A 57,223-nucleotide genomic window follows, 5' to 3' on the forward strand; every position below is an offset into this window, starting at 1 on the left:
AGCCACCTGGCTTTGGAGAACCGGTGGCTCAAAACAGAAACTTACTGCATTTTTGAGTTTTTTATTTCTCCAAACAAGACAAACTCCTGAGTTCCATTCGGAACAAAGGAGTTTGTCTGCAATCTGGAACCGCCGGGAGCACCCCGGCGGTTCTGCTTGTTCCAGATTATTCCGTATCATTCCCGCTCGCTCAGGCTCCCCGCTTGTTCTTCCCGTCTATAACCAGCACCTCTACATAGGGACGAATCCGGTCCATAATACGCTGGCCTTTAAACTCCTCATCACCGTCCTTATTCGTAAAGCTGAAATGCTTCTCTAGAGCATTCAGATCATAATTAGACGTGAAAAAAGTCGGTTTGCGGTTCATCCGGTAGTTAAGGATCGCTCCGATTACATGATCACGCAGCCACGGATTCAAATTCTCCGCACCGATATCATCAAACACAAGAAGATCGGTCTCCTTAAGCAGCTCAATCGTTTCTCTCAGCTTCTGAGGGTCTCCGAACATTCCCTTCAGATCCTCCGCGAAGTCCGGCATATAAACGATAGCCCCGGTAAATCCTTTCTTTGCCAGCTGATAGAGCATGTAGCACATAAGGAACGTCTTCCCCGTTCCAAAGGAGCCCTGAAGATACAAACCCTTCTTAAGCGGACCCTCCTCCGCTGTGCGGATCACGTAATCGTTCAATTGATCCACCGCTTTGGCCCGCTGCAAGTCCGTCCGCAGAATATCCGCATAGGTATGCTCGCGGCTCAAAGCCTGCTCATCAATATGAAAAGTCCGGATCCGGCTGCGGATCGCATCCTGTGTCTGCTTGGCGATAAACTTCCGGCAGGCTGTTTTTTCCTCGTGGATATACGTCTGCTCGCCTGTTTCTTCGACATTCAGTACCGTGTAATGGCCGGTCATATCGTTGGGGCAGTTCTCAAGACCGGGACAGTTGGCACAGTGATTATACTCTCTCACATACTGATACAGCCGGTTCATATTCACCTTCAAGGTACGGTCATCGAGTGCCGGATGCTCTTCCCGGAGCTTGAGGATCATCGGATCTTCCAGCACAAGCTTGGCCTGCTGCTCCGCTCTTTTCATCCAGTCGGTTTTGGGCATCTGCTTCAGCATATCAGACAACGACTCCAACACGGTTCCTCCTCCCGCCATAGGCATACTTGCTACTTTCTAATATGAATGAGAACCATCATCAGTTCTGCGTAATTAAGAATTGAACATTTCATCCAGCCGTTTGGCTTTGCTGAGCATCTCTTCGAGCTCTTCATCCGTCACGCGCGTGGTCTGCCCGCTGTTCTGGACAATTGGAATCTGAGGCTTCTGCGTCTTGCTTGCAGGTGTGCGGGTCCGGCTCCGGCCGCTATAAGTTCCCGCTCCCGATGCTTTTGCTGCCGCAGCTTTGGCCGCCGCCTGCTCGCGGAATTTGATCCGCTGCCGCACATAGTCGACGGCTTCTTCGAAGGTAGCGATATGTTTGCCCAGCATATCCGAGGCTACAGCTTCAATGGACGACTTGGCCCACGATCGTTTGTCTATATGAATGTAATGAATAAGGACGTTAATGACTTCCTCTTTCAATTTATAATTGAGATCGATTTTCTCGAAAATATCCAGGACGCCGTTCGGAACGGGTCCTTGCGTAAAAAAGCTCTGCAGAACACGCGTGTAAGGCTCGTTCTTGAGGAGCGTATTATACTGGTGCTCGTTATTAGAAGCCTGCAGGAACGCAGGCACTTCCAGATAATACTGCATCTCGACCGCCCGTGAAGCCGCTTCAGCCGCTTCCGGCGAAGAAGAATCGACCGAATTCGCTTCGGCTCGTTGAAGGAACCGCTCGCGTTCTTCCTCTCTCTTCTTGCCTTGCCGGAAATACAAATTCGCCTTGTACTGGAGGGAATCAATCTGAAGCTCGCCATCGTCATCGAACATACCGTCTTCATCCAACAGCCGGCATGTTTCCTGAAGCGTGAGACTGTATTTCCTTGCGACCATATTAATGGAGATCATCATCTCCGGCTTATATTTCAGATTCTCCACGTGAATCCGGTTATAAGAGCCCCGGGGAAACCGGGTAATCAGATCGGCATACTCGTAGCCTTTGGTCGTTACGTCCATAGGCTGGCCGGTCTGCTTGCCGGCCGAAGCTTCGTAGAGCGCCTGTTCCAGCTCGTAATCGATCACATGCGTGTTCAGGCTGAACAGCTCATAGAAAGGAACAGACAGATTCTCGCTGTCCGCACCGGTTAATTCTTCAGGCTCCGGTGTAGTCAAATCATCCCGCAGCGAAAGCAGCATGAATTTGCCTATCTTGTCACGAAGCAGCAGGGTCAAATGTTGATTGCGGAAAAATTCATTGGGCGACAGAGGACAAAACAGCGTGTATTCGTAGATGTAATCTTCTTCTTCCGGAACATAAATCCGCGACGTCTGCAGCAGGCCTACCGCTTCAAGCCTGGACGTCTGCTCGATAAAGAGCTTGCGGCTGCGTTCACCGGGGTCCAGTTCCATAGACAGGAAAAGCTTACGCTGCTGCTCCAGCCCCGCATAGCCCGCTTTGTCAGCGGACAGCTGCTGGAAGAGCGTGTGGTATAAACTGATGGCGTAGCCCCCGATCATCGGCTGATAGATCGAAGACAGCATCTTATAATCAAGACTGCTGAGCGCAAAATCCCGGTAAACGCAGAACCGGTGGTTTTCCGTAAAATGCAGTAAATTGGTCAAACGCATAGCATCAAACTCCATCCGTACCTAAAAAAGGTCTGGGCTTCATTTTACCACAATTATCGACAAGGAAGGGAATGAAAAAATATCCCTTTCGTTTTCAAACGGCTCATAAATCATCCGTTAATCGCAATCCGGCCTTCTCCAAACAGCGCGCTTCCCCGTCTTTATAAGGTGTGACCACCCCGACCAAAGTCTAAGAAACAAACCGTCTCAAGGCCGTTTTGACCGGCTATATTCTTCTATACAATAAAGGTATGAAAGAAAGACACGGTAAAGAGCTGACGAAGAAGAACACGATTTAATAAAATACGAACTCATTCAAGGGAGAGATTAAGATGAATAAATTATTTCGTTCCAGAACAGACAAGAAATTGACCGGATTATGTGGAGGAATCGCGAATTACCTGGGTGTGGATTCAACCGTTGTGAGACTGATCGCCGTGGTCTGTGCGTTATTCAGCTTCGGAGCCTTCACCGCGATCTACATCATTGCGAGCTTCCTGGTTCCAAAAGAGCCGTTGAACGCTTACGATTATCCGAATTCTTACCACTCTTACTAAGACACGCCTGATAATCCAGATTAAAAAAAGCCCGCGGGAGCTCCCCCGGGCTTCTTGCCGTTCATTTATTGATTGTTCCCGCCATCTGCTCCGGATACCCCCGCAGGCAGGATGGTTTTTTGTAGAGTGAGCAGCTAGAACATTTTGAAGCCTTTAATCCGCAGAGTACGGATGGTTGTCCCGCTGACAACTGCACCTGCGAGACCGCCGATAACCGGAACGATATCCACGTAGGTAACGGCAGACATTTTGTCGCTGTAATAGAAAGCCAGTCCGATCATAAGCGCTATGAACGCATAGCTCGGAAACCAGGTCGTTTTCATCAGCATATTTAGAATAAACCCGAGTCCAAAAAACAGCACGAACATCAGGACAATGACGATAACAAACTGGATCAAACTCGTCCACTCCTTTTCTATCCACATTCTTACTCTCTATTGTAGACAAATTCCCCTGTCCGGTAAAGTGTCTACATCTTGAACAATCGCCTGGTGACACGGTTTGTTCATTTGCCTTTTGCATAGCGAGTCGATACAATGAGAGGGATATGGCAGTACGTGAATTCCTGTACAGAAAAGGAGGGTTTTCATTTCCTATGAGTGAAGCCATCGAAACATTAGAAGGCTGGTACGCCTTACACGATTTCCGCCGCATGGATTGGAATGCATGGAAAGAAGCATCCCAAGACGAGCGTAAGCGGGCAGAGGACGAGCTGCACGATTTTATCGGGGAGTGGCAGTCCATTGAGAACAATAAGCAAGGAAGCACTGCGATGTACAGCATCGTCGGCCAGAAAGCCGATATCCTGTTTATGCAGCTTCGTGAAACTTTGGAAGAACTGAATGATCTCGAAACGGCATTCAACAAATCGACGCTTGCCAAATTCACGATCCCGGTCTACTCGTATGTATCGGTCGTTGAGCTGAGCAGCTATATGGCCAAGCCGGGCTCCGATCCGATGGAGAATCCGGAAGTTGTAGCCCGCCTCAAACCGGCGCTGCCAAAGGCGAAGCATATCTGCTTCTATCCGATGAACAAGCGCCGTGACGGCAGCGACAACTGGTACATGCTGGACCTGGATTCCCGCAAAGCGATGATGCGCAGCCACGGCATGATTGGCCGCAGCTATGCGGGCAAGGTCAAACAGATCATCACCGGTTCTGTCGGTTTCGATCTGTGGGAGTGGGGCGTCACTCTGTTTGCGGACGACGCACTGCAGTTCAAGAAGCTCGTGTACGAGATGCGCTTTGACGAAGTCAGCGCACGCTTCGGCGAATTCGGCGATTTCTATGTCGGCAACCTGCTCGATAACGACCGCCTGGCGCGCCTGCTGCACGTTTAATACACAGAATACCAAGAGCACCCCGGTTCCTGGAACCGGGGTGCTTTGCTGCGTACAGGCTGTTATGCTGCGTATCGGCAAGCCTTCCGCATTCACGGAAGCTGACGGCTCTCTCCCCAAGGCAATAGGAGCAGCGCGGCTCTTTTCTTCCCGGCCGGTTGCGATACCATATGTCACCGTTTCTAGTCTTCCTCTTCCTCATCCCGGATGCGCTTCATTTCGGCTTCCATCTCGGCCTTCCGGCGCAGATATTCCTCCGTATCCCGGTCACGCTGCCGGCTTCTCTCCTTGAGCCGCTCGATGGCAGGGAGAATCAGCACATCTATTTCCTTTTGTACGACGGCTACCAGATCATACCGCTTCTGCTCTTCGAGATAGTGTCCGACTTCTATAAGCGCGTTATAACGCTCCAGCTCGCTTCGCGTCAGTCTCCCGCGCACTTGAACGCTGCAATGTCTCATATGGATGCCCCCGCTTCCTATAATGAATACGAAAGGCCGGCACCGGCACGCCTCTTCGGACGTCTGCCAGTGGCCGGCCTGCTTGTTCGTTGTATCCGGTTTACCGGATTTTGCCCTTGCGTACGACCAGTGGAAGGCCGCCGATGGCGTACAAGTACCGCATATCGATGACCTTCTTCATCAGAGCCGCGGTGCTGCCCTTCATCTTCTTCGTGCCGACGATCCCGATCGCTTCGCCCCGGCCCAGCGACGCTACCGTACCGCGATTCACGAAGCTGAATTCTTTGAGCGAGCTGCCCCGGATAGAGGCAACGAGATTGTACGCGCAGTTGTCTCCCTGCTGCGTCGCGATTTGAGCGGTCGGCGGATAAGGCCGGCCCTCGGGATTCATGACGAGCGAGCAGTCGCCCGTGACAAAGATGTTATCGTGACCGGGCGCGCGCAGGAACTCGTCCACCTTAATCCGTCCGCGCATCGTTTCGAACCCGGCATCCTCCAGCAGGTGGTTGCCGCGAATTCCGCCGGTCCATATCACGGTACCGGCTTTAATGAATTCGTCCCCGGCGATCAGCACACCCTCCGGCGTACATTCTTTGATCGCCGTAGCGATTCTAAACGTAACGCCCTTATCGGTCAGCAGCCGCATCGCGTACTCCACCAGTTCGGGATCAAAACCCGGCAGAGCCGTCGGAGCCGCTTCAATGTTATAAATATTCACGAGACTCGGTTCGACGTCGAACTCTTTGCACAGCTCCGGAATCCGGTCGGCCAGCTCGCCGATAAATTCGATTCCGGAGAATCCGGCACCGCCGACAACAAACGTTAACAGCTCTTTGCGGTCCGGCTCCTGTTTGAAACGGGCAAACTGATATTCAATATGTTCACGTATATGACGAACGCTATTAATACTACGGATCGTCATGGCATATTCTTTGAGACCGGGGATTCCGAATGTCTCGGGCTCGCCCCCAAGGCCTATCACGAGATAATCATAGGATAACGTCCCGTCTTCGAGAATCACTTTCTTCTCATTGGGACGGATTTGTACAACGGTAGACTTCACAAAATCCACTTTAAATTCATCAATTAGCGAAGAAATATTGACACGTGCGTTTTCTGGATTATCCGTCCCGGCAGCAGGCATATGCAGATGCGTGGTGATGTAGTGATAATCATGTTTATTTACAAGCGTTACGTCCGCTTCGTTATAATTGAGCATTTTTTGAAGACGTAAAGATGTCACAACACCACCGTAGCCCGCGCCTAAAATAACAATTCTTGGCACTCTACTCATTGGTTTCTCTCACTTCCATCTTTTTATAAGGCCCTGTTGTGATAGATTCACACTCTCTCTAGGCTTAAAACATTCACGATAGAATGATGCGGACCGGAGCCGTTTATACAGGCGCTTTTCTTTGTATATCACGCCTATCTGGCACTAATCTCATGCAATCATATAATGTGCCCTATTAAATAGCAAGGGACATTTTCCCTAAAAAAAACGGGCTTTTTTCGTGAATTCCGACAAATTAGATACCCGGTTTTCTCCCGACACCCGCATCTTTTAATTAAGAGCGTTTTCATTATTTTCACAAGAATGAATTCGGGTCTTTTTCCATCGGGTCAAATGGTTTCTTTCCTGAATACGGACGTTTATAATGAACAAAGTAAGGATAGCGTATAAAAGTGGAGGTGTCGGATAGTGAAAGAAGCAGCACATACGGAACCTAATGAAAATCTTCAGGAGCAGGTAAGGGATCTGACGATCATCGGCGGAGGTCCCGCGGGCATGTTCGCGGCGTTCTACGGCGGCATGAGGCAGGCCTCGGTTACATTAATCGAGAGTATGCCGCAGCTCGGCGGTCAGTTAGCCGCCTTGTATCCTGAGAAACATATATATGATGTAGCCGGCTTCCCCAAAGTAACGGCTCAAGAGCTGGTGGATAACCTGGCCGTACAAATGAACCACTTCCCTATCCGGGTCTGCCTGGAAGAGAAGGTGCTGAATGTAATCAAGAAAGAAGAGCGCTTGTTCGAAGTGCTCACCGACAAAGGCTCGCATCTTAGCCGAGCCGTCATTATTACCGGAGGCGTAGGGGCTTTCGAGCCGCGCAGAATTGATCTTCCGAACGTGGACCGGTATGAGCGGAACAACCTCCACTATTTCGTTAAAGACCTGAATTCTTTCGCCGGTCAAAAAGTACTGATTACAGGCGGAGGCGATTCCGCTGTTGACTGGGCGCTCATGCTGGAACCGATCGCAGAGCAGGTCACGCTCGTTCACCGCAGAGACAAGTTCCGCGCTCATGAGCACAGCGTCGACAAATTGAATCATTCAAAGGTTCGTGTAATAACTCCAACAGAAATTACCGGCTTTGACGGCGGTGATTCCATCGAGAAAGTTACACTCACTCATGTCAAAACCGGCGAAGAAACAATTGTAGACGTAGACGCGGTTATCGTTAATTTCGGATTCGTGTCCTCTCTCGGGCCGATCTCCGAATGGGGTCTCCAAATTGAAGGCGGCTCTATTGTCGTCGATTCACGCATGGAAACCAATGTCCCGGGTATTTTCGCCGCAGGCGATATTACGACTTATCCCGGCAAACTTAAACTCATTGCCGTCGGATTCGGCGAGGCCCCTACTGCCGTCAATAACGCCAAGGTCTATATGGATCCAACCGCCAAGCTGTCTCCGGGGCACAGCAGCAATATGAAATTCTGATCCATCAATGAAAATAAACGTCAAAGGGCATTCTAACCTTGCTGCCGGTTTTACCGGCAGATCATCCAAGGAGGAATGCCCTTTGTCATCTTACTGCCCTGTCTGTAACGGAATGGAAACCTTAACCGCTATATGCCCCGGCTGTTCCGGTCCTGCTGCTGATTTCGGAAGGTACAATGATTACCTCGGGCCCTATGCCCCGTATCGTGATATTGAAGCGATCGGGCTTTCTAACGGATATCCTGACGTGCTCAGTAACCGATGTATGCATGTTGTAGCCTGTGAAGGCTGCGGTCAAAACGGGGTTGTGGCAGTCGAAGAAATAGCGGGCGGGGAAAAGTTAATATAGACGGAAACAAAAAAAAGAAGCTACGCAAGGGCAGCTTCTTCGCCATTGTAAGTTTCCAGCACGATATGTCTGCGGTTAATCTCACCTAATAACAAATCGACAAAATCTGATTCGAGTTCAAGGTCCAGTGCTTTGAAATAAGATTCAACAAGCGTCTCATCACTAATCTGTCTCATGCCAACCACCTTTCCCGTACAACTTGTTATTATATTACCATGGTCATTTTTCTAGAACAAGCGTTCCGTTATCCACACACTCTTGTGCATATCTTGTGGGTAATTTGTGAATACACTCTAAAAATGGCGAGTTTTGTAGGTGGATAGTGTGGACAAAGTTATACACACCCTCCTTTTACAAGGAGCCGATAAAAACAAATAATCGAATATCTTCCTTCAATTAACATAATTCATAACAGCGCATTCTAAAGGGGATCACCCCTTTTGTATACCATTTCCAAAATAGGGGAATAATCCGACTCATTTCGCATATTCTTTTACATAGCTATCGTATGGAGCCGAACAATTTCACACGATAGATGATCTTTTTTAACATGAATTTAATACGGGCTCGTTATAATGGGTTCAGAAGCGAAAGGAGAAGTGAATCATGATCGTGTACGACATCGTCGTTAACGGAGAAGTGAAAGAAACCATCCGGCCTCAAAAAGTACGGCTCAAAGAACTCTATACTTATATGCTCGAACAATCCAAAGCGATGAAGCAGAAGTACGGAGAAAACACTCGTGTTCTTAAGCGTATCCTCTATTAAAATTTCATTGATTCCCTAATGCCCGATCTGCTAGACTAGGATGGGTAAAAAGGGAGGATGTAAATAAATGGATACGTTCAAGAAGAGCAAAATCTTATCTGAATTCAAAAAATTTATTATGCGCGGCAATGTCGTGGACCTCGCGGTCGGCGTCATTATAGGTGCTGCTTTCAATAAAATCGTGACCTCGCTGGTCAATGATGTGCTTATGCCTCCTATCGGACTGATGCTGGGCAAAATGGATTTTAAAAATCTGCATTTTGATTTGGCAACAAACGTGCGGATTAATTACGGCGCTTTTATTAATACGATAATCGATTTCCTGATCGTATCCGCCGTTATCTTCTTGATGATCCGGCAGATGAACAGGCTCCGCCGCAAAGAAGAGCCCGAGCAAGAAGAACCGGCTCCGGATCCAACTAAAGAGTGCCCTTACTGCATTTCCCAAATTCCGATCAAAGCATCCCGCTGTCCGCAATGCACATCCGTGCTGGGCGGGGAAGCTGTGCCGCAGCCGCAGGCTTAATGCGTGTAATTGGATAAGAGAACCAAGAACCTTCTCCGCGCCTGGTGCGGAGAAGGTTCTTGGTATATAAATTTCTATCCATATCCCTCATCCTACGCTTCAAATTTATACAAAAAAAACCTCCCAGTCTCGTGTATGTCTAAACACACAAGTCTGGAAGGCTCCTAGTCCAAAATAAGAGAGAGGAATCTTAAAAATTAATCCTCGCACTTCTCCGCTTTGCCCTCTTCGTCCTTCACTTTGAACGAAGCGCCGCAGCCGCAGGATGCTACTGCATTCGGATTATCGATCGTGAAGCCGCCGCCCATGCCCGCGTCTTTATAGTCGATCTCCACGCCATACAGATACTTCGCGCTGTCGGAATCGACGACTACTTTCAAACCGCTGAAATCCAGAATAGTATCGTCAGCTTTCTGGTCATCATCGAGTCCCATTCCGTAAGAAAATCCGCTGCAGCCGCCCTCTTTGACGCCTACGCGCAGGAACAGGCTCGGGTTTTCTTCTGCTTCGAGCATTTCCTTGATCTTATCTGTAGCTTCATCGCTGATCTTCAGTAAACTCATATAGGTAACCTCCTTGTACGGAGCGGTCTTCACAAATAGACCCGCTTCCTTAAGCAGTCATTTTAGTAATCCACTTATCATCTTATAGTATACCCCTATTTCTGCTTTGCCTCAAGAGGGACCACTGCCTGCTCCAATTTATAGAATTGCAGGAGCAGCTTATCTAAATCCCTGCTGTCCTGTTGGACAGATGGATGAAGAAATCCATACTGCATACCCTTCTCTACCAATTGGAACCTCAGTTGCTCAATGTCCTCAATGAGCTTTCTCCCGATATCCCGATCTAACGGCTGCTGCATATTTCCCTACCATCCCATCCGGCAAAAAGATACTTTATTAAGTGTACATCATAAACGCCTGGTTAATAAAGCACCTTTTTCCAAATTTACACTAAAATTGTGAAAATATTTTCCAACAACATTGTACAAAATCCGACATCATCCAAGTTATGTATGCTGCCGAAAAGGTTTATCCTTATTGCCCCCTGACCAGGACAGGTTTATAATAGGAAGGATGGAATAAACGTGATGAATGATATAGACCGGAGCTTGTGAACAAATACACATAGCCACAATAGCTCACCTGATGAACGGAAGCTGCTAAGAATCTAGGGTCGGTCATACCGATGCAATTAAAAAATTACAAACAACGGGATTCAAAAGATCCTTCAGGGAGGGTATACTAATGAATGTCATGATCGAAAGTCCTGACCGCCGCATGGCTGAAATTGCAGAAAAAGTCGAGCACGGAGAGCGTCTTACCCGGGAAGACGGCCTTTATCTGTACCAATCGGACGATTTGTTGACCATTGGTCAATTAGCTAATAAGGTCAACCTTCGGAAAAACGGCAAGCACATTTATTTTGTACAAAACATGAGTTTATATTTCACAAATGTATGCGAAGAGCACTGCGCATTCTGCCATTTCCGCAGAGACGAAGGCGAAGAAGGCTCCTACACGCTATCTTCTTCCGAAATGCTGTCCTATATCTCGGATAATTTCCACCCGGATATCCGTGAGTTTCATATCAGCCAAGGACATAACCCGCACGTACCTTTTGAGTATTACGTGGATTCGCTGCGCACACTGAAGCAGCATTATCCCGGGGTAGCGCTCAAAGCCCATACGGCTGCCGAAATTGATTTTTTTGCACGTATCAGCGGTTTAAGCTACAAAGAAGTACTGCGCACGCTGATGGATGCCGGTCTCGATACACTGCCCGGGGGCGGTGCCGAAATTTTGACGGAACGCTACCGGAAAAAGATGAAAGTCGAGAAAGCGGATACGAATCAGTGGCTGGGTGTTCACCGTGAAGCCCATCTGCTCGGGATGAAAACTCACGCGACGATGCTCTACGGTTCCATTGAGACGCTCGAAGAAAGAATCGAGCATATGGCACTGCTGCGGGAGCTTCAAGATGAAACGAACGGATTCCATGTATTCATCCCGAACTCTATTCAGCCCGCCAGCTCCAAAGCCGGCATTCGCCGCCGGGTACCTGCTGTGGATGAACTCAAGACCATCGCGATCAGCCGGCTTATGCTCGACAATTTTCCGCACATCAAAGCCTACTTCATTAATATGGGCGTCAAAGTAACTCAGCTCGCGTTCCAATTCGGCGCATCCGATGCTCATGGCACGATCGTCAAAGAGCGTATTTCGCACGCGGCTGGAGCCCAATCACCTGACGGAATAACGAAAGAAGACCTTGTTTGGCTGATTAAAGGGGCCGGCAGGATTCCCGTAGAACGTGATACATTCTACAACGTGGTTCAAACCTACAACTAATTGGGGTAAGAACGATTAAGAGAAACTTCCAATGAGAGACAAACAGTAAAGTTTTACGAACAAAGCTACCGCAGAAGGGATTCATGTACCATGAATAAGTTTGTTATTCTGGGAGGCGGTTATGGCGGTATGACCATAGCCACAGAGCTTCTGGAAAAAGAAATACCTGATGATTGGACCGTTACCCTTGTCGACCGGTCACCTTTTCAAGGACTCAAGACAGAATACTACGCCCTAGCCGCAGGTACAGCCTCTGATACGGAGCTTCGTGTTCACTATCCGAACGATCCCAGGCTCAACCTGAAGTACGGAGAAGTAACCGGAATCGATATCGAGGCCAGACAGGTTCTTTTTGCAGACAAAGATCCTCTGGATTATGACTACCTCGTAATCGGCCTGGGCTGCGTGGATAACTTCCACGGCATCCCGGGTGCTGTAGAGTTCGCCAACGGCATTCAGACCTTCTCGCAGACCCGTATCACTTACCAGCGCGTCAATGACGTTGTCCCTTACGGGCAAGTCACCATTGTCGGCGGCGGTCTAAGCGGCGTAGAGGTCGCTGCGGAGCTGCGCGAGAGCCGGCCGGACATCAATATCCGTATCCTTGACCGCGGTGCGAGCATTCTCTCCTCCTTCCCTACCAAGGCGAAGGAATTCGTACGAGACTGGATGCTGGCGCATGACATCGAGATGCGCTCTCATGTAACGCTCAGACGCCTGGATGGAGGCGACCTGTACAACGAAGAGGAAATCATCCGCACCGATACTACCATCTGGACAGCCGGCATCAAGCCGAGTCCTCTCGTGGAGGAGCTTCAGGTGGAGAAAGACGCTTCAGGACGTGTAGTCCTGAATGAATTCCACCAGATTCCCACCCACCCGAATGTGTTTGTCGTAGGCGACTGTGCCAGTCTGCCCTTCTCACCAAGTGCACAGGCTGCGGAATCGCAAGGCAAGCAGATCGTGGAAGTCATGCAGGCGCTGTGGAAGAATGACACACCGCGTCTTGGCCAAATCAAGCTCAAAGGTGTCCTTGGCTCACTCGGCAAGAAAACCGGATTCGGCTTGATGGGTAAGAATAGAGTCATGACAGGCATGGTTCCACGTGTCCTCAAGAACGGTGTCCTATGGATGTCCAAGAACCATTTCGGCTGATTCCGGCTGCTACACGAGCTGAACGAAGCCGATGAACAAGAAAGCCCGGTGTGCCTTCATGGAAGATGAAGTGCACACCGGGCTTTCTTATTTAATCGTCAAAAAGATCGAGCATCGCTTCGACTTCTTTGATTTTACGGATGATCTCGTTATACAGCAGCTCAGTCGTCTCGGCCGCTACCATTTCTCCATTCACCATAGCAAACGGGAATAAATAGCACTCGCCGCAGTTACCGAGGCAGCCGTATTCGATTACGTCGTAGTCGGGATTCTCCTCCAGCTTCTCAAGCAAGTCATCCGTTGCCGGATTGCTGGCACAGAATTCTATAATAGGTCTCATCTTAATCTCCACCTGTATGAATAGAGCTGAATAGTACTCCCTCTATTGTAACACATACAGAGCTTTTTAAGCAGCAGAACAGCCCCGGGCCTGTGTGCGGTACCGCAGCGAATGCTCGGCAGGGCTCTTATCTTCCCCGGGTATACTCCGGTCTGAAATAAAAGCTTCTCATGATGTCCGTGATGGAATCACTCGTATCGAACGCATCTGCCGCCACACCGCTTCCGCTGCAGCGCGCGCACGCTTTACGGCCGGTCCCTCCGCAATCCAGGCAAATTCCGCGGTTACCGAGGCTTCCTTCCCCCGTACAACTCGCACATTCCATTTCCCCTTCTCCGTAGCAATGACAGCAATCCCTTTGTTCGCTCATGTTCATCCATCCCTTCTTTTGCGTGCTTGGAAGCATACATCTCCATATGTTATAATACAGTTAAGTGAATTTGTTATTTGTATTATATAACATTATCCAGATTCTGCAACCCCTTTTTTCTTAACCGGTCATTAAACACAAGAACGGAACATTTTACATCCACCGCCTCTTTCCTTCAGGGGGATATTTTTTTTCAGGAAAATGTACTATAATAGATGGAGAAAGGAGTTGATTTACGTGACAGAAAATACTCAAAGTGCAACCATCTATGATGAAGTACTGGAAGTTCTAGATAAGCTTCGCCCGTTCCTGCAGCGTGACGGCGGTGACGTTGAACTCGTTGATGTGGAGGACGGCATCGTTAAATTAAAGCTGATGGGAGCTTGCGGCAGCTGCCCGAGTTCCACGATTACGCTTAAAGCTGGTATTGAGCGTGCATTGGTGGAGGAAGTTGAAGGCATCACTGAGGTTGTTCAAGTATTCTAATCCGGAGCCGGCCCTGTGCCGGCTTTCGTGTGTTATAGAGCGGGGAAGATCTCTTCCGATCTTGTATATCCCTCCTGAAAAATGATAAAGCCCTGTCACTGAAGACCATCAGGTCTTGTATGACAGGGCTTTACTCTATGAACGATTATGTATAGGCTGAGCCGCTTGGAGAGCTTCTGGACCGTGCTCCAGCGTCTTACACAGGGCACAAGCTGCCGACTGCGCATACTATCCCGGGCTTAGTACGAATCAGCATCCCTTGCAGCAGCTGAAAAGCCGCCCTGCTCGCTTCTGGTTCCAAGCTTCATCCCGCCGCCGCTGTTCGCCGGTCATTTGGACTGCTTCAGCATAGGCAGCGTCTGAATGGGGTCCAGACCCCCGTTAATTTCCATGATGTTGCCGGTGAGAAAATCCGACCGCGGGTCGCACAGGAAGGATATCACCCGGGACACATCTTCGCCGGTGCCTGGGCGCCCGCGCGGCGTTTCGTCATCGGTCTGTCCCTCCACATCCTCGATCCGCTTCTCTTTGTTGGCGCCGCGGATGTCTCCGGGACAGATCATGTTCACGGTGATCCCATGGGCGGCTTCTTCCTCCGCCAGTGTCTTCGTGAACGACACCAGTCCCACCTTGGCCGCCGCGTATACCGCCCGGTGCGGCCAGGCTCTCGCTTCGGCGGCATGACCGAAGCCGAAGTGAATGATGCGGCCCCAGCGCTTCTGCCGCATCTGAGGCAGCAGGGCGTGATCGAGCTGGATCACGCCAAGCAAGTTGCCGCGGATGAGATAATCGATCTCATCACTCGTATAATCCGCGAACAACCGGCGTTCGCGGATGAAAGGGCCCGCGTTGTTCACCAGCACATCGATTCCGCCAACCGTCTCGCCGACGGTTTCTGCGATGCGCTGGATATCCTCACTGCGGGATATATCCCCTTGGATTGCGGCCGCCCGTACGCCCAGATTTTGAATATGGCGGACAAGCTCATGTGCTTCTTTTTCACTATGTACGTAATTGATGACAATATCATATCCGAGCCCCGCGAGCGCCAGAGCCGTTGTTTTGCCCAGACCTTTCGCGCTTCCTGTAATGAGTGCCGTCCTGCGTGTTTCCGCCATGTTTCCCCTCCCCGTGTTCACCCGCAGCTTTACGGGAAATATATTGAAAGACCAAATCCATCGTTTCGCAGACCATCCCGTACCCTTTGGCAAGTTCCGCGAGATTCGCACGAAAGTTCTCCACCCCGATGCGGTCGCCAAAATACGAATGGTTCTGCATCAAATCATCAAGCATATCCACGTTCACGTAATGAATTTCCATATTGCGCTGATTCCGGAGAATCTCAAGCGGCTGCTTGGTTCCCACTTTCAAATCGAACAGCTTCTGCTGAAGGGCCGGATGAACACCCGTCTCTCTCATTCTACGCAATACGGTAAAAAAGGAAAAGTGCGTTTTAATCACTTCCGTCTTCAATTCGAACAGATCGTTCAAGAAATAACCTAATTTGTCCAGGATAGAAAACAACCGGATTAGTGCATTTTTATAAAAATAAACATACCGCCTGTAATGATCCAGCTCCTCCGCGTTCATTTCATCCAGATAGGATTTGGTTATGTGCTGCGAGAACCGCACGGCACAATACTGGCTCTGCTCCAGCTCATCGAGGGCATCCAGGAAGCTTTGCGTCCATACATACAGTCTATGCAGCTTCTTGGGCTCATAAGTATGCTCTGTACGGCGATCCTTCTGAAGCTTGTTCAAATAATGCTTGATGGAGGTAAACGCCTGCTCCAATTGTTTATCGCAGCGGTCTACACGTCTCTTTTCATCAAAAATCATTCTAAGCACTCTTTTTCCCCCCTTACTTCATTTCCCTCAGTATGAGCCCCCTGTCACCGAACCATACGCCTATACGCAGGGCTCGTCACACACGGGTGCCGACAGTCCCTTATCTCCCTTAACCAGCCAGCCGGTCTTTCGAAAAGGAATATTTCTTCTTTTACAGTTAAAAAAGAGCTCATTTCCATCCAGTAAACTCCTAAGGAGTTCCACCGGGGCTTCCCGAAGGAAGTGAAATGAGCCCTGTAGGGACCGTGCATATGAAGAATTAATAAAGCTTTGTTTGAACACTCAAATTTCTATTTACCTGCTGTATTCTTCTCAATCGGTTTCCTTGCGCTGAGCATAACGACACACAAGTAACTGATAAAACCGAACAAGGCGCAAATCAGTACGGCATGGATCATGGCAGTAAACAAGAATAAAGTTTCATGACCCAGCGACCACGTTACGAGCGCTCCGCTGAATACTTGAGCGACAAGTAAAATGAGCACCCATCGCGTTCCATTATATACATTCGTCAGATGGCTATAGTTTTTGCGGGCCATTACGAACAGGACAATCCCGCAGATCAAAATTCCTGCAGCCGCCAGGCGGTGAAAGAACACAATACCGGATGCCCCGCTAAGGGTCGGTACGACTTCGCCATTGCACAACGGCCAGCCTGCACAGCCCCCTGAAGATTCGGTATGGCGTACGAATGCCCCGACATAAACGACAATGTAGCAGTACACTGCAATAAACCAGACAAATTTGCGGAATCCCGGAGCAACGGGCGCACTGCCCGGCTGGACCGCGGATTGTCCCTGCCTTGTCTCGCGTGCTACCGATACCGTGTAATCGCCCCACTTCGTGAACGTGAGCCACAGCAGAAGCGTCATCGCGAAGGCTAGCAGTGAAAGGCCGAAGTGAAGCGCCAAGACTGCTGAAGATTGCGGCCAGACCACTGCAAAAGCTCCCATGGCTGCCTGAATAACAGTAAAGAGGGCGGCTCCTCCTACAAAGTACTTCGCATCCTTGCGCTCGACCGACTTAAACACAAGGATGAAGGTAGCCAGCATCAGAAAGCCGACCAGCCCGGTCACGGCACGGTGACTGTATTCAATCATCGATGAAATGGTATATGCCGGGACGAACTTACCGTTGCACAGCGGCCACTCATATCCGCACCCCAAACCGGAATCCGTCTTCGTAACGAGAGCTCCCATCATAATGATCAAGAACATCCCGATCATGGTTGCCAAGGAGAACCGTCTAGCTAAAGTATACATAAATGCACCTACTTCTCTATATTCCTGATGCCATTTTACGGTAGTAATTGTCGAATGACGGCAGTAAAGCCTTCTAATTTATTATAGCTAGTATGAAGGTCCAATTCCATTCGCAAATGTTACAAAGCCTTGAAACAAGCAGGAGGAAGAAAATGGCCCCATTTATTTGAAGACAAATCAGATGGGCAGCAAACTACGTTACGCTTTTATCATGCCCGAATAATGACCCGCCCGTTCCATCCATTTGCATCGTAGCCCCTTGATCTGGACTTTCATTAGAAAAAGCCATTCCGGATGGAATGGCTTCAACCTTGCGGTACTTTAGAAGACAATAATTACTCAGGCAGCGCATTTCCCACTTCGATAGCACGGTCCAGAAATTGCTCAATTTCTTCCCGCGTCTTCCGGAGCTTGCTTACGAACCGGACCAGCTCTTTCCCGTTGCGGAAAGCGATAAAGCTCGGAATGCCCAGAATGTTAAGCTCTTCGCACAGGTCCGGCACTTCATCACGGTCCAGTTCAATGAAACGGATCCGTCCCGCATAAGTTTTTTCAAGGTCCGGCATGAAAGGTTCGATATAATGGCAGTCTTTGCACCAGGTTGTTTTAAAAACAGCGATTGTAACTCCTGACTCTTCTACCGCGGCGCGGAAATCTTGTTCATTATGGATTTTTTCCATGCTGTTCACCTCAGATATGGAATCTGCCGGTTCTGATTCCCGACCGGCATCATCGGATTATTGACTTGTCTATCTTATAGCATGCTCAAAAGGCGGTGTCAATAACTCCATACCGACGGAAGACGGATAAGGGTACAAAATGGTCTTCTTCACCAATTTACAATCAATGTAAAAAGTGATATCATATGAATATCAAAACGATATAATAAATCCAATTACTGAATCGAAGGAGACTGGTGCCATGAAAGAACGTAATGTGTGGAAATTGAACGGTTTTATAGGGGTGCTGGCGGTGCTGGCTCTACTCGCGGCAGGAGCTTATCTCTTGATCGCGGAGATGATTATTCCTGCTGTGATCCTGTTTGTTCTCGCTCTTATCCCGATTTCCGGCTTTACCGTGGTACAGCCGAATCAAGGGATGATCGTCAATTTTTTCGGCCGTTACAGCGGTACAATCCGTGATAGCGGCTTCTGGATTACAATTCCGTTTACAGAACGTAAGAAGATCTCACTGCGGGTACGCAACTTTAACAGCGTTAAGCTGAAGGTCAATGATGTAGACGGCAATCCGATTGAAATTGCTTCAGTCGTAGTATTCCGTGTAGTCGATACGGCAAAAGCCATGTTCGAAGTCGACAATTATCAGACGTTCGTTGAGATTCAGAGCGAAACCGGACTCCGTCATGTCGCTTCCAAGTATCCGTACGATTCCTACAATGGTGAAGCCTACTCACTGAGAGCCAATACCGAAGAAATCGCGGAAGAGCTGACTCATGAGCTGGAGCGCAGGCTGAATGTAGCGGGGGTAGAGGTGCTGGAGTCGAGATTGACTCACCTTGCTTACTCGACCGAAATTGCCAGTGCGATGCTTCAGCGTCAGCAGGCATCCGCGATTATATCTGCCCGCGAGAAGATTGTTGAAGGTGCTGTCAGCATGGTGCAGATGGCCATCTCCCGTCTTCAGGCAGAGGGTGTTGTCGAACTGGATGAAGAGCGTAAGGCAGCCATGATCAACAACCTGCTCGTTGCCGTTGTCTCTGACCGTTCCGCCCAACCTGTCATCAACTCCGGTTCGATCTACTAAGCGGCCCCATGGGTACCAAGAAAAACTTTGCGCTGCGTCTCGATCCTAAGCTGTACGAAGCTTTGGAACGCTGGGCGGGCGACGAATTCCGCAGCGTTAACGGACATATCGAATTTCTTCTGCGGGAGGCGCTGCTGCGGTCGGGCAGGCTGCCGGGGAACAAGCCCCAACCGCCTTCCGGCACGGAGAAAAGAACCGAGTAATTCTTTCTTAACAAAAGGAGCACTTCTTACCCCGGCGGGCAGGAAGTGCTCCTTCTTATTTATCCGGTTCAGTCTGCGGCCGGATTAGCTAAACTGCCTTGCTTATGCGTTGCTTATGGACGTGTGACGCGGACAGCTTGCTCATCGCCATCCCACTTCACTTCACCGCCTAAGGATTCTACAAGGAATCTCAGCGGCACGAATGTGAAGTCACCTGTCAATTCTGCGGACTGTTCCAGAGTAACGGTTTTACCGTCCACTACAGCTTGATCGGAACCGAGTGTGAACACCACAGTGTGGCCGTTCAGATCGTCAATTACTGTAATTTGCTTCGTTGCACCGTCCCACTTCACTTCTGCATCCAGTAATTCGGATACATAAGTAACAGGTGCCATGGATACATCATTCTTGAGGTACCCGGCAAAACCATATTTGCTCCACTCGTCATCCATTGAAACCAGCGCATTACGCTTAGTAACCTGCAGGTCTTCTTTAATCAGCTTATAGAACGCGGAGTTTTTATCGATTGAACGCAGGAAGCTTCCCAGAGACGGGACTGCCTCCGGATTGGACGTATCGAACAGGATTTTATCTCCATCCGCTTTAACAGGATCTATCGTTACAGGCTTGTTGATATTCCATCTTTCACTTGTGGAGCTTACTTTGAATCCCTTAAGACCTGTTTCTGCCTCCGGCAGCGGGATGTTTATGTCCGCAGTGCTCTTGCGGATATGCTGGTCGCCATCCACCAAGAGATCAACTTTGACGGAAGATCTGTCACTGAGGATTTCGCGGAGCGGTTCTTGTCCCGGACTGTTCAGAAATTTATCCGTCTCAGCGTCGTACTGGTTAAGAACTTCTTTTAAGCCGTTTTGTATAAATTCATAGATGGTTGCTACAGTCAAGGTTTTGTTATTAAGGTAAGTATCGATAAGTACATTGCTTTCTCCCGATTCTTCCACGGTTTCTTTTACGATCGGAGCCAATACATCAAACAGGGTTCCAATAAATTCTTTTAAGCCTTCCTCATCCGCCGCGATGTTTTGCAGCAGTGTTTTGACCAGACCGAGCGCCTCGCTGCCTTTAATTTCAGCATGAAGTTTCTTGAGAGAGACCGATTCGTTATAGACCGTTTCCGTTACGGAAGTTACGCTGATCGTTTTAGGATTCGGCGCGTGACCGATAAAGAAGGATGCCAGCGACGGCATGCTGTCCTGCAGCGCTTTAGTCATTTCTTCGATTTTCTCCTGATCCGGCATCATCATGCCGCCGGCAACCGGATTCATCTGAGCGTTACGGATATGTATCGGCTTGGAGACCCCTTCAATGCTGATAAACACATCCTGCTTATCCACTGACATATGGAACGGAATACTGCCTTTGCCGTACACAAACTCGCCTTTGATGGATGCCTTCTCCTGACTCTCCATCTTCTCTTCCGTAAACTTGATTGTTACATTCTTGAAAAGATCGAGCAATCTCTGGGCGTCTTCCGGCAATTTCTTGGTATCACCCGTAATAAGTTCCAGCTTCAGTGACTCCGTCGCTTCTGCCGATTTAACCTCGTATTGCTTAACAAGCGCCTTATTGATATCCAGACCGTCTACGGACTGGCAGCCTGTCAATACGAGCATCAGCGCTCCTGTACCTCCACATAACCACTGCTTCCAACCAATTTTCTTCATTGAAAGACTCCTTTCCAGTTCCATATAATGCTAACCCTAATTTATACGCAGAAATAAGTAAAAAGACTCATAAAAATGTTGAAAATTAATAAAGGCACATACTGAAGGCCTAGAACTTTGAATAAGGCAGGCCTATGGAGAGGAGTCTAACATACATAACGCCCCTGAAAGGCAGGTCTATCCGCATGAACCATGCCAAAGAGAACAGCATCTGGAGAACAATCGGAAGCTGGATCCGCTCTCTTCCCAAGACACTGGCGCAGCTGATCTTAGCCAAACGGACTTCCATGCAATCCGCCCGCAAGTTACAAGCTGCGGCGACCCGGAAGCTCGTCCCTGACCAGGCAACCATCCGGCGGTTGCAGCATACCTGCACAGCTCTGATACCTGAATCTTTTACAAGCCCCAGTCTGTCTGAATCCCTCTCCTTTACTTCGGAAGAAAACAGCCTCATAGAACAAATCCGTCTGGCCACCGGCCGCGGCAACCGTAACAACGTGACAAGGACACAAGCCTACTGGGAAATGTACACTAAGCATCCGGAACTTCATTGGGCTCTGCTTGCGCATATGGTCTCCCGGAACGGCGGGTGGAGCATGACCGATCTGCATGGACAATATCTGCCCTTTCTTCTAAGTCCCTCACAGCGGCAAACTATTTTCTCCTTCCTGGAAAAAGCCAATTGCCTTATCTTCGGAGATGCTTATCCTCAGCTGCTTTTATATCAAGCGACTTTGACAAGCAAGCAATCACTTTTTCACCTCCTACCCGCGTTTGGTGTCTCAGCTTTTATGAAACCCGTCTGGGAAGAGTTCTGGAGAGCCCAAGACTCCGTCATGCTGACAACCGCTCTGATTATCAACGAGCAGCATTACATTGAAGGGCGGGTTGTTAAAGCGCCTTACTATGCCGAGCATGTACTCGGGTCACTGAAATTTCAGATGCAGGCGCTGATGCAGCTTAATCAGATTGTTTTTCCATTTGCAAAAAAAAGCGGGGACAAGGTCTTGCAAGATCCCCCGATCCATCTTGCGGGAGCCATTCTCGAAGACTTCAGCGATCTGCGGGAACGAATCCAGTTCGGTAAAACCCTCTATGGCATTTTATTCGGCATCCCCGCTGTATATGAAGGAGTCTTACGGTTCGCGGCATATCCCCATACAGGCTCAAGAGCAGATTATTGGCCGCATTTGTTCACGAATGCACAAGAAGAGCCCCCTTCAATCACCACGCATTTGAATAAAATCGCCGGCTGTGAGCTGATGCCCGGAGCTTCCCAGGTCTACAGTCCGAGGCTTACCGATGCTTGGGACGATGTCCCCCTAGCGCCGGTTGAGCCGGGTGACTGGTTCCATACCGCGGATGTTCTCGGCTTTATCGGAGATATTGCTATCCCGGATTTGTTCGAAATGAGCGCTGAGAGCTGCTTCGGCCTCCACAAGGTGCAGACAGCTGCATTGGCTGCGCAGCAGTTGAAGGGGTAAAGAACCTTTTTTGCACAGCACATGGCAGAGTGATGAACGGCAAGCTGCAGGCATACACAACGAGAGGCACAGCCGGTTAAGATCGTGATGCCTGTGCCTCTGGTTGTGACGTACACTTTAAGGCTGAATTAAATTTTCATTGCCCTCAAGTTCGGGCGAATTTACATGAATATTGGAAAGCTCCGACACCGATTCGGCAGTTGAATTCACCGGACCGGTCAAGGTGTTCGTTCCCGGCGAAGCTGCTGGCCATAGGACACCCGTATAATCATAATTCCACTGAGGGTATTTGTTGGGTGCCCCTGTTTTATAAGTCAACTTTACTCCATCGCCTTCGCGGAGGCCCGGAATGCTGTAACTGACCGGCTGATCTTTAACGACTTGAATGACACTTTGATTGTCGGGACCTTCAGATGTAACAACCGGCTCATAAACTTGTGACGCGCTGTACCAGTTGAGCGAAGCCGTTTTGAGGCCGACATACGGCGACGTCGTTTCGTACCGGATGTTGTATTCGGTGCCCGCTACCAGCGGGACGCTTGCCGAGTATTTGCCGTAAGGTACGATGATTTGCTGATCGTTCAGCCATACGCTTCCTTTCTGATCATAAGTCAATAGCTGGAACGTGTACGTCTCTGTATGCTTCGGCTTGATTTTGCCCGTAATCCGTACCGAACCCGGTTTATCCTCAGGGAATAGGCCCCCTTTGTCGTTATAATCAAGGAGATCAATGTAATCGACGGTAGGCGTTCCTTTCTGATGCTCAAGTTTGAAATACTCCCGTTTGAATTTACTCCCTGCCCTAGCCGGATATTTACCCCACGATACGTTGACTGGGCCCGTAAAGTTAGGAACAAAGCTGAGGACTCCTCCGTTGTGTACTTTGTTCACGGTTACATTCTTGACCTGCGGTCCCGGTGCCGATTCCTCAATGATCAGAAAACGCGGGTAATCCGAAGTCGTCAGCTTTACCTTGATCGAGTCCGGCAAAGTTTCTGTAATCGTAACGGGGACGGATGTATTGGTTACGGGATCGTAAGCAGATACATTGGGAGAAGTCGTGTTGATGTTCTTCAGCTTAACCTCGAAGGTCTGATCCGGGAAATCGTAACGGGCCGGGTCCAATGCGCCTTTCGCAGGATCCCAGGCTTGTGTCAGATTGCGGGATGCTACATAATAGCCGATTGCGAATTTATTCGATTTCAGCTGAAACGGAGCGATGACCAGGTCTTCACGGTTGTAGTAATCCGGATGATTGGGCGTTCCGTCCCCTTTGAACACGAGCCTCGGTTTGTGCTCGATCACTTCCGCGACGTTCAGCTTCCGTAAGTTGTCGATCTTCTCCCCTCCTTTTAACAGGTTCACCGTATTCTTCAGGGCAGTCAATTGAGGGCCAACCTTCGCGCGTACGTTATCATTGAGCACAAAATTGTTATTGGCCAGTTCTTCGTAGAACGCGACCGGAAGTATCGCGGAGGTGACGTCATGTTTTTCTTTGGCTACATAGGTGTATAGTCGCTCCAGTCCTTTGTGGCTCTGGAATACATAATTGCGCAAGGTTGATTTCGTCGCGATTCTTTGGCGGATCGGACCCAGAGCCGGTGATTCTTTAGGAATCCCGTTAGCCGCGGCCAGTTCGTTCGTGAAGCTCAGCGTACCGAAATTCGTTTCGGTCTGCCACAATTCCACGTTTTTCCGGTTAAAGTTCGCGAAACGGTAATGATCTTTAAAATTGTTCGGGAACGGCTGAATATCCCGGCTTAAATGCTCGGTTACGAGAGCGGAGTAGGTATATTCCGGATTGGCCTGCATGAACGAAGGTACAAAGGTGCTGCCGAGATTCCCGAGCGCATCGACGGTTTGGTTAGCGGTGCGATGCCAGGTCGGCGGCTTGTAAGTGAATTTATTCTTGTCGTAGCCCGTATAATAGTGACGGCTTATTCCGGCTTGACCGTCAAAGATCCAGCGGAAGTTGTCTTTGGGACGCTGGTTAGAGAATCCGCTGATAACCTTCACGCCCGGAGTCTGATTAACCGGATCGCTCACCACATCGGTCGTAACGGGGAGAAAAACCTCCTGTCCGGTTACGGTCTCCCCTTTGCGCGTTATATACGTAGGCGGCTGCGAGAATTGGAGGTCCGGCTCGTAATAATACTTAATGTCCATAAAATGATGCCCGAATGTTTGCTCGTTCCAAACTTCGAAGTCGAAGCCGGCGTCTGCCTTTCCTTCGGTACCCAATGCACGTTTCGCGAAGGCCGATACACTTTTTACATAAGTCTTCCAGCCTTCTATGGTTTCATCGGAGGCCGGGTTCGGCGTTCCGTCCGCGAATGTTTTGCCTGAAAGAGGCTGGTATTTCAGCTTATATAAGGAATATGCGCCGGCAGGTATAGTTGCCCCCTGAAGCGGTGAAGAGAGTTTGGCGATCCCCGTTGTCGGATTGAGTTCGGTAATAAGCGGGTTAAATCCTTGACTTAAAGCGTGTCCCTGATTGTTTATTTCTCTAACTCCCGTATATTTAACGACAATCCCGGTTAATTGGGCAGGATCGAGCTTCAAGTATGTAGCCCCTGTAACGGCAGGCTCCAGCAATGCCGTTTTGACTTCCTTATAAGGTGCGGGAATTCCGGAATTGGAATTCAATAGAATCAGCGGGCGGATTCCATGCTTCTGCAGAGATTTCAGCGTATTGGCATACTCCCGTTCCTTGACGGTATAGCCTACCTTCGATTCATCATCATACTGCAAATTCCCCCAGCCCATTTCGAAACGGGCGTGCTTGATCCCCGCCTCCGCGAGCGCTTGTGCGGTAGCATCCGTTTCTTTCTCCGTCACATTAATGACGACGCCGAGAGAATCGAGAAATTGACTGGCTTCCTGAGTATCGACATACGAACGCCAGGGAAGCTTGTAGAAGGATCCACCGCCGAAAGGAACATCGCTCTGACCAGGATCTTCATACGGCCCATTCAATGGAGCCGTTTGCGTGATGCCATCCCAGGACCCCGGTAAACCCGACTGGGGAACTGCCGCGGAAAGCATAGGAGCCGCAAGTGAAACTGTCAACAGTCCGCATGCCACACCAAGTACTAATTTTTTCATCATCTTACTCCCTCCTACCAATAAATATTGAATCATCTCTACCACCAGACAATCTAAACTAGATTACTACCACAAAACCTCCTATATATTACAAAATTCAATAATGATTATATAACGTTTCGCTAATTTTTGATACAATGTGTATCAAAAAAATCAGTTACTTTCACCATGGAGCCTAGCTCTTCCTTTACCAACGCAAAAACACCTTCAAGAATCGTCCCCTTGTCTTACGACATGGTTACTTTCTCTTGAAGGTGTTTTGATTGGCTACGCGTTTGCCGTATGATTGCCGCAGAAAGCGCGAGAAATGATGCTCCTCTCCAGTAGAGGGGGCTTGCGCATCTTGCAGCTTGTCTGCGGCTTAAGACGCCGCGCAAGCGTCTTAACCGCGGCCCATTAAGCGGCCCGCTTTCGCAAGCACCTTCCGGAGCGGCGCCGGGAAGGATTTCACATCCTCACTGGTCACGACTTTCGTCACGAACAAGAGGATAACGTAGAGCAAGCAGGCTAAACCGCCTACAATAATGGCATTAAGCGTTGCATTGGCAACTCCCCACGGGAATAGCTCTAAGTTAGCAAACAAGAAGCGCTCTGTGAAGAATCCGGCAAAGGCCACAATAACCGTTGTCGCGACGATACCGGTCCAGCGGCGGGCATTCATAATACGGAATGAAACCACATTACGCATTACAGCCAGATTGAAAGCTGTCATGACAATAAAGCACAGCATGGTCGACAGCAAAATGCCATAGACACCCAGCCATGGCGACAGCACCAGGTTACCGATTAGCTTGATCGCGATTCCGAAAACGACGCTTGAAACAAGCGCCCGCATTTTGCCCATGCCCATCATCACGGCACCCGACGTTTGCATGGTGATCTGGAACATGGCTCCCGCGGTCATAAGAGCGATCATAGGCGGCCCGTATTCATACCCCGCCTGAGTACCGCCGTAATCGAACATCCCCGACAAAGGACGGGCAGCTGTACAAATGGCAAGCACCATAGGCAGGCCGGATAGAATGGCAAGCTGCATAACACGGGCCGATTGGTGACGCACCTGATCCAGCTCGCGGCGGGAATAAGCAGCGGAGATAATCGGGATAACCGATTGGCTGAGTGCTATAGCCAGCACAATCGGCAGTCCTGCGAGCGACTGGGCTTGGCCTCCCAAAATCCCGACGAGCTCCCTGCTCGTATCCGCCCCGATCTGCTCACGAAGCAGCGGAACAAGCGTCGAAGAATCTATCGCATAAATCAGTGTAACGGTGATGGAGAAAATAACGATCGGGATCGACAGACGCAGCATCTGCTTATAGATCTGACTAAAAGGGAGCTTCGTCCCGGCTGATGAGCGGTCACGATCTGACACCTGCCTGGCATTCCCGGATGCAGATTCTTCTTGAAGATCCTCCCTCCGGAATTTCCGGGCAAAATACATCAATACCAACATCGCGGCAATCCCGCCGGTCACGCCGCCGAAAGATGCACCTGCCACGGCCCAGTCCAGACCGAAACCAAGCAGCAGATAAGCCAGGCCCAGAGCCGTTATCAGACGGATAATCTGCTCAATAACCTGAGAGATCCCGTTGGGCAGCATATGCTGCCGTCCCTGGAAATACCCCCGCATGATGGCGATGACTGGGAAGATGAGCAGCGCAGGAGCTATCGCCATGGTCGGCAATGCGGCGCCGGGAACGCCTGACTTCTCCGCATACAGCGGCGAGAGAACAAATAACAGCACGCTGGCAACAAGTCCGGCTCCTGCAGCAAACAGCAGTGCAGCCCGGTAAATATGTTTGGCCTCGTCCATCTGGCCGAGCGCGGTTCGCTCAGAGACCATTTTACTAAGGGCACTCGGAATACCTGCCGTAGCGACAACGAGTAGAATGCTGTAGATATTAAAGGCGACCGAGTAGCTCGCCATCCCTTCATTGCCCAGCATATAAACAAGCGGGAACCGCTGGAATACGCCGAGGAACCGGGCAATCAGAGCTGCCACGGTCAATATAAGCGTACCTTTGACGAGCGAATCTTTAGACAATGTCGTTCCTTCTCCCCTTACATAATAAGACCGGAAAAGGAGTCCTTTTCCGGATGGTGTAGCAGCAGTGAGTTATTCTTTAAGGTTGGCTGCCTTTCATGATCTCGAGCGGCTCCGATTTGCCATAAACCGGTCTCGTGGTGTTCACAGGCGCCGCCCATTTAACTCCGTTGGAAATAACCTTCAGGACATCCTTGTTATAATAAGTCGGATATGTCTCGTGTCCCGGACGGAAGTAGAAGATACGACCTTGTCCACGGTGGAACGTACAGCCGCTGCGGAAGACTTCCCCTCCTTCAAACCAGCTGACGAACACCAGCTCGTCCGGCGCGGGAATATCAAAATGCTCGCCGTACATTTCCTCATGCTCCAGTTCGATGAAGTGGCCGACCCCCTGGGCAATCGGATGAGCAGGATCCACAACCCACAAACGTTCTTTTTCCCCGTCTTCTCTCCAGCGCAGATCGCACGAGGTGCCCATCAGCTTCTTGAAGATTTTGGAGAAATGCCCGGAGTGTAGAACAACCAGCCCCATACCTTCCAGTACACGCTTCTGCACACGATCTACAATAGCATCCGACACGTCGCCATGAGCCTTATGCCCCCACCAGATCAGAACATCGGTGCTGTCCAGCACTTCTTGCGTAAGGCCATGCTCCGGCTGATCCATCGTTGCCGTACGAATTTCAAAAGAATCATCGGCAAGACCGGATGCCAGGGCTCCATGAATGCCCTGCGGGTACACTTCCGCGACTTTCGGGTTGTTCTTCTCATGTACATTTTCATTCCACACCGTAACATTAATCATCTGTCGTCTTCCTTCCGAGTAGGTTTTGTCAACAGCGTCTTGATCAGATCCAGACAATAAAGAAAATAATCATCAGCACTTGGAGGACAACCTTAACGACAACGCTGGAGAAAAATCCAAGAACCGAGCCCACCCCGACCTTGGCAGCCTGTTTGAGGCTCGAACCGTGATAGAGTTCTCCGATTAAGGCGCCGATAAACGGTCCCAGAATCAGACCGAAAGCCGGAATCGCAAAGGGACCGACGAGCAGTCCGATCGTGCTGCCCCAAACCGACGCTTTGGAGCCGCCGAATTTCTTGACGCCCAATGCGCTGACGAGATAATCACCGATCGTGATCGCAATTACGATTACAGTCTGAATGAACCAGAACCAGAAGCCAAACGGTTCAAAACTGAAGAAAAATCCATAGACAAAAAAAGCGGCGTAAATCGCTAGCGCCCCTGGCAGGATGGGATAAACCGCTCCTACCATCCCGATGACAAACAACAAAATAATTAGGATCCATCCCAAAATAACCATATGCGGCATCCTTCCTTAAACCAAGTCGTCCCGGTTCTTACTGCTTAGTCGAGGCAGACGGATTGAGCACGTATTCCTGGATGACTTTTGCAACCCCATCCTCTTCATTGGTCACCGTTATCAAATCGGCTATGCGCTTAACGCCCTCTTGAGCATTCCCCATAGCGACACCCAGACCTGCAGCCCGAATCATGGCGATGTCATTCTCACTATCCCCCATCGCGATAACTTCGGACATTTGAATACCCAGCAATTTACAAACTTCTTCAATCCCGCTTGCTTTGCTGACCCCTTTGGGATTCAATTCGAGGTTATTCGGGTGAGAGTTCGTAATTTCAAGAACGCCCCAACTGGCTAGTTCACCCCGGATGATTTCCAGGCTCTCATTGTTCTCGGTGTAAAAACCGAATTTCAACCATTCCGGTTTGGTGATGTCATCGGCCCATTTGTCCCGGTTATACATCCCCTCAACCGAATAAGCCCAATACCAGGTATCGTGCTCGATAGCAAGATCATACATCCGCTGTACAAGATCCAAATCCAGCAGTGTGCGCTTCAGCAGCTGATTAGGCGCCTTCCATACCTCACTGCCGTTCACGGATACAATCGGAGTTTCCAGCTTCAGCTCCACCGCGTAAGGAAGCGCCGTCTGTACCCCGCGCCCCGTCGAAAAAATAACCGTTACACCAGCATCAAGCGCTGCGTAGATCGCCTCTTTGTTCGCATCGGAAACTGTTTTTTCCTCCGTAAGAAGCGTGCCATCCATGTCCAGCGCCACCAGTTTATATTGTCCCACCGAATTTCCTCCTCCAGGTTTTCTACAGGAAAACCACATCGTATGCATCGTCTTCAGGTGTTTCAAGAATGCGTATCCGGACCATTTCAATGAAATGAATATCCGGCCAGCAAATAATAAAGCTCCGCTGTCAGCGACTGTCCGTAATGATCAGCTACTCTCTTGTCTCAACCATTATTACACGGCCGTGATCCAGATATAACCATAATTCTTATCATGTTAACGTACAGAGCTTAAGCGGAGCTGCTCTTATATTAGAATGCCGCGACTTTCTTCTGGGTTGTTTCTTCCATATAGGTGGCATGCCACAGAGCAAACATGTAGATCGTCCACAGTCTGCGAGCATAGTCTCCTTGTCCATCCTGATGAAGCTTGGCCATTCTCTCGACCGCATCCAGACGGATGTAGTCTTCGATCCCGCTAGCTTTGATTTGCTCAACCATAGTCGTACCCGTCGGTCCTTTGAGCCAGTCACGCAGCGGAACAGGGAAGCCCAGCTTCGGCCGGTTCATAATGAAATCCGGAACAACGCCTTCCATCGCTTTGCGGAAAATATGCTTCGTCGTTCCTTCCGCAATCCGGTATTTGGCTGGAATTCGGCGGGCTACTTCGAACAATTCCTTGTCGAGGAAAGGTACGCGAAGCTCCAAAGAATGAGCCATGGTCATTTTATCGGCCTTCATCAGAATATCGCCAGGCATCCAGAGATTCATGTCAATGTACTGCATCCGCGAAACAGGATCGAGATGCTTGGTCTTATCATAATACTGCGCAGCGATTTGGAACGGATTCTGATACCGCTTCAGCATGTCGTGATCAACGCGCAGAACCTCAGCCTTCATATCTTCGGTGAAAATCTTAGCGTTGCCGAGGAAACGCTCTTCCAGAGGCGTCGTGCCGCGCAGAATATAATTGCGGCCTTTCATTCCCTGCGGAAGCATCAGCGCCATGCGGTGCATCAAGCGGCGCAGCGGCAGCGGCAGACCCTCCAGCGGGGCCAGTGACGTCGGTTCCCGGTAGATCCGGTATCCGCCGAACAGCTCGTCCGCTCCCTCGCCTGAGAGAGTGACTGTCACATGCTCCCGCGCGAGCTGAGCTACATGATAGAGGGCAATCGCCGAAGGATCAGCGACAGGCTCATCCTGGTGCCAGACAGCCTTAGGCAGCGTGTTGAAGAAATCCTCACGCGTAATGATTTTGGAATAATGCTCCGTGCCAAGCGCTTTTGCCGTTTCCTGCGCAATAATCGTTTCATTATTCGGACCTTCAAAGCCGACCGAGAACGTACGGATCGGCTCGATTTGGCGCATCTGCGCCGCAATGGCCGTCGAGTCGATGCCGCTCGATAAGAAGCAGCCGCGTTCTACGTCACTAACCATGTGATGCACAACCGAATCTTTGAGCGTCTCCCTGATTTGTTCCACATATTCGCCAAAAGGGCGCTCCTCAGGCTGGAACATCGGATCCCAATAACGGTGGATCGACATTGTGCCATCAAAGGTAACCTTGAGGTAATGCGCGGGAGGCAGCTTCTGGACTCCCTGGAACATCGTATTAGGCTCCGGAACATACTGGAACGTTAAGTAGTTCATAAGGCTCTCCGTGCGGATCAGCGGACTGATGCTGCCGGAGGCCATAAGGCTCTTAATTTCGGAACCGAAGAGAAGCTGACGGTCATTCATTTGATAATAAAAAGGTTTGATGCCGAAATGATCGCGAGCTGCAAACAGTTCTTTCTTGCGGCGGTCCCAGATCGCAAAACCGAACATCCCGCGCAGGTGTTTGACACACTCTTCCCCGAACTCTTCGTACAGATGCACGATGACCTCGGTGTCGCTGTTTGTACGGAATACATGGCCGCGATCGAGCAGCATGGACCGTAAAGCTTTATAATTGTAAATCTCTCCGTTAAAAATAATCCAGACGGATTCGTCTTCATTGCAAAGCGGCTGATGGCCTTCGGCCAAATCAATAATGGAAAGCCTGCGGAAACCAAGCCCGATTCTATTCTCCGTCCAGAAGCCCGAGTCGTTAGGACCGCGGTGATGAATGACGTCCGTCATATTCTGAAGCATGGACAAGGATGGCTCTCTATCTTCAAAGTACATAACACCGGTGATACCACACACGAGTGATCCACACCTCCATAAAAACTACAACACATGTTGTTATTCGATACATTAGTATAGCACAACCTGTCCCCTTTCTGAAAATGGAAACTCGCAATCCTTGCAGCAGCTCCCCTTACGATGAAAATGAAAACCCTTCCCGCTGCCGGACCTTTACAACAGCGAATCACCCGGGCGGTAACCCGGGTGATCTTTTTACTTATAAGAAGATGACCGTCCATATGAGACGCTTAACGGAGGACATGAGCTTGCGCTTCTTCATAGCCGACCCCTCTTTCCTTTGGGCATTTTTGTTGGTGAAAGGCAACTTTTGGACCGTAAATAACCGGGTTTCCTACCTTATATTATGCCCCCTCCCCATAGGAGGTTCCATATTTAGGCGAAAACCCGGCATGTCCACTCTGATCTAAGAGCCTGGACGGCCCGCTCTGAGTAACTAAGCCAATCTAGCATGCGTCTTATGCAGAATGGGCTTACTTCTTCTTCTCCGTATTCCCGGTTGCAGGCCCGCGAGGCGTGCCGGACAACCCGATGTACTCATCGTAGGCATCGAAGATTTCCCGGGCGATCGGAGCCGCACTCCAGGAGCCGTATCCGCCCTCTGGAATGACAACCGCTACAGCCAGCTTAGGTTTATCTGCCGGTGCAAAAGCGATGAAAGTCCCGTTATCCACCGTTTTGGTACCGATCTGCTGAGTCGATGTTCCCGTCTTGGATGCGAAGGTGTAATTCACGTTATCGAAGCCTTGTGATTTAACCCGTTTCATCCCGGCAAAAATCGTATCCCAGTATTCCTGCTTGAAGGACTTTTCCTCGCTCAGTATCTCAGGACCGAATTTCTTAACGATTTCACCGTCATAAGTCGTGATTTTGTCGACGAATTGAGGCTTCAATCTCTTCCCTTGAGTCGCGAGCATAGCCGTGTGCTGGGCCAGCTGCAAAGTCGTCGCTTTCTCGTTCTGTCCCCACGAAGCATAAATAAGGGCAGATTGGGCGCTGTTCAAAGCCGCATTGGCGATCGATTCGTTCGATCCGGCATATTCATTAGGCAGACCGCTCTGCGTAGAGGTGGTCAGCCCGAATCTCTTCAAGTAATCGTCCCAGATCTGCAGGCCGTTCTTGCGCTCGAAGTACAGCTTGCTGCCGATCCAAGCCGACATATACGTATTCGATGAGTGCTCCAGCGCCTGGGCCGCATTAATCGGCCCCCATGCTTTACGTCCTGAATTCCAGATGGTACTTTGCGACCCCTGCTTACCGAACGAGTAAGAGCCGGTGTCGTTGTACCTGTCCTGAGGCTTGAAAAAGCCTTCCTTAAGACCGACAAGCACAGTCAGCGGCTTAATGGTCGAACCCATGTAAACCATGGAATTGGCATGCTTCCTCAGTTCTTTCTCCGGATAATCCGGATAGGCCGTCGTAATGGTTCCGTTGTTCACGAAAGGCTGGATTTTGGCATAATCCGTCGTCTTGATGCCGCCTGTCCACAGATTCGGATCGTAATCCGGCATACTCGCCATCGTAATGATCCGTCCCGTATCTACTTCCATGGCTACCGCATAACCGGAGCGCGCATTCGGCGAATAGCCGTAGCTGCCTGATTTAGGCTGGCGCAGGTAGGTTAGTTGATCCATGATTTTCTGTTCCGTACGGGTCTGAATATCCTTGTGAATCGTCAGGTGCAGGTTGTTCCCCTTCTCGGGCTTGGTAATCGTCACATTGCCTATAATCTTCTGGGACGAGTTAACCGGGTACGTTTTGTAGCCGTTCTTACCCCGGAGTTCTTCCTGGTACATCAGCTCAAGACCGTCATAGCCTACATCCTCGGTATCCAGGTATTCCTCGGTCTTGGTTTTGTCTTTATAGAAGGACAGTCCGTACTTAGACTCGCGCGCCGTAGAAAACTGCCTCATATAGCCGGTCAATTGCACGGCGATTTTGTCCTCATCATAGGTGCGGATGCTTTCCTCCATCACTTCAACCCATTTGAATTCATCGCGGTGCTCAAGCAGATAAGCAACTTCTTCTTTGGACAAATCCGCTTTGATCCGCCTGGGGATGGAATAATAGCTGGGCTCTTTCGTTTTATTCTTGTCGATATCATAGCCGACGTCCATAAGTTCGACGATGGCTGCCGCCGTCAGAGGCGTCTGCTTCGATTTAGCGGAGCCGTACTGCTGGAAAATATCCGCAAGCTTATGAGCGAATGCTATGACCTCATCCTTATCTTTCTGCCCGGATTCGATCCGGAAAAACACAGATTGAACCGGTATCGTATATGCGATCGGGTAGCTGTTGGAATCATAAATATTCCCCCGGATCGGGGCAATTGGCGTTTCACGGTTGGTGGCTGAGTGTTCTTCCTCCGCAAGCTTTTCTCCTTCAACAAATTGAAGAATAGCAAGCTTCACAATCAAGACGGAAAACAGCAAAAATGTGGCGAAAAAGAATAAATTAATCCGGATTGAAAAGTGCCGTTTACCAGAATCTTTCTTTTGAATATCTTCGTTGTCCATCGTGCTTCCTTCCTTAGTAACGTTGGTTCTGACACGGACTTTAACTTTCGCGTCCCCATCCACCCTAGTTTACCATACATGTACCATCTGTGAAAAATGTCGCAGGATGACAGTTATGCCCACCCTCTTGTTCCTCACGGTCCGCTCTGCTTAGAACAAAACCGCTCCTCAGGACAGGAGCGGTTGTTCTAAACATCGCGGATGTGCGTCTTATCGAAATCCGGCGGATTGAACCAGTTGCTGCCGCTCGATACCCAGGTGGCATCAAGCGGTACCCACTGCTTCTTCTCTGTCAAATACACTTCATTCCAGGCATGGGGACCGTAGCCGCCACGGCCGTCCGAGCCAAGCCCCGTTACGACTTTGACGTCCAGTCCGATGGAGCGGGCCATTACCGCGTACAGCCGGGAGTAGTCGATACAGACGCCTGTACGGCTTGCGAATGTGTCTTCCGGCGTCTGTTCCTTCCAGATCCGCTGCTGTTCATATAGATCAACCTTGCCGTAGTCATAAGCAACCCGGCTGCCCACCCACTTGTACAGCAGCTCCGCCTTCTCCTCATCCGTGCCGCCATTCTTGGTCACTTCTTTGGCTGCAGCGGATATATCGGCCGGGATGTTGGCATCCACCACTTCATATTTCCGCTGGAGGATCTGATTGAATTCCTGCTCAACCGCCCGGGTAAAGACCGGCAGTTGACTCTGTAGAAAGTCCCCCGTAAACGGCTGAATAACTTCCCGGGCGCCTTTCTGATACAGATTCGAAGCCCCTATATAACTAGCCGGCTTCGTTTGAGGAAAGAGCGTGACATAGACGAACAGCACGGCGACCACCAGCATCGCCCGCCAGGCGCCTGTCACGGAACCGATCAGGCCCCCGGTTGCGGCGCTGGCAACCGAGGGCTTGTCTTCCCGGTCCCAGCGGCTGTGTGCCCAGCGCAGCAGAATTGGATCAACAAACCAGTACAGAATTTGTCTAATCACCAGATAGGTGAGCAAGAAGAGCACACCGAACCGGAACAGTTCAAAATCCCGTATAGCTGTTACTGCGGTATAATACGTCTGTTTCCAGACGGGCATCTCTGCCGCGGGAATTTGTATGGAAAGGCTCTTCAGCCAGTTCTGTAATGGAACTGACAGCAGTTTGGACGCCTGCCAGGCCAAATAAATGGTCGCTACGGTTACGAACGTCTCGCAAATCATCCGCAGCAAATGTTTAGCTGAACCGGAGGTTCCGCGTACAATGCCTTGAATCGCTGAGCCGACCACGACCAAAATGAGGATGACAGAGATGATATTCATGGACTCCCAACTAAAGATTGAATCGGACATAGCACCGGACCTCCCAGCTTTTGTAATTTGTAAGTTGTTATTACTGCTGTCCCGTATTCTTTTTGGCCTGATCGATAAATGCCTGAATAACACTGTCTGCCTTAACGTTGAAAGTCCGGTTCATGAATGTGATGGCCACGTCCGCTGAACCGTCTTTGCCTTCAATTTTGACACTTTTGGTCCCGACGGTATACGTTCCATCCGGATTTTTCGTGTATTTGGCATCCTTTGCTTCGTCCTGGATCGTTTTGATCGCCTGGTTGCTGATTTCGGTCAAAGCAGTCCCGCTTACACTTTGCAGCGTATCCTTATAATTCGCTCCGTAAACCAGCAGAGCCCCTACAATCACAATAACCAATACCCATTTAATGATCGTTTTAACAAGACTAATCACCACGAGGAGTACTATGATCGCCGCCGCGATCAGCAGCCAGCGCTCCTGAATAAACGCAATCCATGCTTCCAACTCAAATCCCCCTTAATTTTCCTGGTTAAATGGCTTACTCTATGTTTATACGACGAATCGTTTATTCTTCCTCTCTTTTTTTACGCAACATTTCCAAATCATGTCGGATATGGTCGCCGCGGTCAATTTGTTTTTGTACGCTGCGCTTCGTTTTGGCCAGACGGATGACAGCAATAGCAAGAAGCACGCCAATAGCAATAATAAAAATCGGATCCATCGCTCTTACCTCTCTTTCTTTACGGCGGCAAGCCTGTCTAATTTCAGATAGCATAAGTACGGGACAAGGGGCGTACATCTTATAAAGACGAGTTGGTGAGACAAGTAGTTCCGCAGCAAAATAGATGAGGCGGTGTGTTCCGATATGAAAACGGCAATATGGCTTTATTTCTTTATGTTCGTAGCTTTTTTCGATCTTCATGCCCAATACCCGATCTTAACTCCGTTCGCATTGTCTCTTGGAGCTGCGCCATCCTTTATCGGGCTCATCATGGGGATGTATTCCCTTACCCACTTACCCGGCAATTTGATAGCAGGCTTTGGCGTAGATAAATACGGAAGCAAGCTCTTTATCGTATTCAGCCTGATTGTAGCAGGTATTGTACTCATTTTCCAATCACGGGTAGAGGATCCCTGGCAGCTTCTTATGATCCGTTCCATCAGCGGATTCGTGCTGGCATTCCTGTCACCCGCCTGCCTGGCTATGCTCGCCAAAATCGCGACGGATAGTGTTCATCAGAGCAAGCTTATGGCAGGCAACGGTCTGGTCCACACCCTTGCTTCCGTCATCTCGCCTGCGGCAGGCGCCTATCTCGTGGCGCAGTTCGGCTTCACTGCTTCCTTTACGCTGCTGGGCTGGGTGCTTATCATTACGGGACTGATATCCATCCCTTGGCTGAAAGAGCCGCGCGGGGCTATCGCCGACGATACGAGCAGACATACGGCCGAAGAACGGCTGCCCTCTGCTTCCAAGAGTGCAGACAGCAAACCGGAAACGATAGCACCCCTTATTCCTGATGCGGCTTCGCCATCCATTCCCTGGCTGTTCTATGCCGTCCCTCTGGCATTGTCCTGCTCCCAGGGTATCCTGTTCTTTGAACTGCCGCTCATGAAAACAGCCCAGAACTCCCTGCTGACATCCGGTTTGTTCTTCTCCTTGATCAGCCTTGGAGCATTGGTGTCGCTCAGCATGTTCTTCCTGAACCGGATCCCGCCTATCCAGCGGACGGTAGCAGGGTCCCTCATCCTCTCTGTCTTGTTCTTCGGACTGGCCATCCAGTGGCCCCTGCCTCTCTATGTCACACTGTTCCTGATCGGGATGGCCAAAGGCATAATCTTCCCGTCTCTTGCAACCATGCTTGCCGCGATTACGAGCAGCAACCGTTACGGCCGGGTCTTCTCTCTTCTGTCCATCGCCTATTCCATTGGCGCCTTTATCGGCCCGATGGTTGCGGGACAGTGGAGAAACTTCGTGTCCCCCTATTTTATAGCCTTTTTTATTCTGATGTGCGCACTTACACTGCTGCCCTTCCGATTGCTCAGGCCTGCTTCCGCCTAGGAGGTTCATTCATTTACCTGTTACGGAGACGGATACTTGGAAGCTATTTCCCACATTCCTTCAATCTTCCGACTATTCCTTCTATAATAAAATCCGGAGAATCGGCGGCTTGTGAAACAAGCCGTTTTTCAGTTTTTCGACATTTCCCAGGAAATGCTGTCGCCACCCGTTTTCCTTCTATCTATTTGAAGCGGCGAATGTTGTCCATTATAATAATACCGACACTTGGCCGCATCCTGTGTTCGCAGAAAAAAGTGTCCAGACGAAGGAGTGGACGGGAATGCCCATCGCCATAATCGTGGAAGGCAAAAATGACCGGAGCAAACTGCGCCGGCTTCTAAGCAGCGATGTCGAAATATATTGTACATACGGAACACCGGGAACAGAGGCGCTTGAAAAGCTGCAGAAAAAGGTCGGCTTTCAGGAAGTTTACGTATTCACGGATAACGATTCTTCCGGCAAGAAGATACGCGGTAAACTCAGGGACGTATTCCCTGACGGAGAGCAGATTTACACGCGCCGCGGCTATGCCGGAGTGGAAGGAACGCCCGATGAGTACCTCATTCAGCAATTAGAAAAGGCAGGGCTGGAGGAATACATTCTGTATCCGCCTGCGCCTGCCTTATAGGAAGCAAAGCTTATCTTTCTTTGATTAATACTTTCATGTCTTTTACAATTTCCGTCTGATCCAGATCCGGGTTATTCGCATTGTAATACGTCCGGATCTCTCCCTTTTTATCGAGAAGAAGAATGACATTGTTGTGAGTGAAATTGCCGTTCTTGTCCTTCGTTACCCCCACCTGAAACTTTTTGGCCAAAGCCGCCATTTCCTTCTCGTCCGTTCCCGTCAGGAACTTCCATCCGGTGAAATCAGCACGGTTTCTAAGTGCATATTCTTTTAACGCATCAGGGGTGTCTCTGGCAGGATCGAATGAAATGGATACGATGTTCGCTTTATTCTCAAACACCTTCTCCTTTTTCATCTCATCTTGTACCTTGGACAAAAAATTGGTCGTAATCGGACAAACGTCCGGACAGCTGGCAAAGAAAAAATAAACCAGCTTAACTTTACCGTCGTAATCTGCCGATGCAGCTTTGTTGCCCTCCGCATCCGTCAACTGATAGCTTGGAGAAGGTCCCATCGATTTATCTTTGTCCAAATAATCTCTGCCCTGGTCCTGCGTGCTCAATTTAAATGCGAACGAAGCGATTACTGCAATCAGGACAACTGAAATGCTCACTTTAAACCAGTTCTTCGACCAAAATCCATCTGCCATGCGTCATTGTCTCCCCTTTAAAAACATCCCATGTCGCCATGGGATGTTTGTTTTGAAAACGAATCCTGTTGTTAATTAATTATAGGTTCATAATTGTGGAATCCACAACCATGATCAGGAAAAGCAGGGTCAGGTAGTTCACCGAGTAAACGAACATGCCTTTGGCCCATTTGTCGTCATCTTTTGTTTTGAAGCCTTTGTAGCACATGAACGCCCAGATCAATCCCATGATCGTTGCCGCGAAGAAGTATAGCGGACCGACTCTGACATCTCCACCATACAGGAAGAGAAGCTGGGAAACTGGAACGAGCAGTACGATGTAACGCATCATGCTTACTTTGGTCACATAATTGCCTTTGACTACCGGCAGCAGCGGATAACCGGCTGCACGATACTCTTCCTTGCGGCGTATGCCGAGTGCCCAGAAATGAGGCGGCTGCCACAGGAATAAAATCAGATAAAGGATAAGAGCAGTCATATCAAGTGAACCTGTGACGGCCACATAACCCATTACCGGCGGAACCGCTCCGGAGAAGCTTCCGGCGAACGTTCCCCATACCGACGTTCTTTTGAATATGACCGTATAGATCCATACATACAAGAACATACCGGTTATTCCGAGCAGTGCGGTCAACGGATTCACCAGCAGATAGAGCAGGGAAAGTCCGATTACGCCAAGTATAATCCCAAAAGCAAGAACGACGGAAGGCTTGATCGTGCCTCTCACGGTAGCGCGCTTCTTCGTTCGCTCCATCTTCGCATCCATGTCCCGGTCCAAATAGTTATTCAGAACCGTACCGGACGCCAGCACAAGAGCCGTACCGACCATCGCATAAATCAGCAGCAGAAACCAGTCCAGGTTGAACGTCCCTGCAGATGCAATCCAGAAACCGCCGAAAGCGGTGATAAGGTTTGAAAATATAATACCCGGCTTGGTCAGAACGAGAAAATCTCTCCAAGAAGCCGGAGCCGAAGGAACATCAGCCTGCGCTGCCGATTGGACTCCCGCTGACTCAGCAGCGTGCAGCACCGTATCCGCAGTAGCTTTGTATCCTAATTGTTTATCCAAGGATCTCAACCTCCAAATTGTTACATATAAACGCTGAATCTGACAACAACCTGATACCCATCGCTTACTTCCAATTCATCATAACAAGCAGGACATCGTTTGACAATGTAATGACAGGAGTTGTCATGATATTGTCGAATTCCAAATTTCCAATTTGAAAGGAATCTGTGGTAGACGTCACAAAATGGATTTAGTATAGTTAAAATAAATGGTTTTAAGAAAATTCAAGAAAGTTGTTAAGAAACCATGAAGATTCACAACATTTTCTTAACAACTATCAGATTCCTCAAGCAGGGAGGGTCCACCTTAATGTCCAATATATTGATCATTGAGGACGATAACAGCATTGGGGATATGATGTCGATTTACTTGGCCGAAGACGCTTATATAGTAAAACGCGCTTCAGACGGGCAAACGGGTCTACGGTTATTCAAAGAGTTTATGCCTGATCTTGTCGTTCTCGACATTATGCTTCCGGATTATGACGGCATGAAGCTGTGCGCGGATATCCGGAGTATGTCGTCTTTGCCCATCCTTATGGTATCCGCAAAGAATGAAGTGTCCGACCGGGTCAAAGCGCTGCTGATTGGTGCAGATGATTACTTATGTAAGCCATTCAGCATGCGCGAGCTCTCCGCAAGAATTAAAGCGCTGCTGCGCCGGTCCCATCTGACTCACGTACAATCCGATGCGCCCGCACGGAACACTCCCCCGTCCATCCACGTGGATACGGACAAACGGTGTTTATATGTCAATCATAACGCCGTCGAAACAACATTTTCCGAATTTGAAATCATCAAACTGTTATGGCTTCATGAGGGTAAAGTATTCAGCCGTGAAGAACTGCTAAATCGTATCCGGGGTATCGACTCATTCGTAACGGAACGAGCTATCGACGTACATATTGCTAATTTGCGAAAAAAAATCGAAAAAGATCCTAAAGATCCCAAGTACATCAAAACCGTATGGGGAGTCGGCTATAAATTTATGCTTGCTGCCGAATAGGATCGGCGAAGAACCTTGCACGGGGTCATGGACCTTTGCAAGGTTTTTTGTTGTCACCAAACGAACGCCTACTCCATATGATGGTTATGGATAAACGCCCACCCGGCAAAGCCGGAACATAACACCTGATGTGGGCCATATAAGGAGGATGTCAGACTTATGACGATCAGCGTAAACCCAGGTAACAAACCGAATATCGGTACACCGCAAGGCTACATGAACTACCCTGCTCAAGCAGCACCCGGTTACACGGCTTATCCCGGTTATATGCAAGGATACCCTTCATACCCTTCATACCCCCAGCAGCAGCAAGTTCCGCCGCCAGTACCAAGCGGCATCGGCATTACCCCGGGAGGCCAGTTAAACGCACTGCCGCTGGAAGAATCTTATGTAGAGAATATTCTGCGCCTTAACCTCGGCAAAGTCGGAACCTTCTACATGACTTTCGAAAACAACAGCGAATGGAACGCCAAAATTTTCCGCGGCGTCGTTGAAGCGGCGGGCCGGGATCATATTATCATTAGCGATCCCAAAACCGGCATGCGTTACCTGCTGCTCATGGTTAATCTTGATTATGCTACCTTTGATGAGCCGCTCAACTACTTCAACACACCGATACAGCCCCGTTAACCGGAACCAAACGGCCTCGGCATCAGCCGAGGCTTTTGTTGTGCCCGGTCGGCTGCAGCAGTTTTTAGGCCGAATCCGGTTCTAATTGCCGCTTAACGGGTTATAAATCTCATGGAAATGCCAAATGTTAAGTTTGGCGCTTCCCCCTTTGACCCAGCTGTGCATGACGCTCCATACGGGGTTGTCCCCGCTTTGTCGGTCCGCACGCATGGAAACGTACTCTTCGTGGGATACTGGTTCCCAGGTTTCAACGAAGAGTCCCGGCTGGTCTGTCCCTTCATAGACAGACAATCGTTTGTCCAGCGCCTGACGTTCAAGTATAAAAGCCAGATACGCGTGGCGGTATTCAGGAAGAATAGCATATTCAACAAAAACTTTGCCCATATTCCCTCCGGTTGATTTAAATTTAACCTGATCATGGTAAACTATAATATACAGGCAAAGACATTTCCAGCTTAGGAGGAGAGCCAGTGGATACGGGAACTCATTTAGTCATCGGCTTTGGCCTAGCAGGCCTGTCCACGGTAGACCCCGTCGTTGCTTCCAATTCAACGGCCATGACGGCCGTCTTTATCGGAACCGTTCTTGGCTCACAAGCTCCGGACTTCGACACACTTCTTCGTTTCCGGAATAATGCTGTCTATATCCGCAATCATCGCGGCATTTCGCACTCGCTGCCGTTTGTTGCCTTATGGACACTGCTGATTACGGGACTCCTTGCTCTTATCTTCAAAGGCGTTCCGATTCTGCACTTGGGCTTGTGGGTATTTATCGCAGTCGCCTTTCATGTCTTTACGGATTTGTTCAACACGTATGGAACACAAGCTTTCCGGCCGTTTACGGACAAATGGATCTCGTGGAACATTATCCATATTTTTGATCCGTTTATTTTTACAGCCCATCTTGTCGCTATATTCCTATGGGCCGTTCATCTCGCAGAACCGTCTTTCATATTCCCTTTGCTGTACGGGCTGATCGCTGTCTATTATGTGTGGCGGACAACGGCTCATTACCTGGTGGAGAAGAAACTCCCGCTCAAAGACCCGGATTATAGAGCCGGTGATAAGTACATGGCTATTCCCACCTACAATTTGTATGCCTGGAATGTGGTCAAACAAAATGAGGACGGGCTGTACACGCTAGGAGATCTTCGCAGCGGTAAGCTCCGCTGGATCGATCGAGTCAAATGTGACATCCACCCTGCCGCCGATGCTTCTAAGAACCACAAGGATATCCAAGCCTTTCTTTATTTCTCCGGCCACGCATGTGCCCAGGTTATAGAAAAACCATGGGGATACGAGGTCAGATGGAGCGATGTACGCTACCGTCACCGGAAGCAATATCCTTTCGTAGCCGTCCTGCTGATGGACCACGATTATAAACCCCTGGATTCCTACATCGGCTGGCTCAGTGATGACCGGCTGCAGAAAAGGCTTCGTGTGGATAGTTACTGACAACTGCTTATTTTTAACGATTTTCTTTTGGTGGCCTGTCTGGTAAAGTGAGAACAGGCGTGTTAGACCGGGTCCGATCTAGTCGGACATTACATGAAAAACCGCGCCTCTCGGGGCGCGGTTTTCTTTGTCCGGTTCGTCGCCCGATAGACGTACCCCGTTATGATAATTAACTGCTGCGTCAGGCCGCGGCACTCCGCTGCCCAAAAGACAAAGCTCAAGGGGATCTTGTCCCCTTGAGCTCATATGAAGATTGCCTCTTGCTATTTCAGGTGAGAATTAGCGGCTTTGACCAGCCAGCTGCTGCTCAGCGATTTGGACCAGGCGGCGAGTGATGTGTCCACCGATAGCACCTGTGTCGCGAGTTGCCATGTAACCGTAGTAGCCATCTTGAGGAATTTGAATGCCCAGTTCTTGAGCTACCTCATACTTCAATTGATCAAGTGCTTGAGTTGCTTGAGGTACTACCAGTGCATTGCTGTTACGAGATTGTCCAGTTCCCATTGGGATCAGACTCCTTTCAGTCAGCTAAGTTTCGTGATGTATTTGCAAGCTTGCAAGAATAGTATGTGACGGTTACAAATTTCTATACGCATCTATAACAAAAAACTTTGAAAGCAGGTGATTTTCAATGAGTCGCGGATTTGGACTGCTGTTTGCCGTCATCGGCACGATCCTGTTGGCAGGAATCAGCTTCGCTATTTCTACACGCGAACCGCTGCTTGTCCTTTTGTTTATCGTGTTGTCGATAGGATTTATGGGCTTTGGCTTTGTCACCAAAGCAAAAATGCGCCGCAAGCGGGAAACTTCGGGAAAATAATTTCCCAGAGCGCCCGTGCGGCGCTTTTTTTATACCGGTATAAAAGGAACGGCTTCTAAGGCTGAACAATTCCCATCTTTTCTTTCACTTCGCGTACCGTCGCAGATGCCAGCTCGGTTGCTTCCTGCGCCCCTTTGCGAAGCACCTCGTACAGCTCTCCCGATTCACGGATTTCGCGGTAACGGGTCTGAATAGGCTCAAGCTGAGCGACGACGACTTCAGCCAGGTCCTTCTTAAACGTTCCGTAGCCTTGTCCGCCTTCGTATTTGGCTTCCACCTGCGCCACGGTAAGTTCCGAACACTGGGTATAGATGCTGATAAGATTGCTGATTTCAGGCTTGTTCTGCGGGTCATACTTCACCTCGCGGCCGGAGTCCGTGACCGCGCGGCTGAATTTCTTGCGGATCACATCCGGCTCATCGAGCATCGCGATAAAACTGCCGGGATTCGGGCTGCTCTTGCTCATTTTCTTGGAGGCATCGTCAAGACCCATAATTCGGGCGCCTACTTCCGGAATATACGGCTGCGGAATCGTGAACGTATCGCCGAACCGTTTATTGAAGCGCAGTGCGAGATCGCGGGTCAGCTCCAGATGCTGCTTCTGGTCATCCCCTACCGGAATCAGATCGGCATTATACAGAAGAATATCCGCCGCCATCAGAGACGGATACGTAAACAGACCGACGCCGATCGAATCTTTTCCTGCGGACTTATCTTTGAACTGGGTCATCCGCTCCAGCTCACCCATATAGGTCAGTGTCGTCAGCAACCATCCCAGCTCCGCATGTTCTTTGACAGAGGATTGGAGAAAGATACTTGCTTTGGACGGATCAATTCCTGCCGCCAGATACAGCGCGGCAACCGATTCGGTCTGCTCTTTGAGAGCAGCCGGCTCCTGAGGGACTGTGAGAGCATGAAGATTCGCCACCATAAAATAACACTTATGCTCGTCTTGGAGCTTCACATAGTTGCGCAGCGCACCGATATAGTTGCCCAGTGTTAATCTGCCGCTCGACTGCATGCCGGAAAGTACTCTTTTCATCAATAAACCCTCCTTGAATGTTGTAAAATTAAAAAACTTGAACGAATTGAACGCAAAAAAGGCCTCTCGTCGAAGGGACGAAAGACCGCGGTGCCACCCTTATTTGCTTAAATCCGCAGAACTCACGCACAGCGCGCTGCAGAACTAAGCCTTCGGCTCCGATAACGGGGAGCGGCCGTTCCATATACCGGGAAGTGCTGCGGCTTACCTGATCCGCTGATGGACTGTGAGAGTCCCGCTTCCGTTCCACTTCAAGCTCGGGGATCCATTCGGTACTACCTTGTTCCACCGGTTCGCACCATCCACCGGCTCTCTGGAAGAACAGCTGCAGCCTACTTGTTCCCGTCCTCGCCTTTACTAAAGTACCTGTTAATTTTAGTTTATTATACCCCGTTTGAGCGGGATGTCAATGCCGTCTTCTCAGGCTGCATCTCTGCTCGATCAACGTGGACAGCCTGCCTGAGGCAGAAAAAAGTCCGGCCGTTAACGGCCGGACTTCTTCTTCGGCTCACGCGGGCAAGATTAGCAAAGGAATGCGCGGCTAATAATAACAAGCAGAATGAACAGAACTAGAATAGCGCCTACCCCTGTACCTGCACCATAACCTGGAGTGATGCAACACGCATTATTGCCCCCGCCTGGATATCCTCCAACATAACTCATCGTGCATTTCCCCTTTCGGTGAAAGTTTTGTCTTTCGGTATACTATATGTCCCCAATTAGAATCGGTCTGGATGAATGTCATGGAGTTACGCCTGTCCTGCACAAAAAGGCCCGAGGAACAAGCCTACTTTTCGCCAGGTTGGAAGAAAGCGGCGGATGCTCTATTTTCCAGGAGCTTGCCCACATGCCGTTTACGACAAGCATTCCTCTCCCTTTATGACCTACATCGTTTCATGATAGGTTTGTTTTTTGACCTGTGCAAAAAAGCCCGATCCGTCCGGATGGACTGAAGCAGGCTCAGGAACAGAACAGGCTATTCAACGGGGTCGGACAGGCAGATTAACTGCCGCTTGAAAGCGTAAGGACAGTAAGCTCCGGGCGGCACCAGAACCGGACCGGATGAAGCGTCATCCCGATGCCGCGGTTCGTGTATACATGCAGCTTGCCCCCGCCGAGCTTGTAGAGACCATCGACATATTTCTTGCCGTGCATCGGGGTTGTCAGCGCGCCGTAGAACGGCAGCCTGACCTGGCCGCCGTGGCTGTGCCCGGATAATTGAAGATCGACAGGCCTCTCCAGAGCGATATCGGCAAAATCAGGCGCGTGAGACAGAAGCAGCACGAACTCCTGACCCGTTGTGCCTTGCAAAGCACGGTCAAGCTCCGGGCGGCCTTCCCACATATCATCAACTCCCGCCACGCGGATCTGGGATTTCCCTTGCACGACCGGTACGGAACGGTTTGTAAGAAGCTCAAACCCGGCGGACTGGAATACTTTCTCCGTCTCACGGGGCGACTCGTAATAATCATGATTACCAAGTACCGCGAACTTGCCCAGCGGGGCTTTCAAGCTGGCGAGAGCCGCCGTGACCCGGGCTTTATCATACACACGGTAATCGTATAAATCGCCGGTAAAACAGATGAGGTCGGGATTCAAACTTTGAATCCGCTCCATCAGCTGAGGCAGCTCATCCGGCGACAAGTAAGGGCCGATATGGACGTCGCTGAAATGAACGATCCTCATCCCGTCGAATGCTTTAGGCAGACGGCTCATTCTCAGCGGGACATGCGTCGTTCGTATCCATTTCGGCTCGGCAAACCTGGCATAGCCATAAGAAGCGAAGGGCGCCGCGAGAAAAGCGCCGACCACTATTTTGCCTTTGCCCAGAAAAGCTCTCCGCGTCATCTTCAGATTAGGATCCATCGGTTCACTCTCTCCACCACTCTATTTTCTCCTGATTTTAACATGGGGGCACTTCATAAAACAAAAGTAAACGGTTCCACCGATCCTCAAATTTGGAAAATACAGGTTGACAGTATGTGCTTAATTCCGATATTGTACTAAGTGTACTACATCGAATAATACACACTAAATGATTCATGCACGATGTAATCCGCCACTCTGGCACCGCTCTATAAGAATTAAATGAACTCACCTATCTCGCCGCAAAAAGAGGTGCAGCCTTGCTATGCTCAAAATTAATGAACGAAGTGAAGCTCCCATCTACGAACAAATCGTTCAGGGGATGAAAGAACTCATTCTTAAGGGTGCTCTCCAGCCTGGCGACAAACTTCCTTCCGTCCGGGAGATGTCCGCTACTCTGCTCGTTAATCCCAACACCGTCGCCAAAGCTTATCAGGAACTTGAGCGCTATGGAATTATTCAAACTTTACGCGGCAAAGGCACTTTCGTCGCCGAAACATCAGCAGCTCCGGGAATGGAGAAGGAACGTCTTGAAAGGCTTCGCCATTCTTTTCATCAGCTGCTCGTAGAAGCCGGTTTCCTCGGAATAGGACCTGAGCAGCTCCAGGCATGGATAGACGAATTTCACAAAGAAATAAAGGAGTGAGGGAAATGCTGAGCGTTAACTCGATTAGTAAAAGAATTGACGGAGAACCTGTGCTGCGCAACATTTCATTCGATTTGGGCCCGGGACGTATCGCCGCTCTGATCGGCCGCAATGGTGCCGGTAAAACGACGCTGCTAAGGACTCTGATCGGGATCCTGGATCCCGATCAGGGCGAGATCACGTGGAAAGGATTGTCGGTACAAGCCTTCCCGCAAACCAGGCAGGAAATCGTATATGTACCGGATTCGTTATCCATGCTAAACAGCTATACCGCACTGGAATGCGCCAAGCTTTACCGGCTGTCCTATCCCGGATTCGACGAGGTACATTTCAGCACACAGCTGAGAAGGTTTAACCTGCCCGAGGGCAAGAAGATCCGTTCATTCTCTAAAGGCATGAAAGCGTTAGTCGGTATCCTGCTCGCTTTCTCTGCACGCGCCAACCTGATTCTGCTCGATGAACCCACTAATGGACTGGATCCGATTATCCGTAAGCAAATACTGTCTTACATGATGGAAGAAGTATCCGAGTCCGGTGTTTCTCTTCTGATCTCTTCTCACCAGCTTCATGAGCTGGAACGTATTTCGGATACCGTCATCATGATCCGGGAAGGACAACTCGCTTCCATTTCTTCACTGGATGGAGCCAAACAAACCCTTCACAAGCTGCAGATCGTATTTAACGGAGAAGCCCCCGCAGATTTGCTCAATCTGCCTCATATCCGCGTAGTCCAGCATATCGTACGAGTCTATACCCTCCTGTTACAAGACGATACTCAGGAAATCCTGCACCTGCTGGAAGAGCAGAAACCGCTTCTGCTGGAGCAGATAAGCATAGAACTGGATGACGTATTTGATTACCACCTAAGAGGAGATGACGAATATGTTTCCTAAAGCATTATGGTATAAAGAATACAGGCAGGCCAAAGTGCTTCTGTGGCTCATGCCAATAGCCGGAATACTGTGTCTGACATTTTCCCGTTATATGAATATTTACTCCATGTCAGCTGAACAGATAGAGGGCTACAGACTTGAATTCTTACAACACAATTTCACCTCCTGGCTGTTCTATAATCCGTTTGAAGATTTCATTGCTTACCGCGTCGCACTGTCCGTCCTTGCTCTTGGCACAGGCGTAATGCTAATCGGCATGGAGCGATGGAGCGGACAGCAAGATTTATCGTTTTCTCTCCCGTTTAGAAGATCCCAAATTTTCTGGGTAAAATGGTCCATCGGCATCCTATTCCTCACCGGCACTGTACTTTTTTCCACAGCAGCCGATATGGGCGTCATATTCTTTTCACCGCTGCGCGAATTCCTCATCTTAGAAATTCATCTGAACGAAATGGCCCAGGCAATTTTGGCGGTATGCGCCTGGTACACACTGGTACTGCTCATTGGAACGATAACAGGAGGAGTCCTCTCCCAGCTTGGGTTATCCTTACTGGCGAGCATTTTCCCGTTATCTCTATCCATGCTGGGGAGTTCGGTCCCGGCCGGTCCGGTTTTTGATTTCTCTTTCACCGAAAAATATGAGGACTTCCTGGCAATCCTAAATCCGGCCTATTTCTTGCTTTCCCCTTATGATCAAGAACCGGAATCTATGATGAATCTGATAATCCCTGCGGTATATCTGCTCTTGTTCGCGAGCTTGGCTTCATATGCCTACCAGCACAGTAAATCCGAATATGACGGACAAGCCCTTATTTTCCCCAGACTTCGTCCTATATTCAGCTGGGGACTCATCATTTGCTCTGCCTTACTCTCAGGCGCTTTAATAAAACTCTATAATTGGGAGGGCTACCAAGCGTCGTTTCAGTCAGGAACTTTGTTCTATTCTTATTACTTTGCTTTCCTGGCGGGAGGAACACTGGCCTATCTTATGACCCGATTACTCAGAAATAAAAAGATCAAAATCATTTGATGCCGCAGCCTCAGGAGCGTTATAAAGAGGAGGAGCCCGGCCGCGAATATCGCGGCCGGGCTCCTATTGTTGTTTGTGCGTAGCATTACAAGCGGTACAAAACACAGCTTGTATGTATCCTGTTTTCCTTTAACGGACCTACCATTTGCTGATAACCTGCGTTAAAGAATATCCCATTGCCGTTTCTATATAGAAAAATGAAGACGTATGTTTAAATTCGTGTTGATATGTCCTATAGAAGGCGTTCAGAAACGGCCTTATTTACTAGTTCCTGTTGACCATGAATAAGCGATGACCAATCTAGTGTTCTCCTAAAACAATGAAAGCCCTACCTCTCTTTCATCCTTGCGGCTCCGATGACCGCGCCAGTGTGAATCAAGTAACACGGTTTTACAAATTCTTAGGGTTAGTTGGAATTTGAATAGGTGGAGGAGTAATATTCATAAAAGAGGAACTAAAATGGGGTAATCAAGTACAAGATATTATTATATCATAACTGTTTATCTTTTATCAAGTTTAATTTTCCGACAGGGTGCTGCATCCGCTTCTGCACCCGATTTAAACGAATATGGTTGTACTGCTGAGCGAGTATGCAGGTAAGACTCACTGCTGCCCCAAATCAAAAGAGCCAGCATCCTCATAGGAACTGGCTCTTCTTGTATATCGTACGGATAAAACCAGGCGGGCGGAACAATCACACCACTGGCTTTGTTTTTACTGGGGTATCACTATCATTATCACGTGTAACAGCCGTTACATCGAGCAGGAACATGAAAATCGGGATACCGATAATTAGCCCCCACACACCCATAAAGTGCTCCGAGAAAATCAGCACGATAAACGTGTAGAATACGGGGAGATTTGTTTTAGCCGACATAAGCTTAGGATTCAGCATATAGCTCTCAAGCGCATGAAGAACGGCGATCATGATGAGCACATACACGACCATCATAATGCCCCCGATGCTGTATGCGATCGTACACAGCGGAATAAGAGAAATCAGAACACCCGCCACAGGAATCAGGCCCAGCAGGAAGATCATGATTCCGAGTCCGATTAATTGCGGGAAACCCATGATCCACAGAGCGATCACAGATAAAATGCCATTGACGAGAGCAATAATAAACTGGGCTTCCAGCACCTTACCGAACGATTGAACGAAACGGCTTCCGAAAAAGGCAACTTCTTCGTAAAAAGGAGCAATCTTGCTTTGTTTAAAACGTGCCGTGAACCGGATAATTCTCGGTTTCTCCAGCAGGAAGAACAAGCTCAGCATCAGCGCGATAAATAACTGCATGAGCACTTTACCGATATCCGTCACTGATTTGAATACGAACCCGAATCCTTGATTCATGTACTTGGATATCTCGGACTGTTCCACATAAGGCTTCACAAGATTCACGATGTAGCTGAGCACTTCATTATCTTGCGGCTGTGTATAAAAATCATATAGCTGACTGACCACTTGCGATACCTGATTAGCAACAACCGGAAAATAACGATACACGGCTACAACTAGAACAGATAGAAACACCACGTACGAGACTACAACAATCCACCTTCGGTCCACTCTTACAAAACGATTAAGCCGTGAGGACACGAAAGTCTGCAGACGATCCATCAGGAATGCGAAGATGAATGTCAATAGAATAAGATTGATCATGCTCCGCATCAAATAAAGAATGACCGCGAGCAGGGCAAAAATCAAAATTCTTCTGAAACCTTTGCTTTGAAAGAAGTCTTTTGTAAACATATACCGGGGTGCTCTCCTATCTTCACAAACTCATGGGTCTGACAGCCCATATCTATTCACCTTTACTATATAGTATAACGAATAGTTTCGGATATAGTTCCGTTTATTTTATCATCTTTTTCTATAGAACCGCAAAATTTTCCAACGACACAACAAGCCCTCACCTATTATGATAAACATAGAACAGAGGAGGATCGTACTCATGCAGAACTGGCTTACATCGCTCCGCAAACTGCTGCAGAACGGTTGGATCTGCGTTTCGATAACGGCAGGCGCTTTCGCAGGCAGTATCGCCTGGTTGTTCTACATGCGTTTTTAATAGCTTAGGGCAGCAGACTGCAATCCATACCTGTGCAGGTCATACAAAGCAAAAAAAGGCATACCTGGAAGCAGCCAAATCGGTGCTGATGGTAGGCCTTTTCTATTTCTCTATTCATTATCAAAGGCGCTTACATCGGATTTTTAAAGCGCAGCTTGCCGCTTGTGGAATTCTCCTCCTGGAAAGTAAAGTACAGATAGTTGATTCCCGCCTTGTATCCGAGCATATATTCCTCATAGCCTCCCTCACTTATCCCATCATAATCAGCTTTGCCCATCACTGTCCTTACCTGCGCAGGAGCAAGATCCAGCTTAACATCTATAACATGAACCACATCATCGGCAGAGAAATACAGCGTCACATTGCCGTACCGGTAAAATTCACTATGCACCTCGCCGATTTCATCCGGTACGCCCCATTTCTTCAGGAGCTCTCTTTTGGAAGTATTCAGTTCAATCTCGATTCCCTTAAGCTTCCCCTTGCTTGCCTCTGCGATAAAATCTTGATCGAGAACAGGTGGATGCAAGCGCTCAGGATCTTTTCCCTGATTCGGAGTATCCAGAGTGATCGCGGTATCCTCAACCTTCACTCCCTCCTCATAACCTACTTTCACACCCAGCTTTTCGCCTACAAAACGCAGCGGCACATACGCCTGGTTGTTGTAATTCAACACACCGGAGCTTGGAGGCATGTTCTGCGCCTGCCCGTTAATCACCAGCTTCACCGGGTAGAGGTACGCTTTTACAAAATCCGCCGCAAACACAGCCGTCGTACCCGTCAGGGCAATACCTATCGTTAAGCCCAGAGTAAACATTCTTTTCCTCACATCAATCCGTCCTCTCACGAGAGCCTCTGAATCGGCAGGCCTCATCGCTTTCAAGTCTATGTTTCTCTTCCTATAACGTTCTTTTCCGGGCTTTTGTTCCATCGCCAACGGTTACATTTTTCCATGATTTTGTAACTTCTACTTCCCTGCCGATTGTCCCGATTTACCTTTGAATCCCGAATTCTTGCGTATGCAAAAAGGGCATACACAAAGCGGAAATCCGCTTCATGTATGCCCCGCTCTATATACATACGGAAGTGCCCGGGTATCCGGGAACGGCCGGCACTGCATTCATCCGTACTGCATCGGGTTAGGCTTTGCGGCGATTCAAATGAACGAATGTAACCGCAAGAGCCAGCACAAGCACCCCGCCCTTGATAATGTCAAAAGAGAAATAAGGAACGTTCAGCATGGTCAATCCGTTAAGGAGAATTCCGATGAGCACCGCACCGAAGAACGTGCCAATTACATTGGGCTTGCCCGCGCCAAGCACGGAATAGCCTACAAACACAGCGGCTACCGACTCCATCAGCAGCGGTACTCCCGCATCAATTTGACCCGAACCGATACGGGCCGCGAACAGTATGCCTCCTACGGCGGCAAAGAGCCCTGACAGCACGTAGGCCGCCGTACGCACACGGTTCACCGGAATCCCGGACAGTCTGGCCGCTTCACGGTTACCGCCCGTTATATACAGCTGACGGCCCCAGCGTGTATAGGTGAGGAAGATATGTACGGCAATAACGGCCACGATCATCAGAATAACGGGAACCGGCAAGCCCAGCACCTTGCCTTGTCCCAGCCATTTGAAACTCTCCGACACGACGCCTGGGGCCGTCGTTCCATCCGGCATAGGCATATTATTGTAGACGGAGAATCCCTGGGTGTAAGTCTTGTGCACACCCGCAATGGTGTACATTACAGTCAGCGTTGCAAGCAAATCGGGAATACGCACCTTCACAATCAGGAAGGCATTGAGCAGGCCGATCGCAATACCGATCGCAAGCGGCACGGTCAGGACTACGATAAGAGGCTGCTCGTACCAGACCATCAAGGAAGCGGCCACTACGGTTGTCAGGGAGACGGTGGAACCTACGGACAAATCAAATCCATCCACAATCTGAGACAACGTGACGCCGATTGCAACAAAAGTTACAATGGAAATCGAACGCAAAATATCAAAAATATTATCGTACGACAAGAAGTTCGGATTAATGATTGAAAAGAAAATAAAAACAACCCCGATGACAACGAGCGTCCCGTATCGGAACGAAATGTCAAGTAGCTTATCCTTCAACACGTTCGGCCTCCCCTGCGCTAGCATATGTTAGAATGGCTTCCGCCGTGGCTTCATCCCGGCTGAGCTCTCCCGTTATACGGCCGTAGCTCATGACCAGAATACGGTCGGCAATGCCGAGAATTTCAGATATTTCGCAGGAAAGGTAGATGATGCCCTTGCCCTCCTGCGCCAGCTGTCCGATCAGCCGGAAGATATCGCTCTTCGCTCCGACATCCACGCCCTTCGTCGGCTCATCGAACATGTATACGGCCGCATCGGTCGGCAGCCATTTGCCGACGGCTACCTTCTGCTGGTTGCCTCCGCTGAGATGCTTGACCGCGCGGCCGGGCAGCGCGGGCTTCACGCCGAGCTGGCCGATCAGCCGCTCCGCATGGCTGCGTTCTTCCCCCCTGCGGATGAAACCCGCGGCGCTCAGGCGCCGGAGAATCGGCAGCGACAAGTTGTGCTGAACCGATTCATCGACGAGCACGCCCTGCTTGCGCCGCTCCTCGGGCACAAGCACGACCCCTGCGCGTACGGCGTCCTCCGGCTCTGAGAGCCTCAGACGCTTGCCGCGCAGGACGACTTCGCCGCCGTCAGCGCGGTCGGCTCCGAACAACAGCCGGCTGAGCTCGGTTTTGCCCGCGCCGACGAGCCCGACGATGCCGAGAATCTCGCCCTCGCGAAGTGACAGGTCCACGCCGCGCACCTTTGTTCCCCGGCGCAGGCCGGTCACTTCGAGCACCGTCCCTCCCAGCTTCGCCGGAAGCTTGGGGAATTCCTCGGCGAAGGTCTTGCCGAGCATCGTCTCGATGATCTCTGCGTGTTCCGCATCCTTGGCAGATCTCGTCAAGACATGGCTCCCGTCACGCATCACGGTGATCCGGTCGCAGATACGGGTCACTTCGGCAAGCCGGTGCGAAATGAAGACGCACCCGACTCCCCCTGCCTTCAGACGCTCCATGATCGCGAATAGCTGCTCCGACTCCTCCAGACTTAAAGGCGCGGTTGGTTCGTCAAAAATAATGAACCGCGCTTCATGTGCAACAGCACGCGCGAGCAGAACCAACTGCTTCTGGGCTATTGTAAGCTGCGATACTTTCAGACGAACCGGGATCTCCGATCCGATCATCTTGAGGATCTTGGCGGCCTCCCGGTTCAATGCTCCCCAGCGCAGCCAGGTGCGCCCGTTCGCAATTCGGTCCAGCAGTACATTCTCCGCAACTGTCAGTTCCGGCACGAGAGCCGTGTCCACTTCCTGATACACACAGTAAATTCCATGCCGCATCGCATCCTTGGGGGAAGAAATCTGCACGGGCTTACCTTCTACCGTGATTGCTCCCTCGTCGGCAAGATAAGCACCCGACAGCACCTTCATCAAGGTGCTTTTCCCCGCCCCGTTGGCTCCCAGAAGACCGTGTACTTCGCCGCCTCTAAGATCAAAGTCGACCGCTGATAATGCCCGTACGCCAGGGAATGATTTCGTGATGCCCTTCATCTGCAGCAAGGATTGTGAAGTCGTCGCCATGTTGAACCATTCTCCTCCTTGAACGCCATAGTCCCATCGTCAATAACCCGATGGGACTATAGCGCATTGCTTTTTTATTTACCGGATTGCTTCTCCAGTTCTTTCATCCAGTCCGTGTAGCCTTGCTGGCTGTTCCCCCAGCCCTTCACATATTCGCTGAGCTGATCGGTCGTCAGCTTCTTATCTTTGGGGAGCTGATCGCGCGATACGTATACCGGCTCCAGTACGACTTTCTCCGGCGTCTTATCGCCGTTGAGCTTCTGATACAAGTAACGGACCTGAATGCGGCCGATATCTTTGGGATCCACTGCGGCCGATGCAACCCAAGGGCTGTTCGGATCTTGGATCATCTGCAGATCCTCGTCACTCATGTCAATCCCGTATACTTTGATTTCATTGCGTCCAGCCTGCTGAATCGCACGTGCGGCACCTTTGGCGAACTCGTCCCAGGCCGCCCATACAGCGGTGATGTCACCCTTGTTCGGATACTTCTTCAACAAAGCTTCCATTTGAGCTTGCGTATCAAGAGCAGGGTTCTGTGCGTTACCGAACTTCCCGATTTCTTTAATTTCTTTGTTGGCATTCATAAATGCTTTGTAGGCGATCTCACGGCTTTCCATAGGAGGGAAGCCGGCTACCCATACTTTTACGATATTGCCCTTGTTACCTGCATCCTTACCGAGCTGACCCAGAGTAAGCTCCGCCATCTTCTGGTCATTCTGCTCCAGGGCTACAATGCCTTCTCCTTTGACATTGGAATCGAAGGCAATAATCGGAATCTTCTTCTCGACCGCCTTCTGAACGCCAGCCTGCAAAGCTTCAGCCGTTCCGTGATCGAGCAGAATGCCGTCGAACTTCTGGTTAATAGCCGCATCCAGATTAGAGGACATCTTGGCTAAATCTCCGTCCGCGGGGATAACCGTTACTTTTCCGCCGAGCTTGGCGGCTTGTTCCTTAACGCCTTCTACATATTGAGCTGAGAATGTGCCCAGATTCTGACGCATAATCAGCGCTATTTTTTTATCAGCAAGCGCGCCTTTATTATCTGTCGTGTTTCCTTGGGTTTTTCCTGCATTTGCAGTTGTTTCGGCAGCTGGTTTGCCGCATGCCGCGAGCAGTCCGATGATGAGGATCATCACAGTAGCTGTATGTACTAATTTACGTATTCCTTTCATTGGTAACCTCTCCCCCGTTTGTCTCATTTTCTGTAGGTTTTCATTCCTTTAATCCAAGTGATCCAGTTGGATTAAAGCATATGATACTGCTGTTCGCTGTTTTCGTCAATTTATTTTTTTCCACAAAAAAACTCTCCCGCGATGATTAGCATCATTCGAGGAGAGTTTCTTTTATTTACGGCCGAAATCCGCTTTGATTTCGCCCCATTTTTTAGTATCCCATTTTACTATTTTATTCGGATATGTATTCGTACGAAGCCACTGCAGCGCCCGGTCCACCAATGTCCAAATCTCTTCGGTAGAAGAATCTCTCACGAGGTTCGAAGCAACTTCCTTCTTGCGGATCCAGCTGAGAGCCGTTATGGAATCCGTATAGATCGTTTTCGTACTGCCCTGCTGCTTCAAATAAGCCAGAGCGTGAACGATTGCAAGGAACTCGCCCATATTATTCGTACCTTTGGATATCGGCCCCCGGTAAAAAATCACTTCGCCGGTCTGCGTATCCACACCTTTGTATTCTACAATCCCGGGATTGCCGGAACAGCCGACATCTACGGATAGGCTGTTATAATCGATCTCCGGTACCTCAGCAGGTGTAACCGCCGCTCCCGCGCTTTTCTTCTTCGCACCGAAATTAAGCGACTTTTGCCAGCCCCGTTCATAAGCTGCTCTCGCTTCCGCCTCTGAGGGATAAGACTTGTATTTAGCCTGCGGAAAGGCATCCGTCTGCTCTTTACACTGAGCCCAGGTGCTGTAAATGCCCGGAGTTTTCCCTACCCAGACGACATAAAACTTTTTATCGGCCATGCTTTCCATCCTTCCTTACCAAAGGGCTCCATCTCGATTAGCAAGGTCGCGGGACAACTCTGTTTCCCTCTAACCCCGGCTTATAGTTTACCACAAACCGAAACCGGGATCGAATATAAGC

Annotated in this window: 59 protein-coding genes; 21 read left to right on the top strand and 38 right to left on the bottom strand. The window is 49.7% G+C overall.

The features are described 5' to 3' along the window. Nucleotides 1–190: 190 nt before the first annotated feature. Both dnaI and EDM21_RS19685 read right to left on the bottom strand, forming a co-directional pair. On the bottom strand, nucleotides 191–1,141 hold the full coding sequence (gene dnaI, locus EDM21_RS19680) for a primosomal protein DnaI (RefSeq protein ID WP_157338247.1): 951 nt from the start codon (nucleotides 1,139–1,141) through the stop codon (nucleotides 191–193). A 75-nt stretch (nucleotides 1,142–1,216) separates the two neighbouring features. Then, on the bottom strand, nucleotides 1,217–2,737 hold the full coding sequence (locus tag EDM21_RS19685) for a replication initiation and membrane attachment family protein (RefSeq protein ID WP_157338160.1): 1,521 nt from the start codon (nucleotides 2,735–2,737) through the stop codon (nucleotides 1,217–1,219). A gap of 332 nt (nucleotides 2,738–3,069) precedes the next feature. Here EDM21_RS19685 and EDM21_RS19690 point away from each other — a divergent pair, with 332 nt between their 5' ends. After that, complete coding sequence (locus EDM21_RS19690; protein ID WP_157338161.1) at nucleotides 3,070–3,294, top strand: PspC domain-containing protein; 225 nt, start codon at nucleotides 3,070–3,072, stop codon at nucleotides 3,292–3,294. Nucleotides 3,295–3,428: 134 nt separating this feature from the next. Here EDM21_RS19690 and EDM21_RS19695 read toward each other — a convergent pair whose 3' ends face one another. Beyond that, nucleotides 3,429–3,692, bottom strand: coding sequence for a YuiB family protein (locus EDM21_RS19695; RefSeq protein ID WP_068773938.1), 264 nt, complete (start codon nucleotides 3,690–3,692; stop codon nucleotides 3,429–3,431). A gap of 197 nt (nucleotides 3,693–3,889) precedes the next feature. On the opposite strand from EDM21_RS19695, the gene hemQ reads away from it, so the two are divergent. Next, a complete protein-coding gene (gene hemQ / locus EDM21_RS19700) occupies nucleotides 3,890–4,636 on the top strand; it encodes a hydrogen peroxide-dependent heme synthase (protein WP_157338162.1) in 747 nt (248 codons plus the stop codon). Between the two features lie 182 nt (nucleotides 4,637–4,818). Here the strand turns inward: hemQ and EDM21_RS19705 are convergent, their stop codons facing one another. Further along, a complete protein-coding gene (locus tag EDM21_RS19705; RefSeq protein ID WP_157338163.1) occupies nucleotides 4,819–5,097 on the bottom strand; it encodes a hypothetical protein in 279 nt (92 codons plus the stop codon). 100 nt (nucleotides 5,098–5,197) lie between these two features. Next, nucleotides 5,198–6,391, bottom strand: coding sequence for an NAD(P)/FAD-dependent oxidoreductase (locus EDM21_RS19710; RefSeq protein WP_157338164.1), 1,194 nt, complete (start codon nucleotides 6,389–6,391; stop codon nucleotides 5,198–5,200). A gap of 408 nt (nucleotides 6,392–6,799) precedes the next feature. Between EDM21_RS19710 and EDM21_RS19715 the strand changes: the two genes are divergently transcribed. Together EDM21_RS19715 and EDM21_RS19720 are read left to right on the top strand one after the other, a co-directional pair. Beyond that, complete coding sequence (locus tag EDM21_RS19715; protein ID WP_338044025.1) at nucleotides 6,800–7,822, top strand: NAD(P)/FAD-dependent oxidoreductase; 1,023 nt, start codon at nucleotides 6,800–6,802, stop codon at nucleotides 7,820–7,822. Nucleotides 7,823–7,904: 82 nt separating this feature from the next. Continuing rightward, the gene (locus EDM21_RS19720; protein WP_157338165.1) at nucleotides 7,905–8,171 is read left to right on the top strand and encodes a hypothetical protein; all 267 of its coding nucleotides are present in this window, start codon (nucleotides 7,905–7,907) and stop codon (nucleotides 8,169–8,171) included. 20 nt (nucleotides 8,172–8,191) lie between these two features. Here the strand turns inward: EDM21_RS19720 and sda are convergent, their stop codons facing one another. Next, nucleotides 8,192–8,347 carry a sporulation histidine kinase inhibitor Sda gene (gene sda, locus EDM21_RS19725; protein WP_068773932.1) on the bottom strand — a complete coding sequence of 52 codons (156 nt, stop codon included), beginning with the start codon at nucleotides 8,345–8,347 and terminating at the stop codon, nucleotides 8,192–8,194. Nucleotides 8,348–8,777: 430 nt separating this feature from the next. Here sda and EDM21_RS19730 point away from each other — a divergent pair, with 430 nt between their 5' ends. Both EDM21_RS19730 and mscL read left to right on the top strand, forming a co-directional pair. Beyond that, a complete protein-coding gene (locus EDM21_RS19730; protein ID WP_068773931.1) occupies nucleotides 8,778–8,939 on the top strand; it encodes a mechanosensitive ion channel protein MscL in 162 nt (53 codons plus the stop codon). A gap of 91 nt (nucleotides 8,940–9,030) precedes the next feature. Continuing rightward, nucleotides 9,031–9,465, top strand: coding sequence for a large-conductance mechanosensitive channel protein MscL (gene mscL / locus EDM21_RS19735; RefSeq protein WP_166542103.1), 435 nt, complete (start codon nucleotides 9,031–9,033; stop codon nucleotides 9,463–9,465). Between the two features lie 197 nt (nucleotides 9,466–9,662). Here mscL and erpA read toward each other — a convergent pair whose 3' ends face one another. Together erpA and EDM21_RS19745 are read right to left on the bottom strand one after the other, a co-directional pair. Next, nucleotides 9,663–10,028 (bottom strand): iron-sulfur cluster insertion protein ErpA, encoded by a 366-nt coding sequence (gene erpA / locus EDM21_RS19740; protein ID WP_157338167.1) that lies wholly within the window; start codon nucleotides 10,026–10,028, stop codon nucleotides 9,663–9,665. A 95-nt stretch (nucleotides 10,029–10,123) separates the two neighbouring features. Continuing rightward, a complete protein-coding gene (locus EDM21_RS19745) occupies nucleotides 10,124–10,327 on the bottom strand; it encodes an aspartyl-phosphate phosphatase Spo0E family protein (RefSeq protein WP_157338168.1) in 204 nt (67 codons plus the stop codon). 385 nt (nucleotides 10,328–10,712) lie between these two features. Here EDM21_RS19745 and mqnE point away from each other — a divergent pair, with 385 nt between their 5' ends. Beyond that, nucleotides 10,713–11,816 (top strand): aminofutalosine synthase MqnE, encoded by a 1,104-nt coding sequence (gene mqnE / locus EDM21_RS19750; RefSeq protein ID WP_157338169.1) that lies wholly within the window; start codon nucleotides 10,713–10,715, stop codon nucleotides 11,814–11,816. 90 nt (nucleotides 11,817–11,906) lie between these two features. Continuing rightward, the gene (locus EDM21_RS19755; RefSeq protein WP_157338170.1) at nucleotides 11,907–12,971 is read left to right on the top strand and encodes an NAD(P)/FAD-dependent oxidoreductase; all 1,065 of its coding nucleotides are present in this window, start codon (nucleotides 11,907–11,909) and stop codon (nucleotides 12,969–12,971) included. 91 nt (nucleotides 12,972–13,062) lie between these two features. Here EDM21_RS19755 and EDM21_RS19760 read toward each other — a convergent pair whose 3' ends face one another. Beyond that, on the bottom strand, nucleotides 13,063–13,311 hold the full coding sequence (locus EDM21_RS19760) for a YuzB family protein (RefSeq protein WP_068773925.1): 249 nt from the start codon (nucleotides 13,309–13,311) through the stop codon (nucleotides 13,063–13,065). A gap of 127 nt (nucleotides 13,312–13,438) precedes the next feature. After that, the gene (locus EDM21_RS19765) at nucleotides 13,439–13,636 is read right to left on the bottom strand and encodes a hypothetical protein (RefSeq protein ID WP_235918285.1); all 198 of its coding nucleotides are present in this window, start codon (nucleotides 13,634–13,636) and stop codon (nucleotides 13,439–13,441) included. 282 nt (nucleotides 13,637–13,918) lie between these two features. On the opposite strand from EDM21_RS19765, the gene EDM21_RS19770 reads away from it, so the two are divergent. Next, a complete protein-coding gene (locus EDM21_RS19770; protein ID WP_068775104.1) occupies nucleotides 13,919–14,167 on the top strand; it encodes a NifU family protein in 249 nt (82 codons plus the stop codon). A 329-nt stretch (nucleotides 14,168–14,496) separates the two neighbouring features. Here EDM21_RS19770 and EDM21_RS19775 read toward each other — a convergent pair whose 3' ends face one another. From EDM21_RS19775 to EDM21_RS19790, 4 genes are all read right to left on the bottom strand, one after another. Continuing rightward, complete coding sequence (locus EDM21_RS19775; protein WP_157338173.1) at nucleotides 14,497–15,285, bottom strand: SDR family oxidoreductase; 789 nt, start codon at nucleotides 15,283–15,285, stop codon at nucleotides 14,497–14,499. After that, nucleotides 15,194–16,006, bottom strand: coding sequence for a Cthe_2314 family HEPN domain-containing protein (locus EDM21_RS19780; RefSeq protein WP_235918289.1), 813 nt, complete (start codon nucleotides 16,004–16,006; stop codon nucleotides 15,194–15,196). Before EDM21_RS19780 ends, EDM21_RS19775 begins: the two co-directional genes overlap by 92 nt. Nucleotides 16,007–16,305: 299 nt before the next feature. Then, nucleotides 16,306–17,277, bottom strand: a complete 972-nt coding sequence (locus EDM21_RS19785; protein WP_157338175.1) for a COX15/CtaA family protein — start codon at nucleotides 17,275–17,277, stop codon at nucleotides 16,306–16,308. 335 nt (nucleotides 17,278–17,612) lie between these two features. Next, on the bottom strand, nucleotides 17,613–17,957 hold the full coding sequence (locus tag EDM21_RS19790; protein ID WP_157338176.1) for a thioredoxin family protein: 345 nt from the start codon (nucleotides 17,955–17,957) through the stop codon (nucleotides 17,613–17,615). A 241-nt stretch (nucleotides 17,958–18,198) separates the two neighbouring features. Between EDM21_RS19790 and EDM21_RS19795 the strand changes: the two genes are divergently transcribed. Continuing rightward, nucleotides 18,199–19,041, top strand: coding sequence for an SPFH domain-containing protein (locus EDM21_RS19795; protein WP_157338177.1), 843 nt, complete (start codon nucleotides 18,199–18,201; stop codon nucleotides 19,039–19,041). 8 nt (nucleotides 19,042–19,049) lie between these two features. Beyond that, the gene (locus tag EDM21_RS19800; protein ID WP_157338178.1) at nucleotides 19,050–19,244 is read left to right on the top strand and encodes a type II toxin-antitoxin system antitoxin; all 195 of its coding nucleotides are present in this window, start codon (nucleotides 19,050–19,052) and stop codon (nucleotides 19,242–19,244) included. Nucleotides 19,245–19,357: 113 nt separating this feature from the next. On the opposite strand, the gene EDM21_RS19805 is transcribed toward EDM21_RS19800, so the two are convergent. Next, nucleotides 19,358–20,929: a copper amine oxidase N-terminal domain-containing protein gene (locus EDM21_RS19805; protein ID WP_157338179.1), complete on the bottom strand. Its 1,572-nt coding sequence runs from the start codon at nucleotides 20,927–20,929 to the stop codon at nucleotides 19,358–19,360. A 185-nt stretch (nucleotides 20,930–21,114) separates the two neighbouring features. Between EDM21_RS19805 and EDM21_RS19810 the strand changes: the two genes are divergently transcribed. After that, nucleotides 21,115–22,413 carry a DUF2515 family protein gene (locus EDM21_RS19810; protein WP_157338180.1) on the top strand — a complete coding sequence of 433 codons (1,299 nt, stop codon included), beginning with the start codon at nucleotides 21,115–21,117 and terminating at the stop codon, nucleotides 22,411–22,413. Between the two features lie 117 nt (nucleotides 22,414–22,530). On the opposite strand, the gene EDM21_RS19815 is transcribed toward EDM21_RS19810, so the two are convergent. From EDM21_RS19815 to EDM21_RS24650, 10 genes are all read right to left on the bottom strand, one after another. Next, a complete protein-coding gene (locus EDM21_RS19815) occupies nucleotides 22,531–25,521 on the bottom strand; it encodes a PA14 domain-containing protein (protein WP_157338181.1) in 2,991 nt (996 codons plus the stop codon). 379 nt (nucleotides 25,522–25,900) lie between these two features. After that, the gene (locus EDM21_RS19820) at nucleotides 25,901–27,562 is read right to left on the bottom strand and encodes a putative polysaccharide biosynthesis protein (protein WP_157338182.1); all 1,662 of its coding nucleotides are present in this window, start codon (nucleotides 27,560–27,562) and stop codon (nucleotides 25,901–25,903) included. A 79-nt stretch (nucleotides 27,563–27,641) separates the two neighbouring features. Beyond that, on the bottom strand, nucleotides 27,642–28,370 hold the full coding sequence (locus tag EDM21_RS19825; protein WP_157338183.1) for a ThuA domain-containing protein: 729 nt from the start codon (nucleotides 28,368–28,370) through the stop codon (nucleotides 27,642–27,644). Nucleotides 28,371–28,413: 43 nt separating this feature from the next. Next, entirely contained in the window at nucleotides 28,414–28,890 is a 477-nt protein-coding gene (locus EDM21_RS19830; RefSeq protein ID WP_157338184.1) for a DUF456 domain-containing protein, read from the bottom strand. 37 nt (nucleotides 28,891–28,927) lie between these two features. Beyond that, entirely contained in the window at nucleotides 28,928–29,686 is a 759-nt protein-coding gene (locus EDM21_RS19835) for an HAD-IIB family hydrolase (RefSeq protein WP_166542098.1), read from the bottom strand. Between the two features lie 254 nt (nucleotides 29,687–29,940). Continuing rightward, entirely contained in the window at nucleotides 29,941–31,815 is a 1,875-nt protein-coding gene (gene asnB, locus EDM21_RS19840) for an asparagine synthase (glutamine-hydrolyzing) (RefSeq protein ID WP_068773912.1), read from the bottom strand. A gap of 473 nt (nucleotides 31,816–32,288) precedes the next feature. Beyond that, complete coding sequence (locus EDM21_RS19845) at nucleotides 32,289–34,331, bottom strand: peptidoglycan D,D-transpeptidase FtsI family protein (RefSeq protein WP_157338185.1); 2,043 nt, start codon at nucleotides 34,329–34,331, stop codon at nucleotides 32,289–32,291. 188 nt (nucleotides 34,332–34,519) lie between these two features. Continuing rightward, nucleotides 34,520–35,662, bottom strand: a complete 1,143-nt coding sequence (locus EDM21_RS19850; RefSeq protein WP_157338186.1) for a transglutaminase domain-containing protein — start codon at nucleotides 35,660–35,662, stop codon at nucleotides 34,520–34,522. Nucleotides 35,663–35,702: 40 nt separating this feature from the next. Then, entirely contained in the window at nucleotides 35,703–36,128 is a 426-nt protein-coding gene (locus tag EDM21_RS19855; protein WP_157338187.1) for a hypothetical protein, read from the bottom strand. A gap of 61 nt (nucleotides 36,129–36,189) precedes the next feature. Beyond that, nucleotides 36,190–36,345 (bottom strand): hypothetical protein, encoded by a 156-nt coding sequence (locus EDM21_RS24650; protein WP_166542099.1) that lies wholly within the window; start codon nucleotides 36,343–36,345, stop codon nucleotides 36,190–36,192. A gap of 144 nt (nucleotides 36,346–36,489) precedes the next feature. Here EDM21_RS24650 and EDM21_RS19860 point away from each other — a divergent pair, with 144 nt between their 5' ends. Next, nucleotides 36,490–37,683 carry an MFS transporter gene (locus EDM21_RS19860; RefSeq protein WP_157338188.1) on the top strand — a complete coding sequence of 398 codons (1,194 nt, stop codon included), beginning with the start codon at nucleotides 36,490–36,492 and terminating at the stop codon, nucleotides 37,681–37,683. Nucleotides 37,684–37,963: 280 nt separating this feature from the next. Next, a complete protein-coding gene (locus tag EDM21_RS19865; RefSeq protein ID WP_157338189.1) occupies nucleotides 37,964–38,311 on the top strand; it encodes a toprim domain-containing protein in 348 nt (115 codons plus the stop codon). Between the two features lie 10 nt (nucleotides 38,312–38,321). Here the strand turns inward: EDM21_RS19865 and EDM21_RS19870 are convergent, their stop codons facing one another. Both EDM21_RS19870 and cyoE read right to left on the bottom strand, forming a co-directional pair. Further along, a complete protein-coding gene (locus EDM21_RS19870; protein ID WP_157338190.1) occupies nucleotides 38,322–38,960 on the bottom strand; it encodes an SCO family protein in 639 nt (212 codons plus the stop codon). Between the two features lie 79 nt (nucleotides 38,961–39,039). Beyond that, nucleotides 39,040–39,987, bottom strand: a complete 948-nt coding sequence (cyoE, locus tag EDM21_RS19875; RefSeq protein WP_420850680.1) for a heme o synthase — start codon at nucleotides 39,985–39,987, stop codon at nucleotides 39,040–39,042. 351 nt (nucleotides 39,988–40,338) lie between these two features. Here cyoE and EDM21_RS19880 point away from each other — a divergent pair, with 351 nt between their 5' ends. Both EDM21_RS19880 and gerQ read left to right on the top strand, forming a co-directional pair. Next, on the top strand, nucleotides 40,339–41,034 hold the full coding sequence (locus tag EDM21_RS19880; protein ID WP_157338192.1) for a response regulator transcription factor: 696 nt from the start codon (nucleotides 40,339–40,341) through the stop codon (nucleotides 41,032–41,034). Nucleotides 41,035–41,193: 159 nt separating this feature from the next. Then, nucleotides 41,194–41,664, top strand: a complete 471-nt coding sequence (gene gerQ / locus EDM21_RS19885; protein ID WP_157338193.1) for a spore coat protein GerQ — start codon at nucleotides 41,194–41,196, stop codon at nucleotides 41,662–41,664. Nucleotides 41,665–41,745: 81 nt separating this feature from the next. On the opposite strand, the gene EDM21_RS19890 is transcribed toward gerQ, so the two are convergent. Then, nucleotides 41,746–42,048 carry a hypothetical protein gene (locus EDM21_RS19890; RefSeq protein ID WP_157338194.1) on the bottom strand — a complete coding sequence of 101 codons (303 nt, stop codon included), beginning with the start codon at nucleotides 42,046–42,048 and terminating at the stop codon, nucleotides 41,746–41,748. Nucleotides 42,049–42,134: 86 nt separating this feature from the next. Between EDM21_RS19890 and EDM21_RS19895 the strand changes: the two genes are divergently transcribed. Then, nucleotides 42,135–43,118 carry a metal-dependent hydrolase gene (locus EDM21_RS19895; RefSeq protein WP_166542100.1) on the top strand — a complete coding sequence of 328 codons (984 nt, stop codon included), beginning with the start codon at nucleotides 42,135–42,137 and terminating at the stop codon, nucleotides 43,116–43,118. 279 nt (nucleotides 43,119–43,397) lie between these two features. Here EDM21_RS19895 and EDM21_RS19900 read toward each other — a convergent pair whose 3' ends face one another. Beyond that, on the bottom strand, nucleotides 43,398–43,622 hold the full coding sequence (locus EDM21_RS19900) for an alpha/beta-type small acid-soluble spore protein (RefSeq protein ID WP_068773900.1): 225 nt from the start codon (nucleotides 43,620–43,622) through the stop codon (nucleotides 43,398–43,400). A gap of 127 nt (nucleotides 43,623–43,749) precedes the next feature. Between EDM21_RS19900 and EDM21_RS19905 the strand changes: the two genes are divergently transcribed. Beyond that, nucleotides 43,750–43,938 carry a DUF5325 family protein gene (locus EDM21_RS19905; protein WP_157338195.1) on the top strand — a complete coding sequence of 63 codons (189 nt, stop codon included), beginning with the start codon at nucleotides 43,750–43,752 and terminating at the stop codon, nucleotides 43,936–43,938. A 55-nt stretch (nucleotides 43,939–43,993) separates the two neighbouring features. Here EDM21_RS19905 and trpS read toward each other — a convergent pair whose 3' ends face one another. The 3 genes from trpS to EDM21_RS19920 form a co-directional block, all read right to left on the bottom strand. Next, nucleotides 43,994–44,980 carry a tryptophan--tRNA ligase gene (gene trpS, locus EDM21_RS19910; protein ID WP_157338196.1) on the bottom strand — a complete coding sequence of 329 codons (987 nt, stop codon included), beginning with the start codon at nucleotides 44,978–44,980 and terminating at the stop codon, nucleotides 43,994–43,996. A gap of 28 nt (nucleotides 44,981–45,008) precedes the next feature. After that, nucleotides 45,009–45,269 (bottom strand): hypothetical protein, encoded by a 261-nt coding sequence (locus tag EDM21_RS19915; protein ID WP_157338197.1) that lies wholly within the window; start codon nucleotides 45,267–45,269, stop codon nucleotides 45,009–45,011. Between the two features lie 713 nt (nucleotides 45,270–45,982). Continuing rightward, the gene (locus EDM21_RS19920) at nucleotides 45,983–46,846 is read right to left on the bottom strand and encodes a metallophosphoesterase (RefSeq protein ID WP_157338198.1); all 864 of its coding nucleotides are present in this window, start codon (nucleotides 46,844–46,846) and stop codon (nucleotides 45,983–45,985) included. A gap of 265 nt (nucleotides 46,847–47,111) precedes the next feature. Between EDM21_RS19920 and EDM21_RS19925 the strand changes: the two genes are divergently transcribed. From EDM21_RS19925 to EDM21_RS19935, 3 genes are read left to right on the top strand one after another with little or no spacing between them, the layout of a single operon-like run. After that, entirely contained in the window at nucleotides 47,112–47,492 is a 381-nt protein-coding gene (locus EDM21_RS19925; protein WP_157338199.1) for a GntR family transcriptional regulator, read from the top strand. Between the two features lie 5 nt (nucleotides 47,493–47,497). After that, nucleotides 47,498–48,385: an ABC transporter ATP-binding protein gene (locus tag EDM21_RS19930; RefSeq protein ID WP_157338200.1), complete on the top strand. Its 888-nt coding sequence runs from the start codon at nucleotides 47,498–47,500 to the stop codon at nucleotides 48,383–48,385. Continuing rightward, on the top strand, nucleotides 48,375–49,415 hold the full coding sequence (locus EDM21_RS19935; protein ID WP_157338201.1) for a hypothetical protein: 1,041 nt from the start codon (nucleotides 48,375–48,377) through the stop codon (nucleotides 49,413–49,415). The genes EDM21_RS19930 and EDM21_RS19935 overlap by 11 nt, the downstream gene beginning before the upstream one ends. Nucleotides 49,416–50,109: 694 nt before the next feature. Here the strand turns inward: EDM21_RS19935 and EDM21_RS19940 are convergent. From EDM21_RS19940 to rnhA, 6 genes are all read right to left on the bottom strand, one after another. Beyond that, complete coding sequence (locus EDM21_RS19940; protein WP_157338202.1) at nucleotides 50,110–51,168, bottom strand: AI-2E family transporter; 1,059 nt, start codon at nucleotides 51,166–51,168, stop codon at nucleotides 50,110–50,112. Nucleotides 51,169–51,617: 449 nt separating this feature from the next. Further along, a complete protein-coding gene (locus tag EDM21_RS19945; protein ID WP_166542101.1) occupies nucleotides 51,618–52,313 on the bottom strand; it encodes a DUF4309 domain-containing protein in 696 nt (231 codons plus the stop codon). Nucleotides 52,314–52,623: 310 nt separating this feature from the next. Next, on the bottom strand, nucleotides 52,624–53,610 hold the full coding sequence (locus EDM21_RS19950) for an ABC transporter permease (RefSeq protein WP_157338204.1): 987 nt from the start codon (nucleotides 53,608–53,610) through the stop codon (nucleotides 52,624–52,626). Further along, nucleotides 53,600–55,120 carry a sugar ABC transporter ATP-binding protein gene (locus EDM21_RS19955; protein WP_157338205.1) on the bottom strand — a complete coding sequence of 507 codons (1,521 nt, stop codon included), beginning with the start codon at nucleotides 55,118–55,120 and terminating at the stop codon, nucleotides 53,600–53,602. Before EDM21_RS19955 ends, EDM21_RS19950 begins: the two co-directional genes overlap by 11 nt. 74 nt (nucleotides 55,121–55,194) lie before the next feature. Continuing rightward, nucleotides 55,195–56,295, bottom strand: a complete 1,101-nt coding sequence (locus EDM21_RS19960; protein ID WP_157338206.1) for a sugar ABC transporter substrate-binding protein — start codon at nucleotides 56,293–56,295, stop codon at nucleotides 55,195–55,197. Between the two features lie 171 nt (nucleotides 56,296–56,466). Further along, nucleotides 56,467–57,102, bottom strand: a complete 636-nt coding sequence (gene rnhA / locus EDM21_RS19965) for a ribonuclease H (protein WP_157338207.1) — start codon at nucleotides 57,100–57,102, stop codon at nucleotides 56,467–56,469. Nucleotides 57,103–57,223 lie beyond the last annotated feature (121 nt).

The sequence above is a fragment of the Paenibacillus lutrae genome (genome assembly GCF_009757775.1).
GTDB classification, from domain to species: Bacteria; Bacillota; Bacilli; order Paenibacillales; family NBRC-103111; genus Paenibacillus_F; species Paenibacillus_F lutrae.

Excerpts from the sequence above, each read along its gene's own strand:
- EDM21_RS19685 (WP_157338160.1), bottom strand. The coding sequence starts at position 2,737 with ATGCGTTTGACCAATTTACTGCATTTTACGGAAAACCACCGGTTCTGC.
- EDM21_RS19690 (WP_157338161.1), top strand. The coding sequence starts at position 3,070 with ATGAATAAATTATTTCGTTCCAGAACAGACAAGAAATTGACCGGATTA.
- hemQ (WP_157338162.1), top strand. The coding sequence starts at position 3,890 with ATGAGTGAAGCCATCGAAACATTAGAAGGCTGGTACGCCTTACACGAT.
- EDM21_RS19705 (WP_157338163.1), bottom strand. The coding sequence starts at position 5,097 with ATGAGACATTGCAGCGTTCAAGTGCGCGGGAGACTGACGCGAAGCGAG.
- EDM21_RS19710 (WP_157338164.1), bottom strand. The coding sequence starts at position 6,391 with ATGAGTAGAGTGCCAAGAATTGTTATTTTAGGCGCGGGCTACGGTGGT.
- sda (WP_068773932.1), bottom strand. The coding sequence starts at position 8,347 with ATGAGACAGATTAGTGATGAGACGCTTGTTGAATCTTATTTCAAAGCA.
- EDM21_RS19730 (WP_068773931.1), top strand. The coding sequence starts at position 8,778 with ATGATCGTGTACGACATCGTCGTTAACGGAGAAGTGAAAGAAACCATC.
- erpA (WP_157338167.1), bottom strand. The coding sequence starts at position 10,028 with ATGAGTTTACTGAAGATCAGCGATGAAGCTACAGATAAGATCAAGGAA.
- EDM21_RS19745 (WP_157338168.1), bottom strand. The coding sequence starts at position 10,327 with ATGCAGCAGCCGTTAGATCGGGATATCGGGAGAAAGCTCATTGAGGAC.
- mqnE (WP_157338169.1), top strand. The coding sequence starts at position 10,713 with ATGAATGTCATGATCGAAAGTCCTGACCGCCGCATGGCTGAAATTGCA.
- EDM21_RS19755 (WP_157338170.1), top strand. The coding sequence starts at position 11,907 with ATGAATAAGTTTGTTATTCTGGGAGGCGGTTATGGCGGTATGACCATA.
- EDM21_RS19760 (WP_068773925.1), bottom strand. The coding sequence starts at position 13,311 with ATGAGACCTATTATAGAATTCTGTGCCAGCAATCCGGCAACGGATGAC.
- EDM21_RS19765 (WP_235918285.1), bottom strand. The coding sequence starts at position 13,636 with ATGGAATGTGCGAGTTGTACGGGGGAAGGAAGCCTCGGTAACCGCGGA.
- EDM21_RS19775 (WP_157338173.1), bottom strand. The coding sequence starts at position 15,285 with ATGGCGGAAACACGCAGGACGGCACTCATTACAGGAAGCGCGAAAGGT.
- EDM21_RS19780 (WP_235918289.1), bottom strand. The coding sequence starts at position 16,006 with ATGATTTTTGATGAAAAGAGACGTGTAGACCGCTGCGATAAACAATTG.
- EDM21_RS19785 (WP_157338175.1), bottom strand. The coding sequence starts at position 17,277 with ATGTATACTTTAGCTAGACGGTTCTCCTTGGCAACCATGATCGGGATG.
- EDM21_RS19790 (WP_157338176.1), bottom strand. The coding sequence starts at position 17,957 with ATGGAAAAAATCCATAATGAACAAGATTTCCGCGCCGCGGTAGAAGAG.
- EDM21_RS19795 (WP_157338177.1), top strand. The coding sequence starts at position 18,199 with ATGAAAGAACGTAATGTGTGGAAATTGAACGGTTTTATAGGGGTGCTG.
- EDM21_RS19800 (WP_157338178.1), top strand. The coding sequence starts at position 19,050 with ATGGGTACCAAGAAAAACTTTGCGCTGCGTCTCGATCCTAAGCTGTAC.
- EDM21_RS19805 (WP_157338179.1), bottom strand. The coding sequence starts at position 20,929 with ATGAAGAAAATTGGTTGGAAGCAGTGGTTATGTGGAGGTACAGGAGCG.
- EDM21_RS19810 (WP_157338180.1), top strand. The coding sequence starts at position 21,115 with ATGAACCATGCCAAAGAGAACAGCATCTGGAGAACAATCGGAAGCTGG.
- EDM21_RS19815 (WP_157338181.1), bottom strand. The coding sequence starts at position 25,521 with ATGATGAAAAAATTAGTACTTGGTGTGGCATGCGGACTGTTGACAGTT.
- EDM21_RS19825 (WP_157338183.1), bottom strand. The coding sequence starts at position 28,370 with ATGATTAATGTTACGGTGTGGAATGAAAATGTACATGAGAAGAACAAC.
- EDM21_RS19830 (WP_157338184.1), bottom strand. The coding sequence starts at position 28,890 with ATGGTTATTTTGGGATGGATCCTAATTATTTTGTTGTTTGTCATCGGG.
- EDM21_RS19845 (WP_157338185.1), bottom strand. The coding sequence starts at position 34,331 with ATGGACAACGAAGATATTCAAAAGAAAGATTCTGGTAAACGGCACTTT.
- EDM21_RS19850 (WP_157338186.1), bottom strand. The coding sequence starts at position 35,662 with ATGTCCGATTCAATCTTTAGTTGGGAGTCCATGAATATCATCTCTGTC.
- EDM21_RS24650 (WP_166542099.1), bottom strand. The coding sequence starts at position 36,345 with ATGGATCCGATTTTTATTATTGCTATTGGCGTGCTTCTTGCTATTGCT.
- EDM21_RS19860 (WP_157338188.1), top strand. The coding sequence starts at position 36,490 with ATGAAAACGGCAATATGGCTTTATTTCTTTATGTTCGTAGCTTTTTTC.
- EDM21_RS19865 (WP_157338189.1), top strand. The coding sequence starts at position 37,964 with ATGCCCATCGCCATAATCGTGGAAGGCAAAAATGACCGGAGCAAACTG.
- EDM21_RS19870 (WP_157338190.1), bottom strand. The coding sequence starts at position 38,960 with ATGGCAGATGGATTTTGGTCGAAGAACTGGTTTAAAGTGAGCATTTCA.
- EDM21_RS19880 (WP_157338192.1), top strand. The coding sequence starts at position 40,339 with ATGTCCAATATATTGATCATTGAGGACGATAACAGCATTGGGGATATG.
- gerQ (WP_157338193.1), top strand. The coding sequence starts at position 41,194 with ATGACGATCAGCGTAAACCCAGGTAACAAACCGAATATCGGTACACCG.
- EDM21_RS19890 (WP_157338194.1), bottom strand. The coding sequence starts at position 42,048 with ATGGGCAAAGTTTTTGTTGAATATGCTATTCTTCCTGAATACCGCCAC.
- EDM21_RS19900 (WP_068773900.1), bottom strand. The coding sequence starts at position 43,622 with ATGGGAACTGGACAATCTCGTAACAGCAATGCACTGGTAGTACCTCAA.
- EDM21_RS19905 (WP_157338195.1), top strand. The coding sequence starts at position 43,750 with ATGAGTCGCGGATTTGGACTGCTGTTTGCCGTCATCGGCACGATCCTG.
- trpS (WP_157338196.1), bottom strand. The coding sequence starts at position 44,980 with ATGAAAAGAGTACTTTCCGGCATGCAGTCGAGCGGCAGATTAACACTG.
- EDM21_RS19920 (WP_157338198.1), bottom strand. The coding sequence starts at position 46,846 with ATGGATCCTAATCTGAAGATGACGCGGAGAGCTTTTCTGGGCAAAGGC.
- EDM21_RS19925 (WP_157338199.1), top strand. The coding sequence starts at position 47,112 with ATGCTCAAAATTAATGAACGAAGTGAAGCTCCCATCTACGAACAAATC.
- EDM21_RS19930 (WP_157338200.1), top strand. The coding sequence starts at position 47,498 with ATGCTGAGCGTTAACTCGATTAGTAAAAGAATTGACGGAGAACCTGTG.
- EDM21_RS19935 (WP_157338201.1), top strand. The coding sequence starts at position 48,375 with ATGTTTCCTAAAGCATTATGGTATAAAGAATACAGGCAGGCCAAAGTG.
- EDM21_RS19940 (WP_157338202.1), bottom strand. The coding sequence starts at position 51,168 with ATGTTTACAAAAGACTTCTTTCAAAGCAAAGGTTTCAGAAGAATTTTG.
- EDM21_RS19955 (WP_157338205.1), bottom strand. The coding sequence starts at position 55,120 with ATGGCGACGACTTCACAATCCTTGCTGCAGATGAAGGGCATCACGAAA.
- EDM21_RS19960 (WP_157338206.1), bottom strand. The coding sequence starts at position 56,295 with ATGAAAGGAATACGTAAATTAGTACATACAGCTACTGTGATGATCCTC.
- rnhA (WP_157338207.1), bottom strand. The coding sequence starts at position 57,102 with ATGGCCGATAAAAAGTTTTATGTCGTCTGGGTAGGGAAAACTCCGGGC.